This window comes from Janthinobacterium sp. LPB2021202312-11-4, assembly GCF_037049705.1.
Taxonomy (GTDB): domain Bacteria; phylum Pseudomonadota; class Gammaproteobacteria; order Pseudomonadales; family Pseudomonadaceae; genus Aquipseudomonas.
Genome location: NZ_JBAGKV010000032.1, coordinates 1 through 57,671, shown reverse-complemented (window position 1 = coordinate 57,671; position 57,671 = coordinate 1). Strand labels below are relative to the sequence as shown.

The 57,671-nt window shown below is 61.9% G+C and carries 27 protein-coding genes and 1 pseudogene (1 of these 28 running past the window's edge); 17 read left to right on the top strand and 11 right to left on the bottom strand.

The genetic code is table 11. The features are described 5' to 3' along the window. From V5E99_RS26025 to qhpG, 6 genes are all read left to right on the top strand, one after another. A protein-coding gene (locus V5E99_RS26025; protein ID WP_499805138.1) for a Zn-dependent hydrolase crosses the window boundary here: on the top strand, nucleotides 1–901 show its 3' portion. It extends 329 nt beyond the left edge of the window; 901 of the gene's 1,230 nt are visible here — the last part of the coding sequence; the start codon falls outside the window, past its left edge; the stop codon is at nucleotides 899–901. A 153-nt stretch (nucleotides 902–1,054) separates the two neighbouring features. Continuing rightward, complete coding sequence (locus V5E99_RS26020) at nucleotides 1,055–2,080, top strand: histone deacetylase family protein (protein ID WP_499805136.1); 1,026 nt, start codon at nucleotides 1,055–1,057, stop codon at nucleotides 2,078–2,080. A 242-nt stretch (nucleotides 2,081–2,322) separates the two neighbouring features. After that, nucleotides 2,323–4,227 carry a sigma-54-dependent Fis family transcriptional regulator gene (locus V5E99_RS26015; protein WP_499805134.1) on the top strand — a complete coding sequence of 635 codons (1,905 nt, stop codon included), beginning with the start codon at nucleotides 2,323–2,325 and terminating at the stop codon, nucleotides 4,225–4,227. After that, entirely contained in the window at nucleotides 4,227–5,945 is a 1,719-nt protein-coding gene (locus tag V5E99_RS26010; RefSeq protein WP_499805132.1) for an ABC transporter ATP-binding protein, read from the top strand. Before V5E99_RS26015 ends, V5E99_RS26010 begins: the two co-directional genes overlap by 1 nt. After that, nucleotides 5,935–6,612: a subtilisin-like serine protease QhpE gene (gene qhpE, locus V5E99_RS26005; RefSeq protein ID WP_499805130.1), complete on the top strand. Its 678-nt coding sequence runs from the start codon at nucleotides 5,935–5,937 to the stop codon at nucleotides 6,610–6,612. Before V5E99_RS26010 ends, qhpE begins: the two co-directional genes overlap by 11 nt. After that, on the top strand, nucleotides 6,609–7,898 hold the full coding sequence (gene qhpG / locus V5E99_RS26000; protein WP_499805129.1) for a flavin-dependent monooxygenase QhpG: 1,290 nt from the start codon (nucleotides 6,609–6,611) through the stop codon (nucleotides 7,896–7,898). The genes qhpE and qhpG overlap by 4 nt, the downstream gene beginning before the upstream one ends. A 95-nt stretch (nucleotides 7,899–7,993) precedes the next feature. Here the strand turns inward: qhpG and V5E99_RS25995 are convergent, their stop codons facing one another. Continuing rightward, complete coding sequence (locus tag V5E99_RS25995; protein ID WP_499805128.1) at nucleotides 7,994–9,484, bottom strand: aldehyde dehydrogenase family protein; 1,491 nt, start codon at nucleotides 9,482–9,484, stop codon at nucleotides 7,994–7,996. A gap of 499 nt (nucleotides 9,485–9,983) precedes the next feature. Here V5E99_RS25995 and peaA point away from each other — a divergent pair, with 499 nt between their 5' ends. The 4 genes from peaA to peaD all read left to right on the top strand — a co-directional run bounded on the left by peaA (nucleotide 9,984) and on the right by peaD (nucleotide 14,543). Then, nucleotides 9,984–11,564, top strand: coding sequence for a quinohemoprotein amine dehydrogenase subunit alpha (gene peaA / locus V5E99_RS25990; RefSeq protein ID WP_499805126.1), 1,581 nt, complete (start codon nucleotides 9,984–9,986; stop codon nucleotides 11,562–11,564). Nucleotides 11,565–11,644: 80 nt separating this feature from the next. Further along, nucleotides 11,645–13,075: a quinohemoprotein amine dehydrogenase maturation protein gene (peaB, locus tag V5E99_RS25985; protein ID WP_054053441.1), complete on the top strand. Its 1,431-nt coding sequence runs from the start codon at nucleotides 11,645–11,647 to the stop codon at nucleotides 13,073–13,075. Between the two features lies 1 nt (nucleotide 13,076). After that, complete coding sequence (gene qhpC, locus V5E99_RS25980; protein WP_499805124.1) at nucleotides 13,077–13,400, top strand: quinohemoprotein amine dehydrogenase subunit gamma; 324 nt, start codon at nucleotides 13,077–13,079, stop codon at nucleotides 13,398–13,400. A gap of 24 nt (nucleotides 13,401–13,424) precedes the next feature. Further along, the gene (gene peaD / locus V5E99_RS25975; protein WP_499805123.1) at nucleotides 13,425–14,543 is read left to right on the top strand and encodes a quinohemoprotein amine dehydrogenase subunit beta; all 1,119 of its coding nucleotides are present in this window, start codon (nucleotides 13,425–13,427) and stop codon (nucleotides 14,541–14,543) included. Nucleotides 14,544–14,665: 122 nt separating this feature from the next. Here peaD and V5E99_RS25970 read toward each other — a convergent pair whose 3' ends face one another. Both V5E99_RS25970 and V5E99_RS25965 read right to left on the bottom strand, forming a co-directional pair. Next, nucleotides 14,666–15,067, bottom strand: a complete 402-nt coding sequence (locus V5E99_RS25970; protein ID WP_499805121.1) for a lysozyme inhibitor LprI family protein — start codon at nucleotides 15,065–15,067, stop codon at nucleotides 14,666–14,668. A gap of 175 nt (nucleotides 15,068–15,242) precedes the next feature. Beyond that, nucleotides 15,243–15,647, bottom strand: a complete 405-nt coding sequence (locus V5E99_RS25965) for a GFA family protein (protein WP_499805119.1) — start codon at nucleotides 15,645–15,647, stop codon at nucleotides 15,243–15,245. Nucleotides 15,648–15,817: 170 nt separating this feature from the next. Between V5E99_RS25965 and V5E99_RS25960 the strand changes: the two genes are divergently transcribed. Further along, nucleotides 15,818–16,306: an SRPBCC family protein gene (locus tag V5E99_RS25960; protein ID WP_499805118.1), complete on the top strand. Its 489-nt coding sequence runs from the start codon at nucleotides 15,818–15,820 to the stop codon at nucleotides 16,304–16,306. Nucleotides 16,307–16,969: 663 nt separating this feature from the next. Here V5E99_RS25960 and inhA read toward each other — a convergent pair. Next, complete coding sequence (gene inhA / locus V5E99_RS25955; RefSeq protein ID WP_499805155.1) at nucleotides 16,970–17,650, bottom strand: isonitrile hydratase; 681 nt, start codon at nucleotides 17,648–17,650, stop codon at nucleotides 16,970–16,972. A gap of 91 nt (nucleotides 17,651–17,741) precedes the next feature. Here inhA and V5E99_RS25950 point away from each other — a divergent pair, with 91 nt between their 5' ends. Continuing rightward, entirely contained in the window at nucleotides 17,742–18,725 is a 984-nt protein-coding gene (locus V5E99_RS25950; protein WP_499805116.1) for a GlxA family transcriptional regulator, read from the top strand. Here the strand turns inward: V5E99_RS25950 and V5E99_RS25945 are convergent. From V5E99_RS25945 to V5E99_RS25925, 5 genes and pseudogenes are all read right to left on the bottom strand, one after another. Then, nucleotides 18,688–19,584 (bottom strand): alpha/beta fold hydrolase, encoded by an 897-nt coding sequence (locus V5E99_RS25945; protein WP_499805115.1) that lies wholly within the window; start codon nucleotides 19,582–19,584, stop codon nucleotides 18,688–18,690. The genes V5E99_RS25950 and V5E99_RS25945 overlap by 38 nt on opposite strands. A 98-nt stretch (nucleotides 19,585–19,682) precedes the next feature. Then, nucleotides 19,683–20,945, bottom strand: coding sequence for a hypothetical protein (locus V5E99_RS25940; protein ID WP_499805114.1), 1,263 nt, complete (start codon nucleotides 20,943–20,945; stop codon nucleotides 19,683–19,685). Nucleotides 20,946–21,025: 80 nt separating this feature from the next. Then, entirely contained in the window at nucleotides 21,026–21,415 is a 390-nt protein-coding gene (locus tag V5E99_RS25935; protein ID WP_499805113.1) for a hypothetical protein, read from the bottom strand. Nucleotides 21,416–21,829: 414 nt separating this feature from the next. Beyond that, nucleotides 21,830–23,656: a glycoside hydrolase family 15 protein gene (locus tag V5E99_RS25930; protein WP_499805112.1), complete on the bottom strand. Its 1,827-nt coding sequence runs from the start codon at nucleotides 23,654–23,656 to the stop codon at nucleotides 21,830–21,832. Next, a pseudogene (locus V5E99_RS25925) lies at nucleotides 23,649–24,448 on the bottom strand (SDR family oxidoreductase). Before V5E99_RS25925 ends, V5E99_RS25930 begins: the two are co-directional and overlap by 8 nt. Nucleotides 24,449–24,700: 252 nt before the next feature. Here V5E99_RS25925 and V5E99_RS25920 point away from each other — a divergent pair. From V5E99_RS25920 to V5E99_RS25900, 5 genes are all read left to right on the top strand, one after another. Further along, nucleotides 24,701–25,873: an MFS transporter gene (locus V5E99_RS25920; RefSeq protein WP_499805110.1), complete on the top strand. Its 1,173-nt coding sequence runs from the start codon at nucleotides 24,701–24,703 to the stop codon at nucleotides 25,871–25,873. A gap of 76 nt (nucleotides 25,874–25,949) precedes the next feature. After that, nucleotides 25,950–26,681, top strand: a complete 732-nt coding sequence (locus tag V5E99_RS25915; RefSeq protein ID WP_499805108.1) for a thioesterase II family protein — start codon at nucleotides 25,950–25,952, stop codon at nucleotides 26,679–26,681. A gap of 210 nt (nucleotides 26,682–26,891) precedes the next feature. Beyond that, a complete protein-coding gene (locus V5E99_RS25910) occupies nucleotides 26,892–42,419 on the top strand; it encodes a non-ribosomal peptide synthetase (RefSeq protein WP_499805106.1) in 15,528 nt (5,175 codons plus the stop codon). Nucleotides 42,420–42,432: 13 nt separating this feature from the next. Then, nucleotides 42,433–56,067, top strand: coding sequence for a non-ribosomal peptide synthase/polyketide synthase (locus V5E99_RS25905; RefSeq protein WP_499805104.1), 13,635 nt, complete (start codon nucleotides 42,433–42,435; stop codon nucleotides 56,065–56,067). 66 nt (nucleotides 56,068–56,133) lie between these two features. Next, nucleotides 56,134–57,087, top strand: coding sequence for an alpha/beta hydrolase (locus V5E99_RS25900; protein WP_499805102.1), 954 nt, complete (start codon nucleotides 56,134–56,136; stop codon nucleotides 57,085–57,087). 63 nt (nucleotides 57,088–57,150) lie between these two features. Here the strand turns inward: V5E99_RS25900 and V5E99_RS25895 are convergent, their stop codons facing one another. Beyond that, nucleotides 57,151–57,408: a hypothetical protein gene (locus V5E99_RS25895; protein WP_499805100.1), complete on the bottom strand. Its 258-nt coding sequence runs from the start codon at nucleotides 57,406–57,408 to the stop codon at nucleotides 57,151–57,153. Further along, the coding region (locus tag V5E99_RS25890; RefSeq protein WP_499805099.1) for a hypothetical protein at nucleotides 57,405–57,671 on the bottom strand (267 nt) is incomplete at its 5' end. The genes V5E99_RS25890 and V5E99_RS25895, both read right to left, overlap by 4 nt.

Sequence of the window (57,671 nt, the reverse complement as noted above, 5' to 3'; positions counted from 1 at the left end):
CGGCATCCAGACTCGTAAACCGCTGGAAGTCGCGGTGTGGACCAACGAAGAAGGCGCGCGCTTCACCCCGGCCATGTTCGGCTCGGCGGTGTTCACCGGGGTCATGCCGCTCGACGCGGCGCTGGCGGTGCGTGACATCGACGGCATCAGCGTCGCCGAGGCGTTGCAGCGCACCGGGTATGCCGGGCAGCGTCCGTTGGGCGGCGCGGTGGATGCTTATTTTGAGGCGCACATAGAGCAAGGGCCGATCCTTGAAGACAACGCCAAGAGCATCGGCGTGGTCACGGGCGGCCAGGCGATTCGCTGGCTCGACGTGCGGGTCGAAGGCATGGCCGCCCACGCCGGAACCACGCCGATGCCGCTGCGTAAAGATGCCCTCTACGGCGTGGCGCGGATGATCCAGGCCATCGAAGGGTTGGCCACGGATTTCGCCCCGCAAGGCCTGACCACCGTCGGCGAATTGAGCATCAACAAGTCGTCGCGCAATACCATTCCGGGCCTGGTCAATTTCACGGTCGACCTGCGTCACCATCGCGACGAAGCGATTGCGGCGATGGAGCTGCAAGTCCGCGCGCGACTTCAGGCGATTGCCGATGGCCGTGGCTTGAACCTGACCATCACCCCGCACTGGATCAGCCCGGCCACGCCGTTCGACGCCGAGTGCGTGGCGGCGGTGCAGCACGCGGTGGATGCCCTGGGCTACGCTCAGCAATCGATTGTCAGCGGCGCCGGGCATGACGCGATTCACCTGGCGCGGTACTGCCCGACAGCGATGGTGTTTATCCCGTGCGTGGGAGGCTTGAGCCATAACGAAGCCGAAGACGTGCTGCCGGAAGACGTGCGCCAGGGCACCGACGTGTTGCTCAACGCCGTGTTGGCCCGCGCCCAAAGAACTGAATAAACCTAATCCCTGTAGGAGCGAGGCTTGCCCGCGATGGCGGTGTGTCAGTCAACATCGATGTTGAATGTGCTGACGCCATCGCGGGCAAGCCTTGCTCCTACAGGGCGCGCGCTACGTTTTGAGATTTACGTTTAGCTGACAGGAATTGATCCCATGCGCAGTTTTTTCCACCCCGAACAATTGCTCCACCATCCACGCAGTTACTACTCTCGCGGGCAAATGCGTACGCCGCAGGAAGTGCCCGAACGCGCGCAGCGCCTGGTGCAGGCGTCGTATTCTTTGGGCTTCAACGTCGAGCAACCGACCGACGCAGGACTGGCGCCATTACTGGCCGTTCACGGCGCGCCCTACCTGACCTTCTTGCAAGAAGCCCATCAGCGCTGGAAGGACATCCCCGAGGACTGGGGCGATGAAGTCATGTCCAACATCTTCGTCCGCGAGCCCAACGCCTTGCGCGGGATTCTCGCCCAAGCTGCCCGATACCTGGCCGATGGCAGTTGCCCGGTGGGCGAGCAGACCTGGCGCTCGGCATATTGGTCGGCGCAAAGCGCGATTGCCGGTGCCCAGGCGTTGCTCGATGGCGAACCGGCGGCGTATGCCCTGTGCCGACCGCCAGGACACCACGCTCGGGCCGAAGCGGCCGGTGGTTTTTGTTATGTGAACAACTCGGCTGTCGCGGCTCAGGTCTTACGCGGCGGATTTGAGCGCGTCGCGGTGCTGGACACTGATATGCATCACGGCCAGGGGATTCAAGAGATTTTCTACGATCGCGACGACGTGCTGTACGTCTCGGTGCATGGTGATCCGACCAACTTCTATCCGGGGGTGGCCGGGTTTGCCGATGAGCGCGGTGTCGGCGCGGGCGAGGGCTTCAACCTGAATCTGCCGATGGCCCATGGCGCCAGCGAGGCGGATTTCCTCGGGCACCTGGAGGAGGCGCTGACGGCGGTGAAAGACTTCGGCGCCGAGGTGCTGGTGCTGTCCTTGGGCTTCGATATTTTCGAGCTGGACCCGCAGAGCAAAGTGGCAGTGACCCGGGATGGCTTTGCGCGGCTGGGCGAGCGGATTCGCAGCCTGGGATTGCCGTGCCTGATCGTGCAGGAGGGCGGGTATCACCTGGAAAGCCTTGAGGATAATGCCCGGGCGTTTTTTGTTGGGCCTGAGGTTTGGCAGCTCTGAGTTTTGGGGTGTCAGGCAGATCGCCTTCGCGGGCAAGCCTCGCCCCCACAGGTTGAGCGCATTCCCATGGGGGTACTCGGTCACCTGTGGGAGCGAGGCTTGCCCGCGAAGAACGATAACGCGGTCTAACAGATACAACACAAGCGCCCTACGGCTCTTGCCATCAGCCTGACGTTAACGTAAAGATTGACGCCACGGCGCTGATTTCATAAAGCGCAAAGCGGACCGCTGCGGAGCGCTTGATGACGTTAATAAAAACACCACATCCCAAACCGCATCAGGAAGCCCGGCTGGCCCGGGAAAAACTCCATCTGGAGGGCGAAGTCCCGGATGGCGTCTTGCGTGCGGAAATCGATGCGTCGTGGCGGCGCAGCCTCAGCCATGGCGTGCATTTCAACGGCAAGCACGAACTGGCGCTGGAATCGAGCGCCAGCCTTGATGTGCTGTTGGCAAGCAATCGCCTGCTGATCGACGCCGCGATGCCGGCCATCGATTACCTGGCCGAGCGCCAGGGCAAGGAAGGGTTGATCATTCTCGCCAACTCCGACGCGACCATCCTCGCCGTCGAGGGCCGCGCCGATCGCCTCAAGGGTTCCGGCCTGCAAGACATCACCCTCGGCGCCTGCTGGAGCGAAGCGGCGCGCGGCACCAACGCCCTCGGCACCGCACTGGTCGAAGCCCGGCCGACGCTGATCGATTGCGGCGAACATTACCTGGATCGCCTGAGCGATTTTTCCTGCACCTCGGTGCCGATCCATTGCCCGCAGGGCGACATCCTCGGCGTCCTCGACCTGACCCGCGAAGGCCCGCTCGGTCGGGTCCACGACAGCACCGCGTTGCTGGCCATGGCCGTCAGTCAGATCGAAAGCCGAGTGTTCAACGCCAGTTACCCGGACCAGATCGTCCTCGCCTTCCACAGCCGTCGACAGTACCTTGAATCGCCGTGGCAGGGCCTGCTGGCGGTCAGCCTTGGCGGGCAGATCCTCGCGGTCAGCGCCCAGGCCTGCCAGCTACTGCGCGCCGAACGTTCGGCATTGGTCGGGCATCGCTGCGAAGAGTTTCTTGGCGTCGATGGCCTGCAACTGTTGGCCCGTCTGCAACAGGGTGGCATCGGCAGTCTGCAAACCGCCAAGGGCGAATTTTTCTACAAAACCCTGCGCGCGCCCCAGCGTTCGATCAACGTCGGCACCACGCCACGCCCGACCGCCAGACCGGCCAAACCACAACCGGACCTCGAATCCCTGGCCGGCAGCAACGTCCGTTATGCCCGTGCCTTGCGCATGGCTCGCCAGGGTTTGGCCAACGAGTTGCCGGTGCTGCTGCTCGGCGAAACCGGCACCGGTAAAGAAGTCATCGCCCGAGCCCTGCACATGGCCGGCAGCCGTTGCGACAAACCCTTCGTCGCGGTCAACTGCGCGGCGATTCCCGAAGGCCTGATCGAGTCGGAACTGTTCGGTTACCGCGAAGGCGCGTTCACCGGCTCCCGGCGTGGCGGCATGGTTGGGCGTCTGCAACAGGCCCACGGCGGCACGTTGTTCCTCGATGAAATCGGCGACATGCCGCTGGCGTTGCAGGCCCGTTTGTTGCGGGTGTTGCAGGACCGCAAAGTCGCACCGCTGGGCGCCGGCGAAGAACAGGACATCGACGTCGCCCTGATCTGCGCCACCCACCGCGACCTCAAGCGCCTGGTGGAAGACAAACACTTTCGCGAAGACTTGTTCTACCGGGTCAACGGCATCAGCGTGATGCTCCCGGCCCTGCGTGAACGCGAAGATTTCAGCGCTCTGGTCGGGCGCCTACTGGCTAAACTCGATGCGCCGACGGTCACGTTGCACGACGACCTGAACAAATTGCTCGGCGGCTATCACTGGCCGGGCAACATCCGTCAGTTGGAAATGGTCTTGCGCACGGCGCTGGCGATGCGCGAGGCGGGGGACACCGTGCTGACCCTCGATCACTTGCCCGACAGCATGCTCGACGACCTGACCGCCACCGAGCGCCCCCAGGCCGGGAGCATTCGCGAAAACGAGCTGGAGCTGATTCGCCAATCCCTGGATGCGCATCAGGGCAACGTCTCCGCTGCCGCCGATGCGCTGGGCATCAGCCGCGCGACCCTGTACCGCAAACTCAAACAGTTGCGCCTGTGATGCAGCGCCTGATCGTGCGGCTGATCGACAGTCAGAATCCTGCTGCGCTGCAAGCATCGTTGCGCTGGCTCTACAGCTTCGTGCGCCCCCATCGACTGGCGATTGCCGGGTTGCTCGGGTTGTCGGTTTGCGCCTCGTTGCTGGTGCTGGTGCAGCCGTGGCTGACCAAATTGCTGATCGACGACGGCTTGCTGGGGCGCAATTTTCCGGTGCTGGTGCTGATTGCCGGGTTGATGATCGTCGCCGGTCTGCTCGGCACCGCGTTGTCGGGGGTCAACCGTTACCTGCACACGCGGTTGTCGGGGCGGATTCTGTTTGCCCTGCGCGATGACCTGTATCGGCATTTGCAAACCTTGTCGCCAAGCTTCTACGGCCAACGGCGCATCGGCGATTTGATGTCACGCCTGGATGGTGATGTCGCGGAGATCCAGCGCTTTGCCGTGGACTCGCTGTTCTCGGCAGTGTCGAGCGTGATCGGGCTGGTTTTCTCCATTGCGATGCTGCTGACCCTGTCCTGGAAACTCTCGCTGCTGGCGCTGGTGCTGATTCCCCTCGACGTACTGTGGCTGCGCTGGATGCGGCGCAAGGTCGAGCGCGATGTGCGCCAGTTGCGCGAGCGCTCGGCGGACATGTCGTCGTTTATGGTCGAGACGCTGCCGGTGATGAAATTCATCCAGTCCGCCGGCCAGCAACAGCGCGAAGCACGACGGTTGCAGAGCTTGGGCCAAGGCTACATGAGCCAGTTGCTGCGCCTGCAAGTCACCGAGTTTTTCACCCAGGCTGTGCCAGGGACGCTGACCTCGTTGTCCCGGGCCTGCGCGTTTTTGATCGGCGGCTATTGGGTGGTGCAAGGCACCTGGCAACTCGGTGCGTTGATCGCGTTTTCGACCTATCTGGGGATGGCGGTGGGGCCGGTGCAAAGTCTGCTCGGGCTCTACGTTGCGATCCAGCGCATGACCGTCAGCCTCGGGCGCGTCATGGAGTTACGCGGCGAGGAGCCGACCGTGCTCACCCCGAACGCGCCGCTGCCGATGCCGACCTCCGGCGAACTGCGTTTTGACGCTGTGCATTTCAGCCATCCGGGGCGCAGCAGCACCTTGCGCGGGATCGACGCGCGGATTCCCTACGGCTTGAAAGTCGCCCTGAGTGGCGGCTCCGGCGTCGGCAAATCAACCCTGATCGACTTGCTGCAACGCCACCACGACCCGCAGTCCGGCCGGGTATTGCTCGGCGAGGTGGATCTGCGGGAATTGGACCTGTTTGAGCTGCGGCGACGGATCGCGATTGTCAGTCAGGACATCGTGCTGTTTCGAGGCAGCCTCGCCGACAACCTGGCGTATGCGGTGCCGGACGCCAGTCGCGAGGCGATTGCCGAAGTGGCGCGGCTGGCGCAGCTCGACAGCCTGATCGCGTCCCTGCCCGAAGGCCTCGACAGCCCGTTGGGCGAACGCGGCCAGCAGCTCTCCGGCGGGCAGAAACAACGGATCGCCATTGCCCGCGCCTTGTTGCAAGACCCTTTGATTCTGGTGCTCGACGAAGCCACCTCGGCGGTGGACGAAGCCACCGAACGCGAAGTCATCGAAGCGATCGACCGCTTGTTTGCCGGACGCACACGCATCCTGATCAGCCATCGTCCTTCGACTCTGGCCGACGCCGATCTGCGTTTTGAATTGCTCGACGGCGTACTCATCTCGAAAACGGTGCTGCATGAAGCCTGAACTGCGAATTGGCGTGGTGGACAGCGGTCATTCGGCGGCGCAGCGGGTGCAGGTTGTAGCCGGACGGCGATTTTCGTTGTTGGAGGATGGGCTGGCGGAAAGTGATTTGCGCGACGATCCGCTGGGCCATGGCAGCGCGGTGATCGAGGCCATTGGCCGACGCGCACCAGCGGCGGTGTTTTGCGTGGCCCAGGTGTTTGATCAACGTGGCGTTACCAGCGCCTTGCAGATCGCCACGGCGATTGACTGGCTGGTGGCGCAGGACGTGCGCTTGATCAACCTGAGTCTGGGCTTGCGTCAGGATCGAAGTTTGTTACGCGAGGCCTGTGCGGCAGCGGTGGCGCGGGGCGTTTTGCTGTGTGCGTCGAGTCCGGCCCAGGGCGAGGGCGTGTTTCCGGCGAACTATCCACAGGTGCTGCGGGTGACGGGCGATGCCCGTTGTGCCGAGGATGAATGGTCCTGGCTCAACAGCGCCCAGGCGGATTTCGCCGCGTGTGTTCACGGCACCTATCCGGGACAGTCCGGCGCGAGTCTGGGGTGTGCGGCGTTGAGCGGGCACATTGCCGGTTTTCTCGTCGCGCATCCCGAGGCCAGCAATCAACAGGTCATCGAGTGGCTGCGGGAAAATGCCCGCTACCGTGGCCCTGAACGGCGCCTCGGGCCATGATTTTGATTCTTGGCGCAGGGCCTGCGGGCGCGGCGGTGGCCTTGGGTTTGCGCCGGCTCGGTTACCCGGTGACGCTGGTCAGCGAATGGCGCCGCTTTGCCGCCCTCGAAGGCGTATCGGTGCGGGTGCTGGAAGCGTTGCGCGGTGCGGGGCTGAACCAGGCGTTGGCGGACGCGGCATTGCCTTCACAGCGGCAGGTGTCGTGGAACGGCCAGCAGCATGCGCAGAACATTGAATATCTATTGGATCGCCCAAGTTTTGATCGCGGGTTGCGCGAGGATTTGCGCGAGGCCGGAGTCGAGTTGATCGAAGGACGAGTGCTGACGGTGCAGTCCACGCCTGCCGGGCATCGAATCGAGATTGAAGGGCACGAAACCGTGCTCGCGGATTTTCTGGTCGAGGCTCGCGGGCGTTCGGCGCCGGCGCTCGGCAAAGGCCTGCGCGGGCCGGAGACCGTCAGCTTGCTCAATCGCTGGCAAGGCACGCCGGGCGACACCGCCAGTGCTGTGGAAAGCCTTGAGGACGGCTGGGCGTGGATGGCGCGGCGGGCCGACGGTCAGTGTTACTGGCAATGGACGGTGGACGTGGCCAGCGCTGTGTTGCCGGGCAAAGCACAGTTGCTCGATTACTGCCGTCAGCGACGCCAGGCGTCGGCAGTGGCCCGGGCATTCTTCGGTGATGAACCGCAAACCGATCTTCATCTCCATGCCCGCAGCAGCACGGCGATTTTGTGCCCGCAGGTGTGTGGCGATAACTGGATTCGGGTGGGCGACGCGGCGATGGCGGTGGACCCGTTGTCGGGCAACGGGATTTTCCAGTCCCTGTCCTCGGCGTTGCAGGCGCCAGCGGTGATCAACACCTTGTTGCGCAAACCGGAGCGAGCGGCGTTGGCCCAGGGTTTTCATCAGCAACGGGTGGAGCAGTTGTTCTTGCGCTTTGCCCGGATTGGCCGGGATTTTTATGCCGATGAGCAGCGTTGGCAGGCGCAACCGTTCTGGCAGGCGCGACGGCAATGGCCGGATGCCGAAGTGGCCCATGCCGAGGCGGATTTTTCGGCGCTGCGAATTGAACGGGCGCCGGTGTTGCGGGATGGGTTTGTGGATGAGGCCGAGGTGGTGATCACGGTGGATCAGCCATTGGGGATCTGGCACGTGCAGGGGGTTGAGCTGGCGCCGTTGCTGCGGCGGTTGCGGATTGAACCGGCGGAGCAGGCGTTGGCGGGGTTGACGGTGGAGCAGGGGCGGGTGGTGCGCGGTTGGTTGTTGGCTCAGGGATTCAAGCCGTGACCAGGCGGGCCTCATCGCGAGCAGGCTCGCTCCCACAGGAGAACACATTCCATTGTGCGAGCTTGCTCGCGATGGCGCCCTCGAGGGCACCTACTTCAGAGCTTGATCAACACCGACTTCAACTCGGTGTAATGCTCAATCGCCGCATACCCCATTTCGCGCCCGACGCCCGACATCTTGTACCCGCCAAACGGTAGCGCCGGATCGAGTGCGCTGTGGCAATTGACCCACACCGAGCCCGACTTGATTCGCGGAATCATCCGGTGCACCGCCGCCAGATCATTGGACCAAATGCTCGCGCCAAGCCCGTAGGGGCTGTCATTGGCCATGCGCAAGGCATCGGCCTCGTCATCGAACGGGATCGCCACCAACACCGGGCCAAAGATCTCTTCCTGCACCAATGAGTGCTTCTGATCGACATCGACAATCACCGTCGGTTTGACGAAAAACCCCGGCCCGAACTGCTCGCCGCCGCAGGCAATCGTCGCGCCGCTTTCCCGGCCCTGTTCGATGTAGCCGTAAACCCGCTCTTGCTGACGCTTGGAGATCAACGGCCCCATGTCGACGCTTGGGTCCATGCCGTTGCCGAGCTTCATCGCATTGGCGATATCGGCGATGTCCGCCACCACATTGTCGAAATGCTTGCGCTGCACATACAGTCGCGAACCGGCACAGCAGACCTGGCCCTGGTTGAAGAAAATCGCGCTGGCGGCACCCGCTGCGGCGGACTTGAGGTCAGCGTCGCCCATGACGATGGTCGGCGATTTGCCCCCCAGTTCCAGGGTCACGCGGGTCATGGATTCCATGGCGATCTTGCCGATTTGCTTGCCCACGGCGGTGGAGCCGGTGAAGGTCAGTTTGTCCACCAACGGGTTGTGCGTTAGCGCCGAACCAGCAGTGATGCCGGTGCCGGTGACCACGTTGAACACGCCTTCGGGGTAGCCGGCTTCCAGCACCAGTTCGGCGAGTTTGAGCGCACTCAGCGGGGTTTCATCGGCGGGTTTGAGCACCACGGTGCAACCCGTGGCCAGGGCCGGGCCGAGTTTCCAGCAGGCCAGCAGCAGCGGGAAATTCCAGGCGACGATGGCACCGACCACCCCCACGGCTTCGCGACGGATGAAACTGTGGAATTGATCGTTGGGCATCAGCGGCAGCGACACCTCGACGCTGGAACCTTCGATCTTGGTCGCCCAACCCGCCATATAGCGCAGGAAGTCGATGGACAGTTGCACGTCCATCACCTGGGCCACCGCCGCGCTTTTACCGTTGTTCAGGTATTCCAGTTGCGCCAGCAGCTCGGCGTCGCGCTCCATCAGGTCGGCGAGTTTCCACAGCATATTTTGCCGTTCGCGGGGGCGGGTGCGGGTCCAGGCGGAATCATCGAAGGCCTGGCGCGCGGCGAGTACCGCGCGGTCGACATCCTCCGGCGTGGCCCGGGGCACCACGCACAGCACTTCGCCGGTGGCCGGGTTGTGCAGGGGCATGGTCTGGCCGTCGGCGGCCTCGACCCAGTCACCGCCGATCAGCATGCGCGGGGCGCGCTGGATGAATGCCGATGTGGCGGGAAGCAAGTAAGGGAGGGACATGTGCAAACCTCTTGTTGTTCGTGTGAAGAGGTCTTTGGCAATGGTTGTGCCAGTTGTGTTGTTTGGGGTGAAACGTCGATGCGTCGGGGTTTTCGGGCGTTTTTCGAGTGTTGTTGTGTAGGGTGAACGTCGCAATTTGCGACGTAGTGAGACGGTGGTGATGCAGGGGGAAATCAAAAGATCGCAGCCTTCGGCAGCTCCTACTCACCTGTGGGCGCCGCCGAAGGCTGCGATCTTTTGATCCTGGTTGCCTATGCTTGTCTCAGAGTGAAACAACTGTCGCGATTTTGGACGTCAGGTTCGACGCAAGATTTTCTTTAAATGCTGTTTTGTTCAATCAAGTCATTGATCTATATGGATATTAATAATCTGGCACGCTCCGTGTATTGCTCATCTCAGACGTTTCTCTTGCCTCCGTCAGCGGTGCGCCGCTGGCGGCAGAAACCATAAAAACGATAAGCCACAACAATAAGAAAGCACCGTGCGAGGTTCGACGTTGATGAAGAGAAAACTCCGATCAGGCATGAGCGCCGGCCTGCTGGCCGTGGCCGCTTGTGTGGCGCTGCATTCGCCTTACAGCCTGGCAGCCCGCGACGCCCAGACTATCCTCAAGGAAACCTGTCAGGGCTGTCACACCCCCGAAGCCGATAATGCCCTGAGCCGCATCAGCCACCAGCGCAAGACCCCGGAAGGCTGGCTGATGAGCATCGCCCGGATGCAGACCATGCACGGTTTGCAGATCAGCGATGACGACCGCCGTACCCTGGTCAAATACCTGGCCGACACCCAGGGCCTGGCGCCGAGCGAAACCGACGGCGTGCGTTATGCGCTGGAACGCCGGCTCAATACCGTCGAGCATTTCGACGACCAGACCAGCCAGATGTGCGGCCGCTGCCACTCCGGTGCGCGGGTCGCGTTGCAACGGCGTCCGGCCCAGGAATGGGAACGCCTGGTGAACTTCCACCTCGGCCAATGGCCGTCGCTGGAATACCAGGCCCTGGCCCGGGACCGTGACTGGTTCGATATCGCTCGCAAAGACATGGTGCCGCTGCTGGCCAAGCGTTATCCGCTGGACAATCCGGCCTGGAAAGCCTGGCTGAAAGTCGCGCCGAAAGCCGATGCATTGGTCGGTGACTGGAGCTTCAGCGGCCACTTGCCGGGCAAAGGCGAACTGGCCGGGGTGATGAGCGTCACCGCCGACGGCAGCGACACCTTCAAGGTCAGCGTCAAAGGTCAGTACGCTGATGGCAGTCCGTTCAACGGCGACGGCAGTGCGATTCTCTACAGCGGCTACGAATGGCGCGGCAACGTGACCATCGATGGCGTGACCATGCGCCAGGTATTCGCCGCTCAAGGCACGGCGATGCAGGGCCGGATGTTCGAGGCCGAGCACGATGAGCGCGGTCTGGACTTCGTCGCCGCCAAGCAGGGCAGCAGCCGTTTGCTGGCGGTTCAACCGGGTTACCTGAAGGCGGGTACTGAAACGGAAGTGACGTTGGTCGGCAGCGGTCTCACCGGTAAACCGAACTTCGGCAAAGGCGTGGAAGTGGTTGCCGTCGTCGAGCAAAGCCCTGAGCGTATGCGGGTCAAGCTCAAGGCTGCGGCCAATGCCCAACCGGGTTTGCGCAACGTCACCGTCGGCACGCTGAAAGGCCCGACTCTGTCGGTCTACAGCGCAATCGCCCAAGTCAAAGTCGTGCCGGAATTCTCCGTGGCACGGATCGGCGAGGGCGGTGGTTCGACGCCGAAAGTCCAGGGCCGCTTCGATGCCGAAGCCTGGGGCAAGGGCGCCGATGGCAAGCCGTATCGCATCGGCGTGTTCCCGGCGCAGTGGAAGGTCGAGGCCTTCGATGACCGCGCCAAGGAAGACGAAGATGTCAAGTTCGCCGGGACCATGCAGGCTGACAGCGGCGTGTTCACGCCGGGCGATGCCGGGCCGAATCCGCAGCGCAAAATGTCCACCAACAATGCCGGCAACCTCAAGGTGATCGCCGCCGTCGACGACGCAGGGAAATCCCTGACCGGCGAAGGCCACATGATCGTCACCGTGCAACGCTGGAACAATCCACCCATTCCATGAGTTGGCTGAACACCGACGTTTCAGACACTTTTCGGAATGACCGCAGGCCCCGCCAAGCGGGGTTTGCACAGGAGGTTGCAATGGGCGCTATTTTGAATCTGGTCGAACGGAACCTGCACGAAGTGCACGTCGATGCCGACCGCATGCTGTTTCACATCCCCAGCAGTTCGCTGTTCGCCAGCGATGAGCTGACCGGCACCATCATCGACACCTTGCGCGGTCCCGGTTGTTCCTCGGACGACCTGATCCAGCGCCTGGCCGCTCGCTTCAACGGTGAAGAAATCACCGAGACCCTGCGCGAGCTGATGGCCCTGGAACTGGTCAGCGACGGTTCGCCCCTGACCCCGGACATCGGCACCAAGCGGGTCGAGCGCACCGCGATTAATACCGTGGTGCTCAACGTCAACACCGGCTGCAATTTGAGTTGCACCTACTGCTACAAGGAAGACCTCGACAAGCCATCGGCGGGCAAGAAAATGGACGTCGAAACCGCCGTGGCGTCGGTGGAAATGCTGCTGCGCGAATCCCCGGATGAAGAGCGTTTTACCGTGGTGTTTTTCGGTGGCGAACCGCTGAGCAACCGCAAGTTGATCGAGTACATGGTCGACTACTGCGAAAAGCGCTTTGCCGAGGCGGGCAAGTTCGTCGAGTTTGTCATGACCACCAACGCCACGCTGCTCACCGAAGACACCGTGGACTACCTCAATGCCCACCGTTTCGGGCTGTCGGTGAGTATCGACGGGCCGAAAACCGTGCACGACCGCAACCGCATCACCGTGGGCGGGCAGGGCACGTATGACGTGGTGCGGCGCAAGGCCGAGATGCTGCTGTCGCGCTACAACAGCCGACCGGTGGGCGCGCGGGTGACCCTGACCACCGGCGTCACCGACGTCGAAACCATCTGGGACCACCTGTTCAACGAACTGGGGTTTGCCGAAGTCGGCTTCGCTCCGGTGACCTCGGGTGATATCAGCACCTTCAACCTGTCCAGCGACGAACTGATCGAAGTCTTCGCCAACATGAAGAAGCTCGGCCGGCGTTATCTGGAAGCCGCGTTGGAGCACCGCAATATCGGTTTCTCCAACCTGCACCAGTTGATCACCGACATCCACGAAGGCCACAAAAAAGCCCTGCCGTGCGGCGCCGGTTTGAAGATGCTGGCGGTGGATCACAAGGGCGAGCTGAACCTGTGTCACCGCTTCACCGGCTCAAGCCTGCCGACGTTTGGCAACGTCCACAGCGGCGTGAAACAGGTCGAGTTGAACGACTTCCTGTCCCAACGCCTGGACCGCACCAACACCGGGTGCGAGGACTGTCAGATCCGCAACCTGTGTTCCGGCGGCTGCTACCACGAAAGCTATGCCCGTTACGGCGACCCGACTCACCCGACCTATCACTACTGCGAACTGATGCGTGACTGGGTCGACTTCGGCATCGAGGTCTACACCCGGATCATGGCCCACAACCCTGCGTTTATCAGCAGCTACATCACTCCGCGCAAGGCTCACTGATATGAAACATCTCAAGGCAATCAATAACAAAGCGCTGAAAATGGACAAGGCCGCGGAAGAAAACCGCATCGAAGAAGTGGTGGCGATGAGCTCCGTCGCCGGCTGCGCCTCGACCACCGACCCGGGTTGGGAAATCGATGCGTTTGGCGGTGTGTCGTCGCTGTGCCAGCCGATGGAAGCGGATCTTTATGGCTGTTCCGACCCGTGCTGGTGGCCGGCCCAGGTGCCCGACATGATGAGCACCTACCCGGACTGGAACAAGGACGCGCAGGCCTCGAACGAGAGCTGGCGCAACCTGGGCACGGTCTTTCCAAAAGACAAATAATCGGACAGAGAGAAGGATTCCAGCATGCTTCGTATCAAAGCCTGCGGCCTGGCCGCACTCGCCGTCCTGAGCGTCTGTTCGCTTAACGTTCTGGCCGATGAAAACACTGCGTTGCAAGACGGTCACGAGTACATGTTGACCACCAATTACCCGAACAACCTGCATGTGATCGACCTGGCCACGGACACCTTGTTCAAGACCTGCAAGATGCCGGATGCCTTCGGTCCGGGCACCGTGCAACTGTCGCCGGATCGCAAGACCGCTTATGTGCTGAACAATCACTACGCGGACATTTACGGCGTCGAAATCGACAGTTGCAAACAGGTATTCCACGCCAGCATCACCCAGAAACCGGGGGAGAAAGCGCGCTCGATGTTCGCCTTCACCCTCAGCCATGACGGCAAGGAACTGTTTGCCGTCGCCAACCCGACGCTGATGCTCAACGACCGTTATGAAGTGCAACAGCCACGGCTCGATGTCTACGCCACCGACGCCGGCATGGACGCCAGACCGGTGCGCAGTTTCCCGGCGCCACGGCAACTGACCATCATGCAAAGTGGCGACGACGGCACGCTGTATGTGGCGGGGGCGGATGTCTACAAGGTGGATGTGAAAACCGGCAAGTTCGACGTGCTGATCCCCAGTCGCCACTGGAAACGCGAGAACTACAGCGCCCCGGACGTGCTCTACGTGTGGAACCAGCAGACCTACCGCCATGACTTTTCGCTGCTCTACACCACCGCGAAATTCAAGGACAAGAAGCAGGACCCGTTGACCGCCGACTACCTCTACGGGCTGTTCAGCATCGACCTGAAGACCGGCAAGACCGAAACCACCGACTTCGGCCCTTTGACGGAAATCTACTTCAGCGGCATGCGCTCGCCCAAGGACCCGAACCTGATGTTCGGCGTGCTCAACCGCTTGGCCAAGTACGACATCAAGCAGAAGAAAATGCTCCAGGCGGCGACGCTGGATCACTCCTACTACTGCATTTCCTTCAACAAGGACGGCAGCAAGATCTACCTGGCCGGGACCTTCAATGATGTGGCGATCTTTGATGCCGAGAGCCTGAAACAGATCGGCAGCATCAAAATGCCGGGTGGGGATATGGCGATTACCACGGCGCAGGTGTTTGTTCGGTAATTGCGGCGTCTGAGCGGGCGCCTTCGCGGGCAAGCCTCGCTCCTACAGGGGATTTGTGATCGACACAAAACCCCGTAGGAGCGAGGCTTGCCCGCGAAGAGGCCCTCACTGACACCGCAGCATCAAGCTCCAGGTACCGGGCAACCCAAATCCCCTTCCTCACACTTCAAATACGTCTTGAACGCCTCGACCCGCGCCTTGGTCAGGCCGGTCATGCAGTTGCTGTAAATCAGCGGGTACACACTGCCACCCGCCACCCCGGACGTCGAAAATGCGCACTCGGCATCCCGAAAGGCCACCCAACTGCGTTGGGCGCTGACCAGTAACTTCTTTGCGTCGGGCTCATCTTTCAAACGTTGGGTGATCTGCTGATAAAGGGCATTCAGCTCTTTATCCGCCGCTTTGTACTGCTGGCCTGCGCACTGATTCATATCACCCTGGGTATTGGCATTGTCACAGTCCACGGCGTGTGCCGCAGTGACGAACAGCAATGGCGTCAAGGCCAGGAGAAAGCGTGGGAGCATGGGGGACTCTCGTGGTGAGATGGATAGTGGGGGCAGTGTAGCGAATCTACGATTCACCACTCACCCTGTGGGAGCGGGCTTACTCGCGAAAGCGGTGTGTCCGGCAAATTAATGTCGACTGACACGCCCTCTTCGCGAGCAAGCCCGCTCCCACAACGGATTGTGTAAAGACAGGCTATGTCTGCCATTCCGGGCATTGTTCAATCCCTTCATGTTCAAGCCATGGCACGTCATGAGACGTCCAGATATGCCCTTGGGGCGTTAGCCCCGGATCATCATCGAGTGTCGCCACCCGCACGATCACATGCGGTTGCGTCAACCGCTCCGCCATCAAGTGCGAGCCGCAGGCCGAACAGAAATGCCGAAATTTCCCCGGTGAAGATTCATGGCTGCTCAGGCGATCCTGACCCTTGGTCCAGCGAAAATGCTCGCGCATGACCCCGGCCGTTGAAGAAAACGCCGCAGCGTGGGCTTTGCGACACGTCTGGCAATGACAGTGAATGATGGGCATGTCGAGGCCATCGAGTTGATATTCGATGGCTTTGCACAGACAGCTGCCACGGAGGGAGAGAGGTTGCATGGGTCGTCCTTGGCCGAAATTTCTGACGTTGCGGACTCTAACATGCCGGCGCCACGCGCCTTTTGCAGGCGCGACCAAGATCCCGAAAACGACGGCAGCACCCGCTTGATACAACTTTAGGGTTGGTCTTGTGGTCTTACAGGCCTACTGTTCAATACAGGAGGTGACTTATGAACCCAGCATCAGATCGCATCGAAAGAAAGATTTTGCTCAAGGCGCCGCGTTCGCAAGTCTGGCGCGTGTTGGCCAATGCCGAAGCGTTCGGCCAGTGGTTTGGCGTCTCGCTCGAGGGCAAGCGCTTTGTCGCCGGTGACTGGACCCAGGGGCAGATCACCTATCCCGGTTATGAGCACTTGCTGTGGAATGTCCTGGTGGAGCGGGTCGAGCCGGAGCGGGTGTTTTCGTTTCGCTGGCACCCGTATGCGGTAGAGCCTCACATCGACTACTCCCAGGAGCCGACCACCCTGGTGCTGTTCGAACTCGAAGACATGGATAACGGCACCTTGCTCAAGGTCACCGAGTCCGGTTTCGATCACATTCCCCAAGAGCGCCGGCTCAAGGCCTTCCGTATGGACAGCCGGGGTTGGGACGAGCAGATGAGCAATATCGAAGAGTTTTTAAAAATCAGCGCCAAGGCCCGAGAGCATCAGGGGCAGTGATTGACCCCGGTTGAAACGCCAGGCCGGGTGCCGGACGGCCAAAGGTCAGCTGCAGGCCGCTAAACTCGCGGCCTCCATGTCTGATACCTGAGACGTCTAAGGGTTTTCGGAAGGGCGGCTATAGCGAATGTCTTACACGCGATGGTAGCTATGTCGTCTATTGCACATTGGATCCGAAGCGTAATCTAGCCTCATCAACTGAAGCACAGGGAGTGCTCAGGATCATGGATGATCGACCATAAGCAAGGACACGCTGCCGACAGGGAGTCGTAATGGTCTTGGGAAAAACCCGCCTCGGCGGGTTTTTTTTGGTCTGTTGCAAAGTCGAAGGGACATTTCGTACGGGTTTCGGCCGCCAATGGTCAAACGCTTACACGCACTCGCGGGTATGTCGTCTGTTTAAGTCTCATCGCTCACGTTAATCTGGCTCCATCAACTGAAGCACAGGAAGTGCTCAGGATCACGGATGATCGACCATTAGCCAGGACGGCTGCCGACAGGATGTCGCGATGGTCTTGAGAAACCCGCTTAGGCGGGTTTTTTTTCGTCTGTCGAAAAGCACCTGCCTTTCCGTAGGAACGAGGCTTGCCCGCGAAGAAGCCAACGCGGTGCCTCAGACAAACCGCGTCATCGTTCTTCGCGGGCAAGCCTCGCTCCTACCATTCATTGAAGCCTGGCCGCTGCCCGCTCGGTGATCAGTTTGCGTTGCACGAACGAAGGCGCAGCCCGCCGTTGAGCCTCTTCCAAAATACTGCGTGGCGCCGTTTCCGGGCTGCCGGACTGGAACGGTGGCGCCGGGGCATATTCAAGTTGCAGTTGGATCACCTGTGCGGTCTCTTCATCGAACAACTCGGCGGCCAGGGTCAAGGCAAAGTCGATGCCCGCCGTGATCCCGCCACCGGTCAGCAGATTGCCGTCGCGCACCACCCGCTCCTTGACTGGAATCGCCCCTAAAATGCCGAGCAAGTCGTGATACGCCCAATGCGTGGTGGCGCGTTTGCCTTGCAACAGGCCTGCCGCGCCGAGCACCAGCGAGCCGGTGCACACCGAGGTGACGTAACGGGCATTGGCCGCCTGAGCCTTGATGAACGCCAGGGTTTGTTCATCTTCCATCAACGGCCCGACACCGCTGCCGCCGGGGATGCAAATCACGTCCAGTGCCGGGCAGTCGTCGAAGGTGGTGGTCGGTTTCAGTACCAGGCCAGTGCTGGCGGTGACGGGCACCAGGTCTTTCCAGATCAAATGCACCTTCACGTCCGGCAACGAGGCGAGCACGTCATAAGGGCCGGTCAGGTCCAGTTGTTGAACCTGTGGAAACAACAGAAAGCCGATCTGCAACGTCATGGTGTTTTTCTCCGGGGTGGGGGTGGACGGCTTCATCCTAGGCTCGTAGGATCTGGCGTATCCGCCAATCACCCCACGAATTGCGCCAATCATGCCGAAAATCATTCATGTGCTCGCGTTTGCCAATGTGCAACTGCTTGACGTCACCGGGCCGTTGCAAGTATTTGCCTCGGCCAACGACATCGCCCGTCAACAGGGTTTGCCCGCGCCCTATGCGCCGTCGGTGATTGCCAGCGGTGGCGGGGCGGTGATGTCATCGGCGGGCCTGGCCATGTTGGCCGAACCATTGCCGGCGGGTGGCAGCGATACCTTGATCATTTCCGGTGGCTGGGGCGTGTATGCAGCGGCGCAAGACCCGGCGCTGGTGGCGTGGGTGCGTGACTACGCGAACGGCTGCCGCCGCGTGTCGTCGGTGTGTACCGGGGCGTTTTTGCTGGCGGCCAGTGGCTGGCTCGATGGTCGGCGGGTGGTGACCCACTGGACCCGCTGCGAAGAATTGGCGCAAAAGCATCCACGGCTGCACGTCGAGCCCAACCCGATTTTTATCAACGACGGCCCGGTCTGGACCTCGGCGGGGGTGACGGCCGGCATCGACCTGGCGCTGGCCATGGTCGAAGAAGACCTCGGCCGCGCCATGGCCCTGGACGTCGCGCGGCAACTGGTGGTGTTTCTCAAGCGCCCTGGCGGGCAGTCGCAGTTCAGCGTCACCTTGTCGCTGCAACAGGAAGGCAACCGCTTCGACGAACTTCATGCCTGGATCAGCGAAAATCTCACCAAAGACCTCGGTGTCCCGACCCTGGCTTTGCAGGCCGGCATGAGTGAACGCAGCTTTATTCGTCACTACCGCGCCGACACCGGCCAGACCCCGGCACGGGCCATCGAACAGATTCGGGTTGAAACCGCTCGGCGGCTGCTCAGCGACACCGGCGTGCCGATCAAACGGGTCGCGGTGCAATGCGGGTTCGGCAGCGAAGAAACCCTGCGCCGCAGTTTCCTGCGGGCCATGGGGGTGACGCCTCAGGCTTATCGTGAGCGCTTCAGTGTGAGCCTTGCAGCAGATCCAGTAGCGCCTTGAGCGTCGCTTCGGACGCTTCCTCGGGAATGTTATGCCCGACGCCAGCCAGCACGCGACGTTCGTAATGGCCGGTGAAATGTTCGAGGTCTTCGTCGGCCTCGGATGCCGGCCCGACGCCATCGTCAGCGCCGCACAGGGAAATCGTCGGCACGCTGATCGCCGGTTGTTTGGCCAACACTTCTTCCATCCACTCCAGCGCCGGATCACCGGAGGCATACATAAAACGATGCCGATACGAGTGAATTACCACCTCGACGAAATCCGGATTATCAAAGGCCGGCGCACTCAAGGCGTAACGCTCGGCGTTGTGGGCCCAGGTCGGCGACCACAAACGCCAAAGCCATTCGCAAAAGGCTCGACGATTCTCGGTCAAACCTTCAACGCCGCGCGGGGTGTGGAAGTAATACTGATACCAGAGCCGATGCTCGGTCTCGGGTGGCAGTGGCTGAATTGAGCCGGGAATATCTTGCAAGTTGTAGCCATCGCCGGTGACCAGGCAGCGAACCCGCTCCGGCCATAACGCCGCGACAATGCACGCTGCCCGGCCACCCCAGTCGTAACCGCAGAGCGCGGCTTGCGGGATGGCCAACGCATCCATCAGCTCCAGCAGGTCCTGAGCCAGAGCGGCTTGCTGGCCTGAGCGCAAGGTGTCGGGGCTGTTGAAACGAGTCGGGCCATAACCGCGCAGGTATGGGACGATGACGCGGTAGCCTTGAGCAGCGAGGGCCGGGGCGATGGCGTCGTAGGCGCGGGGGGAATAGGGGAAACCGTGGAGCAGGATGGTCGGTTCGCCGGTAGGGGGACCATAGTGTTCATAGGCGATGGTAAGATTTGGAGTTTTTACAAGTGGCGTATTCATATATGTTATTACGAAGGCAAATGTTGGCTTTTACTTTAGTAGTTTTTTTGAGTTTTTTGTCGAATTTGTAATATGTGTTTTGAATGCTCTGAAAGGTGTCACGTTTTTAAGGGTGCCCGTTTTGCGACCCTCCATGCATAATTAATTATATGGTTGCTCACGCTGAATGTTAGTTTGTCTTCTACTAGTTTTATTTTGGCGGGGTATTCTCCCGTTTCGTTATGGTGCCATCCGGTCGCGGTGCTCGAATCCCCATTGTTGCCGATGATCACTCTGGCGCGTTTTACCTCAAGTGGGTTGGGGAAAATATGTCGAAGTGAATCTTTGTCTGCGCGCCCAGATATACGATTTGGCGTATTCTTTTGTGGGTCGGTCTCATAAGAGGCAAATGTGGATTGTATAAGTAATCCCATTGTCTCTTTGCATTTAAATGTGGTGTATTGATTGTCTTGGTCTTGGTCTTGGTCTTGTTTTGGCACATCTAAGAAATTGCATTCTAATGTGATTATGCTAGTTGCATTTTGTTTGAGAGTCGTTTCTTTAGGTGATATGACTTGCTCTATTAAGTAGGCCCTCGAGAGAATAAGGCGGTCGTCCTTCACCAAGAAGTGCAAATCAATCCGCTGAGGCATTTCGCCTACTCCGGTAGCTTTTATCTTCTGCCACTCATATAAGCCTCCACAAAATAAAGCGAGGGGCGAGTTTTCAGTATGACCATTAGAGACGTCGCTTTCTCTATAAAGCATTTCGGCGGATAGGTGCTCAGCTAGATCTTCTGTTGCTGAAATACTTGTTTTTGACTCGGTTTTTGCAGCCCATTGATCTCTCTTTTCAATCAACTCCATTATCTGTTTTGCACCGCTCCCACTTGCGTAGCAATATCCAAATTTTTTGGTGGTTAATTGTTTTGCTGCATTGTGGATGAACGGTGTTTTTGTTGCGTTTTTATCTATAAGTACGCCTAAAAGTGAAAACTTATTTTGTTCTAATCCCATTTCTGAGAGTGTGTCATATAATATGTCGCATGTTGTCCTGTAGTTGGTGTCGTAGAGTTGTTTTTCCTTGAGTTTATTTTGGTATTTTTTCCAAAAAATATACGCGGTAGGGCACGATCCTGAGAAAGCAAGTATTCCGGCGTTGTCATCTAGCGTGAAGAATTTTCTTCCCATTCGAGTGATGTGCCATGGCCTTTCGTCTTCCAAGGTTGCAGGATTTTTTTCTGTCCATTCCGACGAAATTAATCCAAGTGCCGGAAGCCAGATTTTTTTATATTCTGCTGGGTCTGCTCCTTCTGCGGTTATTAAACTGTCTGATAAGAGATAGGGGTCAGTAGCAGCGTTTAGTAAAGCTATAGCAGTCATACTTTTTTGAACTCGAATTTTAAATTATTTCATGTAATATTTTTTGTAATATTTTGATATTGCATCATAAGGATGAGCCACTAAGTTTCTGTTTCCGCCACCTGATTAAAGTACTTCGACCGATCCGGCGTAAACGTCACCACCATCCTCGTCCGCGAGCAGGTCAACGCGCGTTCCGCCGCCAGATCAATATCCAGATCTTCCCCACGCAAGCCCTGCCATTGCGCCAGGTATTTGAGCGATCCGTATTTTTCGAGTTTTTTCAGGCTGCGGCTCACGCCACCTTTCCAGCCCAGCACGGGCAGTTCGCCGGCGAGGCACTGTTGGGCCATGTCGGGGAATCGGGCGGCGCGTTGGCGGCCGATTTCCCAGCATTTGATCAGGCCCTTGTCGTGGGCTTCCCAGAGTTCGTCCCGGTTCAGGCCGGAGCGCAATGGGGCGGTGATGGGGCGGTGGATGCGCTGGATCATTCTGGTTCCTTGAATTCGGGTTTTATTGGACAGCTCCGCTGTACCCGTTGACGGTGGATGGTAGGGGGGGATGTAACAGCTGGCAACAAGGTATTTGGCGGAGTAGGAAAGGTTTGCAGGAAGGTAACAGGTTGGGGCTGTTTGGCTGTTGTAGGTGCATGACCTACACGATCTTGTGGCGAGGGGGCTTGCCCCCGTTCGGCTGCGCAGCAGGCGAAGAGCCAGTAAAATCTGGGCTTCTGGGGGATTTAAGGGGGCCGCTGGGCTACCCGACGGGGGCAAGCCCCCTCGCCACAGGTGATCTTCGGAGCCAGATAGACCGCGTTTTTTGTTTATCGCGGATCAGCCTTAAGCCTACGAATCTTCATCGTAAAGAGGACATTTCCGACAAGCGCCAATGGCGTTGGATGACGTTCAAGGCTGCCAATAGTTTTTCTCCCCGCTCAATTTGCGATCCAGAAAACTCGCTGCACTGATCAGCGCCAGGTGCGTCAAGGCTTGTGGTGTGTTCCCCAGATGCCGCGCGTGGCTGTCGAACTCTTCGGCGTATAACCCCAGCGGGTTGGCGTAGCGCAGCAATTGTTCAAATTCCAGATGAGCCTTTTCCACCTGGCCGGCCCGGGCCAGGCATTCGACGTACCAGAACGAGCACGCGGCAAAAGCGCCTTCGGTGCCGGCCAAACCGTCGATCTGGCTGTCGTCGTTGCGGTAGCGATAAACCATGCCGTCGCGCACCAGAGTCTTTTCGATAGCTTCGAGGGTCGCCAGCCAGCGTGGGTCCTTGGCGCTGACGAAGCGCACCAGCGGCATCAGCAGCATCGAGCCATCGAGGGCGGTGCCGCCGATGTGTTGCACGAAATGCCCGCGTTCTTCATTCCAGAATTTGTCCCAGATATCGGCGTAGATCGCCTGACGGGTCTGGTCCCAGCGGGCGAACGGGGCGGGCAGGGAACGTTTGGAGGCCAGGCGAATGGCCCGGTCCACAGCCACCCAGCACATCAGTCGCGAGTGCAGGAAGTGGTGCTGCTCGCCGCACATTTCCCAGATGCCGACGTCTTCGCTCTGCCAGGTTTCGCAGACTTGATCGACCACCTCCACGGTGTGCTTCCAGCCTTCATGGGAAATCGCTTCGCCGTATTTGTTGACAAGGTACACCGCGTCCATCAGCTCGCCGAAGATGTCGAGCTGGACTTGATCGTAGGCACCATTGCCGATGCGCACCGGTTGGGCGCCACCGTGGCCAGCCAAGTGGGTGAGTTCGGTTTCCGGCAGTTCCTGGCGGCCGTCGATCGCGTAGAGGATGTTGATTTTCATCGACTGGCCATGGCAATCGCTGACTCGCCCGCGCATCCACTTCATGTAGGCGTTGGCCTCGTCGACGAAGCCCAGGCGCATAAAGGCATAAACGGTGAACGAGGCATCGCGGACCCAGGTGTAGCGGTAGTCCCAGTTACGCTCGCCGCCCGGGGTTTCCGGCAGGCCGAAGGTCGCGGCGGCGAGGATTGCCCCGTGTTTGCGCGAGGTCAGCAGCTTCAGCGCCAGGGCCGAGCGATTGACCATTTCCCGCCAGCGCCCACGGTAATTGGACTGGCCGATCCAGTCGCGCCAGAACTTCAAAGTACGTTCGACGCACAGGGCGGCGGCGCCTTCCTTGAAACGCGGGTCGTCGATGGCGCCCAACAGAAACTCCGCGCCTTGCCCCTGTTCAAGGGTGAATTCGGCAACTGCTACGTTGCCATCAACCCGCAACACCTGATCCGAAGACAGGCGCAGGGACGGTTGATCATCCGCCTCGAAGGCGACGTCTTTTTCGTCCATCCGCGCACGGCTGTTGGCGCGGGCGTAGTCATGCCGCACCGCGCAACGCATGCGCAGCGTGGCGGTGCCGCTGACCACCCGCACCCGGCGCATCAGCATCGGCAGGTCATCTTCGCTGTCGCCGATGGGCAGCAGATCGGTGACTTCGACCACTGCGCGGTCGCTCAGCCAGCGGGTTTGCAGCACGTTGGTGTCCGGCAGGTAGATTTGCTCGCGGCGGGCGTCGGGCAGGTCCGGGGATAACTGGAAAATCCCGGCCTCGGGAGTGTCCAGCAGCGAACAGAAAATCGATGGGCTGTCGAATTCCGGCCAGCAGAAGAAATCCACGCTGCCCTTGTCGTTGACCAGCGCCGCGCTGCGCATATCGCCAATGATGCCGTGGGCGTCGATGGCGCTTTGTCGTTCGGGATGATGATCAGCCATTGCCACGGAACTCCGGATAGAGGCTCATGCCGCCGTCGATAAACAGGGTGGTGCCGACAATGTAGTCGGAGGCGTCGGAGGCGAGAAACACCACGGCGCTGGCGATGTCCTCGACGTCACCGATGCGGCCGTAAGGGATGAGTTTGAGCAGCTCCTGCGCCGCATCGCCCTCGGTGGCGGCGCGGTTGATCGGCGTGCGAATCGCCCCCGGTGCGATGCCGTTGATGCGGATTTTTTGCTGGCTGACTTCCTGGGCCAGGGTCTGCATCAGCATGTCGACGCCACCCTTGGACGCCGCGTAATTGACGTGTCCGGCCCAGGGAATGCGCTGGTGCACCGAGCTCATATGAATGATTTTGCCGGCGGCCCGGGACACGCCCTGGCGAATCCCCTGCTGGTTGAAAATCCGCAGGGCGGCGCGGGCGCAGAGGAATTGGCCGGTGAGGTTGACGCCGATCACCTGGTTCCAGTCGGCCAGGCTCATGTCCACGGCGTTGGCGTCTTTCTGCATCCCGGAATTGGCCACCAGGATGTCGAGGAAACCGAAGGCGTCGAGGGTCTGGGCGAACAGGCGTTCGACGTCTTCTTCTTTGGAGACGTCGGCGCCGATGGCGAGGGCGCGACCGCCACTGGCGTTGATCTGCCGGGCCAGTGCTTCGGCGGGCTGGGCCTGGGCGTTGTAGTTGATGACGACGGCAGCACCGGCGGCGGCCAGGCTTTGGCGGCACCGGCGCCGATGCCGGAACTGGCACCGGTGACCAGCGCCACTTGTTGATCGAGGGAAATCTGCATGAGCGTTAGCGCCTTGAAGTGAGGGCCTAACTAGCTGACTGGCGGGATGCTTTGAGAGTTCAGCATCAAGAGTAAAAGATCGCAGCCTTCGGCAGCTCCTACATGAAATGCGGTCTCCTGTAGGAGCTGCCGAAGGCTGCGATCTTTTGCTCTTAAGGTCTGCAAGCCCTTCACAGACCACCAACAATTCCCCGCTTTCACCACAACCGACGTTTGTGGCAACGTGCATGCCCTAATCGAGGCCTGCACCCCATGGCAAACCCCTACCGCGAACTGTTCAACGCCCCCGGCAGCCGGGCCTTCGTGCTGGCGGGGATGATCGCGCGGATGCCGATTTCCATGACCGGCATCGGGCTGATCACCATGCTCTCGCAGTTGCAGGGCGGTTATGGCTTGGCCGGCGCCGTCGCAGCGACCTTCGCGTTGGCCACGGCGTTTTGCGCGCCGCAGGTTTCACGGCTGGTGGACCGTTACGGCCAGGGGCGGATCTTGCCGGTGTCGGCACTGCTGGGCGGTGGCGCGCTGTTGATGTTGTTGCTCTGCACCCGCTTGCAGGCGCCGCACTGGACGCTGTTCTTCTTCGCCGCTCTGGCCGGGTGCATGCCGAGCATGTCGGCGATGGTCCGGGCACGCTGGACCGAGGTCTATCGCGGCCAGCCACAATTGCAAACCGCTTACGCCCTGGAATCGGTGCTGGACGAGGTCTGCTTCATCGTCGGGCCGCCGCTGTCGGTGGGGTTGTGCGTGGTGGCGTTCCCTGAGGCCGGGCCCTTGGCGGCGTTGCTGATGCTGGCCATCGGGGTCACGGCGTTTGTGTGGCAGCGCGGCACCGAACCGGCGGTGCATCCGCACGAAATTCACCATCAGGGCTCGATCATCCGTTCCGGTGAAATCCGCCTGCTGATGCTGTTGATGACCGCCATGGGCATCATCGTCGGCGTGGTGGATGTGGTCAGCGTCGCCTTCGCCCAACAGCAAGGCCAACCGGCGGCGGCGAGTATCGTGCTGTCGGTGTACGCCATCGGTTCGTGCCTGGCCGGGCTGGCGTTCGGCGCGTTGCGTTCGAAAGTGCCGCTGCCGCGCCTGTTTCTGTATGGCGGTGTGGCGACGGCGGTGACCACGTTGCCGTTGCTGTTGGCGACGAACATTTTCGGCCTGGCGCTGGCGGTGTTCGTCGCCGGGTTGTTTTTCGCGCCGACCCTGATTGTGGCGATGGCGCTGGTGGAGCGCATCGTGCCGCCGGCCAAACTGACCGAAGGCCTGACCTGGCTGGTCACCGGGTTGAGCATCGGCGTGGCCATCGGCGCGGCGAGCTCCGGGTGGCTGGTGGATGCGTTTGGCGCGCGCAGTGGATTCTGGGTCGCCATCGCTGCCGGTGCGGTGGTGCTGGGGTCTGCCATCCAGAGCTATCGCCACCTCAAATGAGCGGCGCAGGCGGGCGCACTAATTAGCGGGCACCTTCATTCGTTCTCTTGGTAGACAACTTTTTGAGGTACACCCGGTGACCCAGCTGACATTGCTGTGCCTGCCCTATTCGGGGGCGAGCGCCATGGTTTATAGCCGCTGGCGGCGCAAACTGCCGGAGTGGCTGAAGCTGCAACCGGTTGAACTGCCGGGGCGGGGCGCGCGTTTTGGCGAGCCGCTGCAAACCGACATGCGCGCCTTGGCCCGTCAATTGGCGGCCGAACTGCAAACGTCCTTGCGTGCGCCTTATGCGGTGTTCGGCCACAGTTTGGGGGCGTTGCTGGCCTGTGAACTGGCCCATGCCTTGCGCGCATTGGGCTGCCCGGAGCCGGTGGCGCTGTTCGCTTCGGGCACGGCCGCACCGACCCTGCGCAGCGATTACGATCGCGGATTTTGCGAACCCAAGAGCGACGCCGAGCTGATCGAGCAGTTGCGCACGCTCAACGGCACCAGCGAAGAAATTCTGGCCAACGAAGAGCTGATGAGCCTGACGTTGCCGGTGCTGCGTGCCGACTTTCTGTTGTGCGGGCGTTTCGAGCCGATTGCGCGGCCATTGCTCAAGTGCCCGGTACACGTGCTCGGCGGCACTACCGACCGGGCTACTACCGAACAGTTGATCGGCTGGAGCAAGGAAACCCAGGGCAGTTTCTCCGTGGACATGCTCGCGGGCGGGCATTTCTTTATCCATGAGCACGAAGCCAAGGTGTTGCGGGTGATCAAGGATCAACTCGATGTACACCACCGACGCCACCCCATGGCCACCGCCTGACCCCGATCCCGTAGGAGCTGCCGAAGGCTGCGATCTTTTGATCTTGTCTTTTAAAAGCAAAATCAAAAGATCGCAGCCTTCGGCAGCTCCTACCTGCTAGTCAATCTCCTTTCTGATACTTGTTCTCAATCGCTAATTTTTCCGGTCTGCATTCGTTTTATAGGGACGACGTGCCTTTGTGCTTCCCGCCAACGATCCGGATGCTTAGAAATGAATGCTGAAGACTCCTTGAAACTTGCTCGCCGGTTTATCGGGCTGCCCCTTGAAAAGCGCCAGATGTTCCTTGCAGCCTTGCAAAAGGAGGGCGTGGATTTCGCCCGCTTCCCGATTCCGGCGGGCATCGAGGCGGAGGATCGCCAGGCGTTGTCTTACGCCCAGCAGCGCATGTGGTTTCTGTGGCAACTGGACCCGCACAGCGGCGCCTATAACCTGCCGGGCGCGGTGCGCCTGACCGGACGTTTGAACCTGCCGGCCCTGGAGCAAGCCTTCGCGGCGCTGGTCGCCCGTCACGAGACCCTGCGCACGGTGTTCCAGCGTCAGAGCGACGACAGCTTGCAGCAAGTACCCGCCAGCACGGCCCTGATGATTGATCAGGTGGATTTCAGCAGCCTGTCGGCCGATGAGCGCGAACGCGCCGTGGCCCGGGCCGCCGAGCAACAATCGGTGCTGCCGTTCGACTTGGCGAATGGCCCGTTGCTGCGCGTGACGCTGCTCAAACTGGCCGAGCAGGAACATGTCCTGCTGCTGACCCTGCACCACATCGTGTCCGATGGCTGGTCGATGAATGTGCTGATCGACGAGTTCATCCGCTGCTACGACGCCTTTGAAGCAGGCTCTGCACCACCACTCGCGCCGCTGCCGATCCAGTACAGCGACTACGCCTTGTGGCAACGCCGCTGGCTGGAGGCCGGCGAGCAGGCGCGGCAACTCGAATACTGGCAGGCCCAATTGGGTGACGAACACCCGGTGCTGGAACTGCCACTGGACCATTCGCGCCCGGCCATGCCGAGCTATCGCGGCACCCGTTATGAATTCGCGGTCGACAGCCAGTTGGCCGAGCAACTGCGCGGCACCGCACAGAAAAACAACGTCACGCTGTTCATGTTGCTGCTCGGCGCGTTCAACGCGCTGCTGCATCGCTACACCGGGCAGACCGATATTCGCGTCGGCGTGCCGATTGCCAACCGCAACCGTGCCGAAATCGAAGGGCTGATCGGCTTCTTCGTCAACACCCAGGTGCTGCGGACCCGGCTCGACGGCCAGACCCGGGTCGACGACTTGCTGCAAGCGATCAAGGAAACCGCCCTCGGTGCCCAGGCCCACCAGGACTTGCCGTTTGAGCGTCTGGTCGAGGCGCTGAAACTGGAACGCAGCCTCAGCCACACGCCGCTGTTCCAGGTGATGTACAACCACCAGCCCCACGTGGCAGACATGGCGTCGGTCAGCACTGCATCGGGCCTGGAGCTGGGCAGCATTGACTGGCAAAGCCGCACCACCCAGTTCGACCTGACCCTGGACACCTGGGAGAAGGGCGGCAAGCTGCACGCGGCGCTGACCTATGCGAACGACCTGTTCGACGCCGCCACCATCGAGCGCATGGCGCGCCACTTTAATAACCTGCTGACGGCACTGGTGGCTGATCCACATCAGCGCATCGGCGAACTGCCGTTGCTGGATGACAGTGAACAGCACGTGCTGGTGCACGACTGGAACCGCACCCGGGCGGATTACCCGACCGATGTCTGCCTGCACACCTTGATCGAAGCGCAGGTTCAACGCACCCCGGATGCGCCGGCCCTGCTGTTCGGCGACCACACCTTGACCTACCGCCAACTCGACGCCCGCGCCAATCAACTGGCCCATCGACTGCGCGAACAAGGGGTTGGCCCGGATGTGCTGGTGGGGATTTGCGTCGAGCGTTCGCTGGAGATGGTGATTGGATTGCTGGCGATTCTGAAGGCTGGCGGCGCCTACGTCCCGCTGGACCCGGAATACCCGCAGGAACGCCTGGCCTACATGATCGAAGACAGCGGCATCGCCCTGTTGCTCACGCAAACATCGCTGTTGCCAGGTTTGCCGACGACGGCAATCGAGGCGCTGATCCTCGATCAAAGCGCCCATTGGCTGGAGGCCTACAGCGAGCAGCGCCTCGAGGTGGCGGTAAGTCCGTTGAACCTCGCGTATGTGATTTACACCTCCGGCTCCACCGGTAAACCCAAGGGCGCCGGCAACAGCCACGCGGCGCTGGTCAACCGCTTGTGCTGGATGCAGGAAGCCTACGGGCTGGACGCCAGCGACGCGGTGCTGCAAAAAACCCCGTTCAGCTTCGACGTATCGGTGTGGGAATTTTTCTGGCCGCTGCTGACCGGTTCCCGCCTGGTGGTGGCTGCGCCTGGCGCACACCGCGAACCGGCGCGGCTGATCGAAATCATCGGCGAGTACGGCATCAGCACCTTGCACTTTGTGCCGTCGATGTTGCAGGCGTTTATCCATGAGCCGGGTGTCGAGGCCTGTGTCGGCCTCAAGCGCATCGTGTGCAGCGGCGAAGCCTTGCCGCTCGACGCCCAGCAACAAGTCTTCGGCAAACTGCCGCAGGCCGGGTTGTTCAACCTCTATGGTCCGACCGAAGCGGCCATCGACGTCACCCACTGGACCTGTGTCGATGAAGGCGCCGACAGCGTGCCGATCGGTCGGCCGATTGCGAATCTGCGCACCCACGTGCTCGACGCCGAACTGTTGCCGGTTCCGAGCGGTGTGGCGGGTGAGTTGTACCTCGGCGGTGCCGGGCTGGCGCGCAGTTATCATCGGCGTCCGGGCCTGACTGCCGAGCGCTTTGTGCCTTGCCCGTTCCATGACGGCGCGCGGTTGTATCGCACCGGTGACCGGGTGCGCCAACGCGCCGACGGCGTGATCGAATACCTCGGGCGCCTCGACCATCAGGTCAAGTTGCGCGGCCTGCGCATCGAGCTCGGCGAAATCGAAACCCGACTGATGCAACACCCGCTGGTGCGCGAGGCGGTGGTGCTGGTGCAGGGCGGCAAGCATTTGGTGGCGTATCTGGTGCTCGACAGCGCCGAGCCTGGCGAGCAATGGCAGCAAGACGTCAAGGCCTGGCTGCTCGGCAGCCTGCCGGAATACATGGTGCCGACCTACCTGATGACCCTGGCTAAACTGCCGGTCACCGCCAACGGCAAACTTGACCGCAAAGCTTTGCCGCAGCCGGATGCGGCGCCGCAACAAGCCTTTGTCGAACCCCAAGACGCGATGCAGAAGGCCCTCGCGGCCATTTGGCAGGATGTGTTGGGGCTGGAACGAGTCGGCCTCGAAGACAACTTCTTCGAGCTGGGCGGCGATTCGATCATTTCCATTCAAGTGGTCAGCCGTGCGCGGCAGGCCGGCATCCGCCTCAGCCCACGGGACTTGTTCCAATACCAGAGCGTGCGCAGTCTCGCGCTGGTCGCAACGCTCGACACTCACAGCGCGGTCGATCAGGGGCCGGTCAGTGGCGAAGTCCGCCTGTTGCCGGTGCAGGCGCTGTTCTTCGAACAACCGATGGCCGTGCGTGAGCACTGGAACCAATCGCTGCTGCTGACGCCCCGTGAGCCGTTGAATGCGCCGTGGCTTGAGGCAGCGTTGACCCACGTGCTCAATCACCATGACGCCTTGCGCCTGCGGTTCAGCCACGGCGCCGAAGGCTGGCAGCAAGTGCACGGGCCGTTGGTCGAATCCGCCGATCTTTGGCAACGCACCGTCACCTCCGACGAACAGTTGACCGCCGCGTGCGACGAAGCCCAGCGCAGCCTCGACCTGGAAACCGGCCCGCTGCTGCGGGCGCTGTTGGTGAACATGGCCGATGGCAGCCAGCGCTTGTCGCTGATCATCCATCACTTGGTGGTGGACGGTGTGTCCTGGCGCGTGCTGCTGGAAGATGTGCAGCACGCCTACGAACAACTGGCCAGCGCCAGTCGTGTAGCGCTGCCGGCGAAAACCAGTGCCTATCAAACCTGGGCCGAACGCCTGGCCGGGCAAGCGCCGCGTTTCGACGCACAACGGGCGTACTGGAAAGACCAGCAAAGCCACGCCGTGGAACTGCCATGTGATCGCCCCGACGGCGGTTTGCAAAACGTACATGGCCAGAAAATCGAATGGCGCCTCGGTGCCGACCTGACCCGGCAACTGCTGCAACAGGCGCCGACGGCCTATCGAACCCAGGTCAACGACCTGTTGCTGACCGCGCTGGCGCGCACCATCAGCCGCTGGACCGGCCAGCCGGACACCCTGATACAGCTCGAAGGCCATGGCCGCGAAGACCTGTTCGACGACGTCGACCTGACCCGCACGGTGGGCTGGTTCACCAGCCTGTTCCCGGTCAACCTGACCAGCGCCGACGACCTCGACGGCTCGATCAAAACCATCAAGGAGCAACTGCGCGCCGTCCCGGACAAAGGCCTGGGTTATGGCGTGCTGCGTTACCTGGCTGAGCCCTCGGTTGGTGCCGAACTGGCGGCCCTGGTGCAACCGCGCATCACCTTCAACTACCTGGGGCAGTTCGACCGGCAGTTCGACGACAACGCCTTGCTGGTGCCCGCGACCGAATCGGGCGGCACCGCGCAAGATCAGCAAGCGCCACTGGCCAACTGGCTGACCGTCGAAGGTCAGGTCTATGGCGGTGAACTGGCCCTGAGCTGGGGCTTCAGCCGCGAGATGTTCGATGCCGCGACGATCCAGCGCTTGGCGGACGATTACGCCATTGAGTTGCAAGCGCTGATTGAGCACTGCTGCGCCCTGGAACACCCCATCGCGACGCCATCGGACTTCCCGCTGGCACGGATCACCCAGGCGCAACTGGACGCTTTGCCGGTCCCGGCGGCGCAGATCGAGGACTTGTATCCGCTGTCGCCGATGCAGCAGGGCATGTTGTTCCACACCTTGTACGAACAGGAGGCCGGCAACTACATCAACCAGATCCGGGTCGATGTGCAAGGGCTTGATCCCGAGCGTTTCCATGCCGCGTGGCTGGCCACGGTGCAATCCCAGGAAGTGCTGCGCACCGGTTTCGTCTGGCTGGGGGATTTGACCCATCCGCTGCAAATTGTCCGCCGCCAGGTCGAGCTGCCGTTCAGCGTGCTCGACTGGCGCGAACGGGCTGACCAGGCCGACGCTCTGACGCAAGTGGCCGATGCCGAGTCCCGTCAGCCATTCGACCTGGCCCAGGCGCCGTTGCTGCGACTGGTGCTGGTGCGCACGGGCGACGCCGCATGGCACCTGATTTACACCCATCACCACATCCTGATGGACGGCTGGAGTAACTCGCAGTTGCTGGGCGAGGTGCTGCAACGCTACAGCGCCGGCGAGCAGGTGCCGAACGCCGGTCGCTACCGCGATTACATCCAATGGCTGCAAGCCCGGGACGGCGAAGCCAGTGAACGCTTCTGGAAGGAACGACTGGCCGATTTGAACGAGCCGACACGCCTGGCTCAAGGGGAAATCCAGGCCACGGACGGCGCCGCTTATGGCGAGCATTCGCTGGTCATCGACGCCGCGCAAACCCGGCGTCTGCATGCGTTCGCCCGCCAGCAGAAAGTCACGGCCAACACCGTGCTGCAAGCAGCGTGGCTGTTGCTGCTGCAACGCTACACCGGCCAGGCCAGCGTCGCGTTCGGCGCCACGGTTGCCGGTCGCCCGGCGGACCTGCCGGGTGTCGAGCAACAGATCGGCCTGTTCATCAATACCTTGCCGGTCATCGCCAGCCCCCGCCCCGAACAATCGGCCGCGAGCTGGTTGCACGTGGTGCAGGAGCTGAACCTGAGCCTGCGTGAGCACGAACACACGCCGCTGTTCGAGATCCAGCGCTGGGCCGGCCGGGGTGGCGAGGCCCTGTTCGATAACATCCTGGTGTTCGAAAACTATCCGGTGTCCGAAGTCCTCAAGCGCGGCGCCCCGGACGGCTTGCAGTTCGGCGCCTTGCACAGCCACGAACAAACCAGCTACCCGCTGACCCTGACCATCAATCTGGGCGATACCCTGACCCTGGAGTACAGCTACGCCACGGCGAATTTCGCCGAATCGACGATTCAGCGACTCAGTGCCCACCTGAACAACTTGCTGCTTCAGTTGATGGACGGCGCCGAGTTGCCGCTGGGTGAACTGAGCCTGCTGGGGCACACCGAACGCCAGGCCCTGGTGGAAGACTGGAGCACCGCACGGATCGATTACCCGAGCGAGCAACGGGTGCATCAGTTGTTCGAAATTCAGGCTGCGCGGCAACCCGATGCGCCGGCGCTGCTGTTTGCCGACACGCAACTGAGCTACCGCCAGCTCAATGCCCGGGCCAACCGTCTCGCCCGGCATCTGGCGGCGCTGGGCGTGGGGCCCGACGTGCTGGTGGGGATTGCCGTCGAGCGCGGGCTCGACATGATCATCGGCCTGCTGGCCGTGTTGAAGGCCGGCGGCGGCTACGTGCCGCTGGACCCGGAATACCCGCAGGATCGTTTGCAATGCATGATCGAGGACAGCGGCACGCGCCTGCTGCTGACCCAAAGCCATCTGCTGAATCGTCTGGCCCATGCCGACTCGGTCCGCACCCTGTGCCTGGACAACGACGCGGCCTGGAGCGATCTGGACGACAGCAATCTGGTGAACCGTGCGCAGGGCGAAAACCTCGCCTATGTGATGTTTACCTCGGGTTCTACCGGCCGGCCAAAAGGCGTCGGTATCAGCCAATTGGCCCTGACCCGACATGCTTACGTGTCGCTGCAATTTTTCAACCTCGAAGCCAGCGACCGCATCCTTCAATTCTCCACGTTCAACTTTGACGGCTTCGTGGAGCAGCTCTACCCGGCGCTGATCTGCGGTGCCTCGGTGGTGCTGCGCGGTGTCGATATCTGGGACACCGACACGTTCTACCGTGAACTGATTGCCCGCCAGATCAGCGTCGTCGACTTGACCACCGCTTACTGGAACCTGCTGGCCAAGGATTTCGCCGCCATCGGTGCCCGTGATTACGGCCGGCTCAAGCAAGTCCATGCCGGTGGTGAAGCGATGCCGCCCGAAGGTCTGGCGGCGTGGGGGCAAGCGGGGCTTGGGCATGTGCGCCTGCTCAACACCTATGGCCCGACCGAAGCCACGGTCACGGTGACCTCCCTCGACTGCACCGACTACGTGACCGGCGCCCGCGCCACGCCACCGACCATGCCGATTGGCAATGTCTTGCCGGGGCGCAGCATTTACCTGCTGGACGACAGCGGTGCACCGGCACCGGTCGGGGTGGTCGGGGAGTTGGTCATCGGCGGTGAATTGCTTGCACGGGGTTACTTCAACCGTCCTGATCTGACGGCCGAACGCTTCATGCCTGACCCGTTCAGCCGGAGCGGCGGTCGGTTGTATCGTACCGGCGATCTGGCGCGCTACAACGCCCAGGGTGTGATCGAGTACGTGGGCCGCATCGACCATCAGGTGAAAATTCGCGGGTTCCGTATCGAGTTGGGTGAAATCGAAGCGCGGTTGCTGGAACAGGACGCCGTGCGCGATGCCATCGTGCTGGCGCTGCCGGCGGCCGGTGGTTTGCAACTGGTGGGTTATGTGTTGCCGACGGACCTTTCGCTGGCGCAAGCCGCAGGGCCGGCCCAAGTGGCGTTGCGCGACAGCCTCAAGGCTGCGCTGGCCGAGCGACTGCCGGATTACATGATCCCGGCCTATCTGGTGTTCATCGACAAGCTGCCCCTGAGCCCGAACGGCAAACTGGATCGCAAGGCGCTGCCCGCGCCGGATGTGGCCATGCAACACGTCTATGTGGCGCCGCTGGAACCATTGCAAGTGCAGTTGGCGGCGATTTGGGAAGCGGTGCTGCACGTGGCGCCGATTGGCCTGACCGATCACTTTTTCGAGCGGGGCGGTCACTCGTTGCTCGCCACCCAGGTGATCTCCCGGGTGCGGCACGCCCTGAAGCTGGATGTGCCGATGCGTGCGCTGTTCGAACAGCCGACGCTGGCGGCATTCGCCACGGCGTGTGCGGCGTTGCAACAGAGCGAAACATTGCCGATGGTCGCCGTGGAAAGGGATCAGGCCCTGGCGCTGTCCTTCGCCCAGGAACGCCAGTGGTTCCTCTGGCAACTGGAGCCGGACAGCGCGGCCTATCACGTGCCGAGCGCCTTGCGCCTGCACGGTCCGCTGGACGTCAAGGCGCTGCAACGCAGCGTTGATCGACTGGTGGCGCGTCACGAACCGCTGCGCACCACATTCCGTCAGGATGACGAGCGCACGGTTCAGATCATACATGCCCAAGGCGCGGTGCAGATCCACCAGCAAACCCTTGAAGGCAACGAAGCGTCGATTCCAGGCTGGGTTCAGGCGCAGATCCGTCAGCCGTTCGACCTGTTGAACGGGCCGTTGCTGCGGATCAATCTGCTGCGGGTGGCGGCGGACGACCATGTGCTGGTGATCACCCAGCACCACATCGTGTCCGATGGCTGGTCGATGCAGATCATGGTGGAAGAATTGGTCGCGCTGTATGCCGGCGAGTGCGCGGGTCAGCCGCAAACGCTTAAGCCATTGCCCCTGCAATACGCCGATTTTGCCCAGTGGCAACGGCAGTGGATGGCGGCCGGCGAGCGCGAGCGTCAATTGGCGTATTGGGTCGCGCAGTTGGGCGGCGAGCAACCGGTGCTGGAGTTGCCGCTGGATCACGCCCGCCCGGCGGTGCAAAGCTATCGCGGGGCGCGGCTGGACCTGGCCCTGACCCCCGCGCTAAGTGCGCAATTGCACGACGTGGCGCGGGCCGAAGGCGTGACGCTGTTCATGTTGTTGCTGGCGTCGTTCCAGACGCTGTTGCACCGTTACAGCGGTCAGAACGACGTGCGTGTCGGCGTGCCGATTGCCAACCGCAACCGCGCTGAAACCGAAGGCTTGATCGGCTTCTTCGTCAACACCCAGGTGATGCGTGCGCAGATCGACGGCGAACAGGCGTTCCGTGAGGTGTTGGCGCAAACCCGCCAAGCGGCGTTGGGGGCTCAGTCCCATCAAGACTTGCCGTTCGAACAATTGGTCGAAGCCTTGGCCCCGGAGCGCAGCCTGAGCCGCAGCCCGTTGTTCCAGGTGTTGTTCAACCACCAGAGCGCCGAGGCGCCGCGAGCCGGTTTGACCGATCTGCGCATCGAAAGCCTGGCCTGGGACAGCGCCACGGCGCAGTTCGACCTGACCCTGGATTCCACCGAAACCGAGGCCGGCTTACAGGTCTCGCTGACCTATGCCACTGACTTGTTCGACGCTGCCACCATTGTGCGCATGGCCGGACATTGGCAGGCCTTGCTGGCCGGGATCGTGGCCGAGCCGGGCCAGCGGATCAGTGATTTGTCGATGCTGGCGCAGACCGAGCGGCAGGTCATCCTCCACGACTGGAACGCCACGGCCGCCGATTACCCGCTGAGCACCAGCGTGCAGCAGTTGATTGAAGCCCAGGTTGTGAAAACGCCTGACGCCCCGGCGCTGGTGTTCGGCAATCAGACCTTGAGCTACGCGCAACTCAATGCCCGCGCCAACCAGTTGGCCCATAAGCTGATCGGCTTGGGCGTCGGCCCTGAAAGCCTCGTCGGTATTGCCGCCGAGCGTTCGCTGGAAATGGTCATCGGCCTGCTGGCGGTGCTCAAGGCTGGCGGTGCTTACGTGCCGCTGGACCCGGAATACCCGCAGGACCGTTTGCGCTACATGATCGAGGACAGCGGCGTGCAACTGCTGCTGACCCAGACGCATCTGCGTGATGGGCTGCCACTCTCCGCCAGCGTGCAAACCCTGTTGCTGGATGAGTCGCTTCATGGTTTTGCCGAGAGCAACCCGAATATCGCAGTCGATGGCGAAAACCTCGCCTACGTGATCTACACCTCGGGCTCCACCGGCCAGCCAAAAGGCGCGGGCAACCGTCATTCGGCGCTGACCAACCGTTTGTGCTGGATGCAAGAGGCTTACGGCTTGGGCGCTGGCGACAGCGTGCTACAGAAAACCCCGTTCAGCTTCGACGTGTCGGTGTGGGAATTCTTCTGGCCATTGATGACCGGCGCACGTCTGGTGGTCGCCGCGCCGGGGGATCACCGTGACCCGGCCACCCTGGTGGCGCTGATCAACCGCGAACAGATCAGCACGTTGCACTTTGTGCCATCGATGTTGCAGGCGTTCTTGCAGGACATCGACGTCGCCAGTTGCACCAGCCTCAAACGCATCGTGTGCAGCGGCGAAGCCCTGCCAGCGGATGCGCAGCAACAAGTCTTCGCCAAGTTACCGAACGCCGGTTTGTACAACCTGTACGGCCCGACCGAAGCGGCGATCGACGTTACCCACTGGACCTGCGTGGAGGAGGGCCGCGACAGCGTGCCGATTGGGCAACCCATCGCCAACCTCGGCTGCTACATCCTCGATGACAACCTGGAACCGGTGCCGAGCGGCGTGTTGGGCGAGTTGTACCTCGCAGGCGTTGGGCTGGCGCGGGGTTATCACCAGCGTCCGGCACTGACCGCCGAGCGGTTCTCGGTCAGCCCGTTTGGCGATGGCCAGCGGATCTACCGCACCGGCGACCTCGCTCGTTACCGCGCCGATGGCGTGATCGAATACGCCGGGCGGATCGACCATCAGGTCAAGCTGCGCGGTTTGCGCATCGAGCTGGGTGAAATCGAAGCGCGGTTGCTGGAGCACGACAACGTGCGCGAAGCGGTGGTGCTGGTGGTCGATGGCAAGCAACTGGTGGGCTACGTGGTGCTGGCCGATGCCAGCGTCGAATGGCGCCCGGAACTGGTCGCTCATTTGCAACGTGGCCTGCCGGATTACATGGTGCCGAACCAGTGGCTGAACCTCGAGCAGATGCCGCTCAGCCCCAACGGCAAACTCGATCGCAAGGCCTTGCCCAAACCTGACCTGAGCGTGAGTCAGGCCGGCTATGTCGCGCCGCGCAGCGAATTGGAACAGCGCATCGCCGCCGTCTGGGCCGATGTATTGAAACTTGAGCGGGTCGGGCTCACGGATAACTTCTTCGAACTGGGCGGCGACTCGATTATCTCGATTCAAGTGGTGGGTCGGGCGCGTCAGGCCGGCATTCAGTTCAGTCCCAAAGACTTGTTCCAGCACCAGAACGTCCAGGCGTTGGCGACCGTGGCTCGCCTCGGTGTCAGCGGTCCGACCGTTGCGCAAGGACCGGTCAGCGGCAGTACGCCGTTGCTGCCATTCCAGCACCTGTTCTTCGATACCGAGATCGCCGAACGTCATCACTGGAACCAGTCGGTGCTGCTCAAACCGGCCGACGCCCTGGACCCGCAACGTCTGGAGCAGGCCTTGCAACGCCTGGTCGCGCATCACGATGCGTTGCGCCTGTCGTTCACCGCAACGGCCGACGGCTGGACCGCCAGCCATGGCTCGCTCGACACTGCGCACACGCTGTTGTGGCAGCGCGCCGTGACCGATGACGCGCAACTGCTCGAGGCCTGCCAGCAAGCCCAGCGCAGTTTCGATTTGGCCGACGGCCCGCTGGTGCGCGGTTTGCTGCTGGACCTGGACGATGGTTCGCAACGCTTGCTGCTGGCGATCCATCACCTGGTAGTCGATGGCGTGTCGTGGCGCATTTTGCTGGAAGACCTGCAAAGTGCTTATCAACAGGCGACGAAATTGCCGGCGAAAACCAGCGCATTCAAACACTGGGCCGAACGCTTGCAACAACAGGCGCCGCACTTCGCAGGCGAATTGAACCTGTGGCGCGAACAATTGCAGGACGCCTCGGCCGACCTGCCGTGCGACCACCCGCAAGGTAGCTTGCAGAACCGCCATGCCCTGACCGTGCAGACGCGCCTTGATCAGGACCTGACCCGGCAACTGCTGCAACAGGCCCCGGCGGCCTATCGCACGCAGGTCAATGACCTGTTGATGACCGCCCTGGCGCGGGTGATCTGCCGCTGGACCGGCCACGCCTCGACGCTGATTCAGCTAGAAGGTCACGGTCGCGAAGCGCTGTTCGACGATATCGACCTGAGCCGCACGGTCGGTTGGTTCACCAGCGTGTTCCCGGTGCGTCTCACGCCGGCCGCGAACCTCGACGCCTCGATCAAACAGATCAAGGAACAGCTGCGGGCGATCCCCAACAAAGGCCTCGGTTTCGGCGTGCTGCGTTACTTGGGCGACGAGGCGACACGTCGGTTGCTCGGCGAACTGCCGACGCCGCGCATCACCTTCAATTACCTGGGGCAGTTCGACAGTCAGTTCGATGACGCCGCGCTGTTCGTTCCGGCCAGCGAAAGTGCTGGCGACGAGCAGAGCCCGTTGGCGCCGCTGGGCAACTGGCTGGAACTCAATGGCCGGGTCTATGGCGGCGAACTGAGCCTGGGCTGGACCTTCAGCCGCGAGATGTTCGACGAAGCCACCATCCAGCGCCTGGCGGATGAATACGCCGTGGAGCTGAAGGCGCTGATCGAGCATTGCAGCCAGGGTGGTCATGCCGGCATCACGCCGTCCGATGTGCCGTTGGCCGCGCTGACTCAGGCGCAACTCGATGCCTTGCCCAATGCCGGCGCGGACGTCGAAGACATCTACCCACTGTCGCCGATGCAACAGGGCATGTTGTTCCACAGCCTGTACGAACAAGGCTCGGGGGATTACATCAACCAGATGCGGGTCAGCGTCCAGGGCCTGGACGCCGAGCGGCTGCGTCAGGCCTGGCAGGCGGCGCTGGATAATCATTCGATCCTGCGCACCCGGTTTGTCTGGACCACCGAGCAAGAGCAGCCGTTGCAGATCGTGCAGCGTCGGGCTGTGCTGCCATTCGCGCTGCATGATTGGCGTGAACGCGCCGATCTGGTGCCGGCGTTGAACGCTCTGGCAGAAGAGCAACTGCGCGAAGGCTTTGATCTGCTCCAGGCGCCGTTGTTGCGTCTGGTGCTGGTGCGTACCGGCGCCGACAGCCACGAGATGATCTACACCAGCCACCATATTTTGATGGACGGCTGGAGCAACTCGCAGTTGCTCGGCGAGGTGTTGCAGCGCTACGCCGGACAAACCCCGGCGCCGACGCTGGGGCGCTACGGCGATTACATCGGCTGGTTGCAGCGTCAGGATGCCCAGGCCAGCGAACAATTCTGGAAAGCTCAGTTGGCCACGCTGGATGAGCCGACCCGGCTGGCCCAAGGCCGGATCGACAGCGCCCAGGCGCAGCAGGCCAGCGGTCATGACCAGCTCACGCGCCTGATGGATCGTGAGCAGACGCAACGTCTGAGCGAGTTTGCCCGTCAGCAGAAAGTCACCCTCAACACCCTGGTGCAAGCGGCGTGGCTGCTGTTGCTGCAACGCTATACCGGGCAGGCCACGGTCGCGTTCGGCGCCACGGTCGCCGGGCGTCCGGCGGACTTGCCGGGCGTCGAGCATCAAGTCGGGTTGTTCATCAACACCTTGCCGGTAATCGCCAGCCCGAGCGCCGAGCAGACCATCGGTGCCTGGTTGCAGCAGGTGCAGGCGCAAAACCTGGCCTTGCGCGAGTTTGAATACACACCGCTGGCGGATATTCAGCGCTGGTCAGGCCAGCGTGGCGATGGCTTGTTCGACAGCCTGTTGGTGTTCGAGAACTACCCGGTGGCCGAAGCCCTGGCGCAAGGTGCGCCGCAAGGGTTGACGTTCGGTCCGGTCATCAGCCAGGAGCAAACCAACTTCCCGCTGACGGTGTTGGTGGACCTGGGCGAAACCCTGTCGGTGCAGTACGCCTATGGCCTCAAACACTTCAGCCGCGATGTCATCGAAGACCTGGCCGCGCATCTTCAGCAGTTGCTGGAACAAATGGCCGAACTTGGCAGCCAGCGCTTGCTCGGTGACGTGCGTTTGCTCGACGAGCCAACGCGCCACGTCATCCTGCACGACTGGAACGCCACGGCCGCCGATTACCCGCTGAGCACCAGTGTGCAGCAGTTGATCGAAGCCCAGGTTGTGAAAACGCCTGACGCTCCGGCGTTGGTGTTCGGCAATCAAACCTTGAGCTACGCACAACTCAATGCCCGCGCCAACCAATTGGCCCACAAGCTGATCGGCTTGGGCGTCGGCCCTGAAAGCCTCGTCGGTATTGCCGCCGAGCGTTCGCTGGAAATGGTCATCGGCCTGCTGGCGGTGCTCAAGGCTGGCGGTGCCTACGTGCCGCTGGACCCGGAATACCCGCAGGATCGCTTGCGCTACATGATCGAGGACAGCGGCGTGCAATTGCTGCTGACCCAGACGCATCTGCGTGATGGGCTGCCACTGTCCGCCAGCGTGCAAACCCTGTTGCTGGATGAGTCGCTTCATGGTTTTGCCGAGAGCAACCCGAATATCGCAGTCGATGGCGAAAACCTCGCCTACGTGATCTACACCTCGGGCTCCACCGGCCAGCCAAAAGGCGCGGGCAACCGTCATTCGGCGCTGACCAACCGCTTGTGCTGGATGCAGGAGGCTTACGGCTTGGGCGCTGGTGACAGCGTGCTACAGAAAACCCCGTTCAGCTTCGACGTGTCGGTGTGGGAATTCTTCTGGCCATTGATGACCGGTGCCCGACTGGTGGTCGCCGCGCCGGGGGATCACCGCGATCCGGCTACCCTGGTGGCGCTGATCAATCGCGAACAGATCAGCACGTTGCACTTTGTGCCATCGATGTTGCAGGCGTTCTTGCAGGACATCGACGTCGCCAGTTGCACCAGCCTCAAACGCATCGTGTGCAGCGGCGAAGCCCTGCCTGCGGATGCGCAGCAGCAAGTCTTCGCCAAGTTGCCGAATGCCGGTTTGTACAACCTGTACGGCCCGACCGAAGCGGCCATCGACGTCACCCACTGGACCTGCGTGGAGGAGGGCCGCGACAGCGTGCCGATTGGGCAACCCATCGCCAACCTCGGCTGCTACATCCTTGACGACAACCTGGAACCGGTGCCGAGTGGTGTGTTGGGCGAGTTGTACTTGGCCGGCGAAGGCCTGGCCCGGGGTTATCACCAGCGTCCGGCACTGACCGCCGAGCGGTTCGCGGTCAGCCCGTTTGGCGATGGCCAGCGGATCTACCGCACCGGCGACCTCGCTCGTTACCGCGCCGATGGCGTGATCGAATACGCCGGGCGGATCGACCATCAGGTCAAGCTGCGCGGCTTGCGCATCGAGCTGGGTGAAATCGAAGCGCGGTTGCTGGAACACGACAATGTGCGTGAAGCGGTAGTCGTTGCCGTGGACAACACCGTGCTGGTCGCCTACGTGGTGCCGGTGGAAGAAGCCGCGCAACCGCAACAGTTCATGACCGAACTCAAAGCCCACATCGGCCAGAGCCTGCCGGACTACATGGTGCCGACCCATCTGCTGCTGTTGCCGCAGATGCCGCTCAGCCCCAACGGCAAACTCGACCGCAAAGCCTTGCCCAAACCCGATGCCAGCCTGTTGCAACAGGCCTATGTGGCACCGGTCTCGGACTTTGAAGTGCAAGTCGCCGGTATCTGGGCCGAGGTGCTGAAACTGGAGCGCGTGGGCCTGCGGGATAACTTCTTCGAACTGGGCGGGCATTCGTTGCTGGCCACCCAGGTTGTGCTGCGTGTGCGGGAGCAGGCCGGGTTCGATATTCCGGTCCGCGAGCTGTTCACCAGTGCCGATCTGGGCGATTTCTGCGTGGCCGTTCAAGCCCTGCAACCCGATTTGCAGCCCGTTCATGATGTTTTGGCTAAATCCTTGGAGGCCCTCAATCGTTTATCAGCAGATGAACTTGAAAAACTGATTTCCTAACGAGGACCACGGCATGCAGCAGTTGATTGAATCGGTAGGCGCACTCTCTCCCGAGAAACGCAAGGCGCTGGCGATTCTACTGGGCAAACAGGGCATCAACCTCTATGGCATCGCTCCGATTTTTCGGCGCACCGCCGGTGAGCCCCTGTTGCTTTCCTATGCTCAGGAGCGGCAGTGGTTTCTCTGGCAAATGGAGCCGGACAGCGCGGCGTACCACATTCCCACGGCCCTGCGCTTGCGCGGTGCCCTGGACGTGGCGGTGTTGCAGCGCAGCTTCGATACGCTGATCGAGCGTCACGAAAGCCTGCGCACCGGGTTTGCCCGTGGGGATCAGGACCGGGCCATTCAACTGATCAACGCACCCTTTGCGCTGAAACTTGAAGTGCATTCCGTGGATTCGGCCATCGATGAGGCCGCGTTGCGTGGCCTCATTGAGGCGGAAATCGCCCGGCCGTTCGATCTGGAACAGGACGCGTTGTTGCGGGTCCGGTTGCTGCGTCTGGCCGAGGACGATCACGTACTGGTCATGGTCCAGCACCACATCGTTTCCGATGGCTGGTCGATGCAGGTCATGGTCGGCGAGCTGATCGAACTGTATGCCGGTTTCGCCCGGGGTACGCCGGCGGTGCTGGCGCCGTTGCCGATCCAGTACGCCGACTTCGCCCAGTGGCAGCGTAGCTGGATGGACGCGGGGGAGCGCGAGCGGCAATTGGCCTATTGGGTCGAGCACCTGGGCAGCGATCCGGGTGTGCTGGAATTGCCCACCGATCATCCGCGTCCGCTGGTGCAAAGTTACCGTGGCGCGCGGCTCGACTTGCCGCTTGACGCTGCATTAGGCAAAGGCTTGCAGGACGTGGCCCGCCGCGAAGGCGTGACGCTGTTCATGCTGTTGCTCGCATCGTTCCAGACCTTGTTGCACCGCTACAGCGGCCAGGACGATATCCGCATTGGCGTGCCGATTGCCAACCGCAACCGCGCCGAAACCGAAGGGCTGATCGGCTTCTTCGTCAACACCCAGGTATTGCGTGCAAGCATCGACAGCAGCATGACCTTCAGCGCCTTGCTGGCCCAGGCCAAGCAATCGGCGCTGGGTGCGCAGGCCCATCAGGATTTGCCGTTCGAACAACTGGTCGAAGCCTTGGCTCCGGAACGCAGCCTGAGCCGCAGCCCGTTGTTCCAGGTGATGTTCAACCATCAGAGCGGCACCCGTCAGAACGGCCAGGCCATGCAGTTGCCAGGGCTGGCGGTGGAGAGCGTGAACTGGGACAGCCTCACGGCGCAGTTTGACCTGACCCTGGAAACCCACGAATCCCCTGACGGTGTCTGGGCGTCGCTGATCTACGCCACGGACCTGTTTGACGCCACGACCATCGAGCGCATGGGTCGACACTGGCAGTCGTTGCTCAAGGGCATCGTCGCCGGTTCGCAGCAACGGGTCGGCGAATTGCCGATGCTGGACGGCGCCGAACAACAGTTGATGTTGCGCGACTGGAACGTCGTCGATGCAGCGTTCGCCAGCGACCTGTGCATCCACCAACTGATTGCCCGGCAAGCGGCAGAAACGCCCAGCGCCCGGGCGGTGACGTTCGCCGAGCGCCACCTGACCTACGCCGAACTCGAAGCCCGGGCCAACCAATTGGCCCATGGGCTGATCGAGCGCGGGGTCGGCCCGGAAGTGCGGGTCGGCGTCGCCATGCAGCGTTCGGAACAGTTGCTGATCGCATTGCTCGCGGTGCTCAAGGCTGGCGGTGTGTATGTGCCGCTGGACCCGGATTATCCGGGTGAACGCGTGGCCTACATGCTCGAAGACAGCCGTGCGTTGTGCCTGCTGACCGAGCGCGAAGTGGCGGCGAGCCTGTCGGTCGCCGCTGGCACCGATGTGTTGCTGATGGACAACGCCGAAGCTGACTTTGCCGGTTATCCACAAACCGCGCCGGTCACTCGGGTGTCGGCGGACAACCTCGCTTATGTGATTTACACCTCCGGTTCCACCGGCAAACCCAAAGGCGTGGCGATTGCCCATCGCAACGTCCTGGCGCTGATTGACTGGTCGAAATCGGTCTACAGCCGCGACGACATCCAGGGTGTGCTGGCCTCCACCTCGGTGTGTTTCGACTTGTCCGTGTGGGAACTGTTTGTGACCCTGGCCAACGGCGGGTCGCTGATCATCGCCCGCAATGCCCTGGAGCTGGCGCAGTTGCCGGCGCGGGATCAGGTGCGCCTGATCAACACCGTGCCGTCGGCGATTGCCGCGTTGCAGCGCAACGGCGACATCCCGCCGAGCGTGCGCATCATCAACCTGGCCGGTGAGCCACTCAAGCAAAGCCTGGTCGACACCTTGTATGGCCAAGCGACGGTCGAGCACGTCTACGACCTGTACGGCCCGTCGGAAGACACCACGTATTCGACCTGGACCCGCCGCACGGCCGGTGGTCAGCCGAGCATTGGCCGGCCACTCAAACACACCGCCAGTTACGTCCTCGACGGCGAACTGCAAGCCGTGCCGCTGGGCGTTGCGGCGGAGCTGTACCTGGCCGGCGCCGGGATCACCCGGGGTTACCTGGCGCGTCCCGGCCTGACCGCAGAAAAATACCTGCCCAACCCGTTTGGCGCACCGGGCGAACGCTTCTATCGCACTGGCGACCTGACCCGTTATCAAGCCGACGGCAGCCTGCAGTACGTCGGGCGGATCGACCATCAGGTCAAGGTTCGCGGTTTCCGCATCGAGTTGGGCGAAATCGAAGCGCGGCTGTTGCAGCAAGATGCGGTGCGTGAATTGGCGGTGCTGGCGCAGGAAGGCGCGAGCGGGCAGCAATTGGTCGCGTACATCGTGCCGAGCGTCATCACCCATGATGCCGAGGCCCAGGCGCGCTTGAGTGAAGTGCTCAAAGCGGCGCTGCGCGAACACCTGCCGGAATACATGGTGCCGGCGCATTTGCTGTTCCTCGACGCCTTGCCGCTGACCCCCAACGGCAAGCTGGATCGCAAGGCCTTGCCGAAACCGGATGCGGCGCTGGTGCAGCAAACCTATCTGGCTCCCGTCAACGAGATCGAGCAGCAGTTGTGCGAGATCTGGCAAGGCGTGCTGGGCCTGGAGCGGGTCGGTGTGACCGACAACTTCTTTGCGCTGGGCGGCGATTCGATCATTTCCATTCAGGTGGTCAGTCGCGCCCGTCAGGCCGGTTTGCGCCTGACGCCCAAAGACCTGTTCCAGTTCCAGACCATTCAAGGGCTGGCCCGTGTGGTGCAGGTCGGCGATTCGACCCTGAGCATCGAGCAGGGCCCGATCACCGGGACCACGCCGTTGCTGCCGTTCCAGCAACGTTTTTTTGAAACCGAGGTGGCCGAGCGTCAGCGCTGGAACCAGTCGCTGCTGCTCAAACCGGCCGGCACGGTGGACGCGAAAATCCTTGAGCGAGCCTTGCAAGCGCTGGTGCTGCACCACGACGCCTTGCGCCTGAGCTTCACGCAAACCGCCGACGGCTGGACCGCGACTCACCGTGCAGTCGATGCCCAGGCACTGTTGCACTGCGTGGCGTTGCAGGACGCCAGCGAAGTCGAAGCGGTGTGCGATGGGGCCCAGGGCAGCCTCAATCTTGAGACCGGGCCGCTGCTGCGCGCGGTGTTGATGGACCTGGCCGATGGCAGTCAACGCCTGTTCCTGGCGATCCATCACTTGGTGGTCGATGGCGTGTCTTGGCGGGTGCTGCTGGAAGACTTGCAGCGCGCCTGCGAGCAATTGCAAAGCGCTCAACCGGTCAAACTCGCGGCCAAGACCAGTCCGTTCAAGGCCTGGGCCGAACACCTGCAAACCTACGCCAGCGAAGCCCTGCAACCGGAGCTGCACTGGTGGACCGAGCAACTGGCGGACGTCAACGCCGATCTGCCGTGCGATTACCCCGACGGCGGTTTGCAAAACGCCCAGGCCCTGAGTGTCGAAACCCGCCTGGATGCGGACCTGACGCGGCAACTGTTGCAACAGGCCCCGGCGGCGTATCGCACGCAAATCAACGACCTGTTGCTGACGGCGCTGGCGCGGGTTATCTGCCGCTGGACCGGTCAGGCCTCGACCCTGATTCAACTCGAAGGCCATGGTCGCGAAGAGCTGTTTGATGACATCGACCTGAGCCGCACCGTGGGTTGGTTCACCAGCCTGTTCCCGGTCAAATTGACCCCGGCCAGCGCGTTGGCCGACTCGCTCAAAGCGGTCAAGGAACAACTGCGTGCGGTGCCGAACAAAGGCATCGGTTTCGGCGCCTTGCGGTATCTGGGGGATGCCCAGGCCCGTGCGACCCTGGCGGCGCAACCGTTGCCGCGCATCACCTTCAACTACCTGGGGCAGTTCGACAGCCAGTTCGATGACGCGGCGCTGTTCGTTCCGGCCAGTGAAAGCACCGGTCGCGAGCAGAGCCCATTGGCACCCCTGGCCAACTGGCTGGACGTCAACGGCAAGGTGTATGGCGGCGAACTGAACCTGAGCTGGACCTTCAGCCGTGAAATGTTCGATCAAGCCACGGTCCAGCATCTGGCCGACGACTATGCCCATGAGTTGAGCGCATTGATCGCCCACTGCTGCGACGCCAGCCATCGCGGCGTCACGCCTTCGGACTTCCCGCTGGCGGGGCTGAACCAGCAGCAACTGGACGCGCTGGTCGGCGATCCGGAGCGGATCGACAACATTTATCCGCTGTCACCGATGCAGCAGGGCATGTTGTTCCACAGTTTGTACGAACAGGATTCGGGCGAGTACATCAACCAGATGCGCGTGGCGGTGCAGGGGCTGGATGTCGAGCGGTTCCGCCAGGCCTGGCAAGCGGCGCTGGACGCCCACGATATCCTGCGCACGCGGTTTGTCTGGGGCGGCGATCAGGATCGGCCGTTGCAAATCGTCGAGCGTCATGCCGAGCTGCCGTTCACCGTTCACGACTGGCGCGGGCAATCGTCCGAGGCTTTGGATGCGCTGGCTGAAGCCGAACGCAACAGCCCCTTCGACCTGACCCGGGTGCCGCTGTTGCGCCTGGTGGTGGTCCGCACCGCTGACGACCAGCATGAATTGCTCTACACCAGCCATCACATCCTGATGGACGGCTGGAGTAATTCGCAGCTATTGGGCGAAGTGCTGCAACGCTATGCCGGCCAGACGCCGACCGCGAGCGTCGGGCGCTACAGCGATTACATCGCCTGGCTGCAACGCCAGGACAGCCAGGCCAGCGAGCAATTCTGGATGGCCCAACTGGCCCAACTCGATGAGCCCACCCGTTTGGCCCAAGGCCTGGCAGACCGCTCGGCGCCGGGTGTTGGTGCGGGTCACGACCAGCATCAGCACTTGATCGATGCGACGGTCACGCTGCGCCTGGGCGAGTTTGCCCGGGAGCAGAAAGTCACCCTCAACACCCTAGTGCAAGCCGCGTGGCTGCTGCTGTTGAAGCGCTACACCGGCCAATCGACCGTGGCGTTCGGCGCCACGGTGTCCGGGCGTCCGGCGGACTTGCCGGGGGTCGAACAACAGGTCGGTCTATTCATCAACACCTTGCCGGTGATCGCCCGTCCCGAGCCGCAACTGACCGTCAGCGCATGGCTGCAAACGGTGCAGGCGTTGAACCTGTCGTTGCGCGACTTTGAACACACGCCGCTGGCGGATATTCAGCGCTGGTCGGGGCAGGGCAGCGATGGCCTGTTCGACAACCTGCTGGTGTTCGAGAACTACCCGATCTCCGAAGCACTGGAGCAGGGGGCGCCGCTGGGCTTGAGTTTCGGCCCGGTGGATACGTCGGAGCAGACCAACTATCCGCTGACCGTCGGGGTCAACCTGGGCCAGACGCTGTCGCTGCATTACAGCTTCACCCGTGAGCATTACAGCCTGGACGCGATTGTCCGGTTGAACGCGCAACTGGCCTCGTTGCTTGAACAATTCTGCCAATCCGCCAGCGCCCGGCTCGGGGCCTTGACGCTGCTCAGCGCCGCCGAACAGACGCGGTTGCAAGCAAGCAATGTCCCGCAACCGTGCACCGATCCGTTGCCGGTGCATCAGCGCATTGGCGTGATCGCCGCGCAACAGCCTGAGCGTGAGGCGGTTCGCTGTGGCGATCAGGCGTTGAGCTTTGGCGAACTGGATGCCCAGGCCAACCAACTGGCGCACCTGTTGATCGCCGAAGGCGTGGGCCCGGAAGTTCGTGTCGGGGTGGCGTTGCCGCGCAGCCCTTCGATGCTGGTGGCGTTGCTCGCCGTGTTGAAGGCTGGCGGCGCGTATGTGCCGCTGGACGCCAGTTATCCCCGGGAACGCTTGGCCTACCTGATCGAAGACTCCGGCATTGCTTTGTTGCTGACGGACTCGGTCCTGAGCCAGCAATTGCCCCTGAGCACGGGGTTGCGCGCACTGGAACTGGATCGGCTGTCGACCGAAGATTTCCCGTCCACCGCCACCCACGTCAGCGTTGACGACGAAAACCTCGCGTACGTGATTTACACCTCAGGCTCCACCGGTCAGCCCAAAGGCGTGTGTGTTGCCCATGGCCCGTTGGCGATGCATTGCCAGGCCATCGGCCAGCGCTATGAAATGACCCCGGACGATTGTGAATTGCACTTTATGTCGTTCGCCTTCGACGGGGCCCACGAACGTTGGTTGACGCCGTTGACCCACGGTTCGCGCCTGTTGATGCGCGACGACAGCCTCTGGAGCCCGGAACAGACTTACAACGCCATGCAGCAGCACGGCGTGACCGTGGCGGCATTCCCACCGGTGTATTTGCAGCAATTGGCCGAGCACGCCGAACACGTCGGCAACCCGCCGCCGGTGCGGATCTACTGCTTTGGCGGCGACGCGGTGCCCAACGACAGTTTCGAGCGGGCCCGGGCTGCGCTGGCGCCGCACTACATCATCAACGGTTACGGGCCGACCGAAACCGTGGTCACCCCGCTGATCTGGAAGGCCGGGCGCAATGACGTGTGCGGCGCGGCGTATGCGCCGATCGGCACCCGCATCGGCGACCGCAGCACCTGCGTGCTCAGCGACGATTTGAACGCATTGCCCCAAGGCGTCATGGGCGAGTTGTACCTGGGCGGCACGGGCCTGGCCCGGGGTTACCTGGACCGCCCGGCGATGACCGCCGAACGTTTTGTCCCGGACCCGTTTGGTGCACCGGGGGCGCGGTTGTACCGCAGCGGCGACCTGGTGCGTGAGCGCGAGGACGGCGTGTTCGACTATCAGGGCCGTGTGGATAACCAGGTGAAAATCCGTGGTTTCCGTATCGAACTGGGCGAGATCGAAGCGCGTCTGCTGGAGCTGGCCGCCGTGCGCGAAGCGGTGGTGCTGGCCCATGCCGGGCCGAGTGGCAAACAATTGGCCGCCTACCTGGTGCCGACGCAACCCCTCGAAGAACACTTGCAAGGCGCGTGGCGTGACGACATCCGTAACCGGTTGAAGGACAGCCTGCCGGCGCACATGGTGCCGGCGCACTTGATCGTGCTGACGCAGTTGCCGTTGACCCCCAATGGCAAGCTCGATCGCAAGGCGTTGCCAAAACCTGACGCCAGCCTGACGCAGCACAGCTATGTGGCGCCGCGCACCGAGATGGAACAGCGCATCGCCGCGATCTGGTCCGATGTGCTGCGCCTGGAGCGCGTCAGTTCGACGGACAACTTCTTTGAGTTGGGCGGTGATTCGATCATCTCGATTCAAGTGGTCGGCCGCGCCCGTCAGGCCGGTATCCAGTTCACGCCCAAGGACCTTTTCCAGCACCAGACCGTGCAAGCCCTGGCCGCCGTGGCGCAACTGGGGGGCGCTGCGCTGACGATTGATCAAGGTCCGGTCAGTGGCGAAACGCCGTTGTTGCCACTGCAACAGCTGTTCTTTGCCGGCGACATTCCCGAGCGTCATCACTGGAACCAGTCGCTGCTGCTCAAGCCTTCCATCCCGTTGCATGCCGACTCCGTTGAGCAGGTGCTTAAGGCGTTGGTGCAACATCACGATGCATTGCGCCTGAGCTTCAGCGAATCGGCCTCGGGCTGGACCGCCCAACACCGTCCACTGAACGCCAGCCAAGCATTGTTGTGGCACACGGTGCTGACCGATGCCGATGACTTCGACGCCCACTGCCAAAAAGCCCAACGCAGCCTGAACCTGCAAGATGGCCCGCTGCTGCGCGGGGTGTTGCTCGATTTGCCGGACAACAGCCAGCGCTTCTTGCTGGTGGTGCATCACTTGGTGGTCGATGGCGTGTCGTGGCGCGTGTTGCTCGAAGACCTGCAAACCGCGTTCAGCCAAGTCCAGGCTGGCCGGCCGATTGCCTTGCCCGCCAAGACCAGCGCGTTCAAAACCTGGGGCGAGCACTTGCAGCTGTACGCCGGCACCCTGGACGCTGAATTGGCGCTGTGGCGTGAGCAGTTGCAAGGTGCCGCCCCGGCGTTGCCGTGCGAACACCCCGACGCCAGTCTGCAAAACCGCTACGCGCAGAGTGTGCAGACCCGACTCGACAAAGCCCTGACCGGTCAATTGCTGCAACAGGCCCCGGCGGCTTACCGCACCCAGGTCAACGACCTGTTGTTGACCGCGTTGGCGCGGGTGATCTGTCGCTGGACCGGTGAGGCTTCCACGCTGATTCAACTTGAAGGCCACGGTCGTGAAGACCTGTTCGACGCGGTGGATTTGAGCCGCACCCTGGGCTGGTTCACCAGCCTGTTTCCGGTGCGCCTGACGCCGTCTGCGGCGGTCGATGACTCGATCAAGCAGATCAAGGAACAACTGCGGGCCATCCCGAACAAAGGCATCGGTTTCGGCGCCTTGCGCTATCTGGGCAATGAGACGGCGCGCGAGCAACTGGCCGCGCTGCCGATGCCGCGCATCACCTTCAACTACCTGGGTCAGTTCGACAGCCAGTTCGACGAGGCCGCGTTGTTTGTGCCGGCCAGCGAAAGTGCCGGCGACGAACTCAGCGAACTCGCCCCGCTGGGCAACTGGTTGACCCTCAACGGTCAGGTGTATGGCGGCGAATTGAGCCTGTCCTGGACGTTCAGCGAACAGATGTTCGACACCGCCACTGTGCAGGCACTGGCCGACGACTACGCCCGGGAACTGGCGCTGCTGATCGAGCATTGCCTGGCGCCGGACAGCCATGGCCTGACCCCGTCGGACTTCCCGTTGGCGGCGTTGAGCCAAGCGCGTCTGGACGGTTTGCCGGTGGCGGTGCGGGAGATCGAAGACGTTTACCCGCTGTCGCCGATGCAACAGGGCATGTTGTTCCACACCCTGTCCGACGATGGCAACGACTTGTACGTCAACCAGTTGAACCTGTCGGTCGAAGGCCTCGACATCGAGCGCTTCCGCGCGGCTTGGGAATGCGTGGTGCAGCGTCACGAAATCCTCCGTACCTCGTTCCATTGGCAGGATGGCCAGGCGTCGCCGGTGCAGGTGGTGCATCGTCACGGCGTGGTGGATTTGCACGCGGTCGATGGGCCGATGGATGACGCGCAACTGGCCGAGTTTGCGCGGCTGGAGCGGGTCAAGGGTTTCGAACTGAACCGCATGCCGCTGCAACGCACGCGGCTGGTTCGCACCGGGGCCGATCAGTATCAGTTGATCTGGACCAGCCACCACATCCTCATGGACGGCTGGAGCAGTTCGCAGTTATTCGGCGAAGTGCTGCAGCATTACGCCACCGGGCAGGTTGAAGGCGAGAGCGGGCGCTACCGTGATTTCATCGCCTGGTTGCAGGCTCAGGATCAGGGACGTCTGGAGCAGTTCTGGAAAGGTCACCTCAAGACCCTGGCCGAACCGACCGCACTCAGTCAGGCCATGCACCCGCGTCACGATTCCACGGAAAACGGCCACCAGGCTTTGTACACCCAATGGAATGCGCAACAGACCGCGACGTTGCAACAGCATTGCCGCGCCCAGGGCATCACCGCCAACACCTTGATTCAAGGCGCGTGGCTGCTGGTGTTGCAGCGTTATACCGGTCAGCACAGTGTGGCGTTCGGCGCCACGGTCGCCGGGCGGCCGGAAGGTTTGCCGAATGCCGGCAACATGCTCGGGCTGTTTATCAACACCTTGCCGGTGATCCAGACCCTGGAACCGGCCCAACGCCTGAATGACTGGCTGAGCGGGCTGCAAGCCTACAACCTCGACCTGCGCGAACACGCACACGCCCCGTTGGCGGATATCCAGCGCTGGTCGGGGCAGGGCGGTCAGCCGCTGTTCGACAGCATCATCGTGTTCGAAAACTACCCGATCGACCAACGTCTGGAACAGGCGCAGGGTGGGCTGCGTTTCGGCGCTTCGGCGAGCCACGACGTGACCAACTTCCCGATGGACCTCGCGGTGCACCTCGGTGAGGAGCTGTCGATCGAGTACCTGTTCCTGCGCGATCGCTTCAGTGTCGAAGCGGTCGAGCGGATTCGCCAGACCATGGAAATCACCCTGCAAGCGATGCTCGATGCGCCGCAGGAGCGATTGGGCAATTTGCAACGCCTGGCGCCGCAACAATGGCAAGCGCTGCAAGCCTGGGGTGGCGAGCCGCACGCGGTGCATCGTCGTGAATTGCTGCCGGCGTTGATCGCCGCGCATGTGGCCCAGCGTCCGCAAGCTGCGGCGGCCGAGTGTGCCGGGCAGGTCTTGAGCTACGCCGAACTGGAGCGTCGTTCCAATCAACTGGCCCATCACCTGATGGCCAGCGGTGCCGGTCCGGAAGTCGTCATTGGCGTGGCGCTGGAGCGTTCCCTCGACATGCTGGTGGCGTTGCTCGCGGTGCTGAAAAGCGGCGCTGCTTATGTGCCGCTGGACATCGATTACCCGAGCGAACGCCTGGCCTTCATGATCGAAGACTCGGGCATGACCCAGATGATCAGCCGTGGCGCGGCGGTGCAGCGTCTGCCATTGCCTGCCGGGTTGCCACTGCTGGATCTGGACCGTTTCGACGCGGATCGGTACCCCGACAGCACGCCGCTCGTGCAGGTTTCGGAACAGAGCCTGGCCTATCTGATTTACACCTCCGGTTCCACCGGCCTGCCCAAAGGCGTGGCCGTTACCCACGGCCCGCTGAGCATGCATTGCCAGGCAATTCGTGAGCTGTACGAGATGGACCACACCACCCGCGAATTGCACTTTATGTCGTTCGCTTTCGACGGGGCCCATGAACGTTGGCTCACCACGTTGGCGTTCGGTGGCACGCTGGTGCTACGCGACCATGAACTGTGGACGCCGGAGCAAACCAGCCACGCGTTGCAGAACCTGTCGATCGACATCGCCTGCTTCCCGCCGGCCTACCTCAAACAGGTGGCCGAATACGTGGAAGGCAGCGGCATGACTGCGCCGAAGGTGCGTATTTACTGCCTCGGCGGCGATGCCGTGCCGGAACAGACGCTGGCGCAAGTGCGCCGCATCCTGCGTCCGCAGTACATCACCAACGGCTACGGACCGACCGAAACCGTGGTCACGCCGATGCTCTGGAAAGCCGCCAACGATGAAGCCTGTGCGGCGGCGTATGCGCCCATCGGGCGGGTGGTCGGCCAGCGTTCGTTGTGGGTGCTGGACGATGATCTAAATCCTTTGCCGGAAGGCTTGTCCGGGCAATTGCACATTGGTGGTTACGGGGTTGCCCGGGGGTATCACGGTCGTCCGTCGATCACCGCCGAGCGCTTTGTACCGGACCCGTTCGGCGAGCCGGGCAGCCGCTTGTATCGCAGCGGCGACCTGGTGCGTTTGCGCACCGATGGCATCCTCGATTACGTCGGCCGGGTCGATCATCAGGTCAAGGTCCGTGGCTTCCGTATCGAACTGGGTGAAATCGAAGCCTGCCTGCGCGCCCAGGACGGCGTCAGCGATGCTGTGGTGATTGCCCGTGACGGTGTGTCCGGCAAGCAATTGATCGGTTACGTGGTCTGTGCGCAAGACGATGCCGGTGAGCGGCTCAAGTCCGCGTTGCGCGCGCAGTTGCCGGAGTACATGGTGCCGTTGCAGGTGATTTGCCTGGCGCGGCTGCCGATTTCGCCGAACGGCAAACTCGACCGCAAAGCCCTGCCGGAACCTGAATTCCAGGCTGAACACTACGTGGCGCCGCGCACGACTGAAGAGGCGTTGCTGGCGCAGATCTGGGCCGACGTCCTGCAAGTGGAACAAGTGGGGATCACCGATAACTTCTTCGAGTTGGGCGGTGATTCGATTCTCAGCCTGCAAGTGATCTCCAAGGCGCGTAACCACCCTGAGCTGAAACTCGACATCAAGCTGCGGGACCTGATGCGCTTCCAGACCATCGGCAACCTGTTCGATCAGCAGGTGGTCGCCCAAGCCGCCTCGGTGCCGGACACCACCCATGTGGCCCAGGCCGGTGCGTTTGGTTTGATCCCGATTCAGGCGTGGTTCTTCGACGAGAAGATGAGCGAACCGCACCACTTCAACCAGGCGATGATGTTGCGCGCCCGCCAAGGGCTCGACGCCCGGGCGCTGGAGCGCACGTTGCAGTTGATGCTGGAACAGCATGACTCGTTGCGGCTGCGTTTCTTCCAGGATGGCGGGCGTTGGTTCCAGCACTATCAATCGGTGCAGGACAGCCTGCGACTGGCCGAGCAAAACCCGTTGTTGTGGCTGCGCGAAGTCAGCGACGTCACGCAACTGGAGGCGCTGACCAATGAAGCGCAACGCAGCCTGAACCTTGAGGAAGGTCCGTTGCTGCGCGGGATGCTGGTGAGCCTGCCGGAGGGCGAAGTGCGTTTGCTGCTGGTGGTTCATCACCTGGTCATCGATGCGGTGTCCTGGCGGGTGCTGTTGCAAGACTTGCAAGTGAGCTACGAAGCCTTCAGCCAGGACCGCGAACCGGTGCTGGATGCGCGCACCAGCAGTTATCGCGCCTGGGCCGATGGCCTGGCGGCGCAAGTGCTGACCCTGGTCGACAACGAGCTGGCTTATTGGCTGGAACAGCTCGACCAACCGGGTCAGGACCTGCCGTGTGACAACCCTCGCGGCAAAAACCAGGTGCGTTTCCGTGAAGAGACGTTCATGGGCCTGGACGCCACTCGCACCGGGCAACTGCTTAAGCAGGCGCCAGCGGTGTACGGCACGCAGATTAACGACTTGTTACTGACGGCCCTGAGCCGCGTGCTGTGCCGCTGGAGCGAAGCCTCGTCGGTGCTGGTGCAACTCGAAGGGCACGGCCGCGAGGACCTGGTCGAAGGCCTGGACCTGAGTCGCACCCTGGGCTGGTTCACTAGCATGTTCCCGGTGCGGCTGGCGCCGGTGGCAGAACAGGATTTCGGTGCCTCCATCGTCGCTGTGCGCGATCAACTGGCGGGTGTGCCGCAGAAGGGTGTCGGTTACGGCGCGTTGCGCTACATGGCCGACAACGCCGTGCAGGCGCAACTGGCGGCGTTGCCTCAGGCGCGACTGACCTTCAACTACCTGGGGCAGTTCGACCAGACCTTCGATGAGCAGGCGATGCTGATGCCGGCCGAAGAGGGCATTGGCGACACCTACAGCCTCGACGCCGGGCTGGGCAACTGGCTGGAAGTGGTCGGCCAGGTGTTTGACGGCAAGTTGTCGATGCGCTGCATCTACAGCACTCGCCGCTATCGCCCGAGCACCATCGAAACCCTGATGCAGCAGTATCAGGCCGAGCTGGAAGCACTGGTCGAACATTGCCTGCAACACGCGACGGTGTAGTCGATTCCTCAACTTTTACTCAAAGGGTCGGTCGCTCGTGATGAGCGCCGGCCCGGGATGTTCTTCATGTCATTGAATTCTGAAGTGGCCGCGTTTCTTGATCTGATCGAAGACAATCAGGACGCCGCCATGGCGTTCCATCGCGTGACGCCGGACCAGGCGCGGCAAGCGTTTGAACAGTCCTCGCAACAAATGCGCTGGGCGGCGCCGGACGTCGACGTGAGCGAAGTGCAACACACCGCCCGCGACGGCAGTGTTTTGCAATTGCGCCTCTATCGTCCGTTGCAACGCAGCACTGAGTTACCGGTGTTGCTGTTCTTGCACGGTGGCGGTTTTGTGGTGGGCAGCCTCGACTCCCACGACGGCATCTGCCGGGAGTTTTGCGCACGCACCCCGTGCGCGGTGTTGGCGGTGGGCTACCGCTGCGCGCCGGAACATAAATTCCCCACGGCCCTGCACGATTGCGCCGATGCGCTGGACTGGCTGCGCAACCAGGCCGACGAATTTGGCCTCGACCTGTCGCGGCTGGTGTTTGGCGGCGACAGCGTTGGCGCGACCCTGGCGACGGTGTTGGCCCTGCAAGCACGCGAACCCGGCGGCCTCAAACCCTGCCTGCAACTGCTGTGCTACCCGGTGACCGATGCTTCCCAGCGCCGCGAATCCATGGACCTGCTGGGCGAAGGTTACCTGCTGGAAAGCGACACTCTGGAATGGTTCTACCAACACTACGCCCGCAGCGTTGAGGATCGCAGTGACTGGCGCTTTTCCCCGCTGTTGTGCCCCGATCTTCAAGGCGTGGCGCCGGCTTATGTGGCGCTGGCGGGGTTTGATCCGCTGGTGGACGAGGGCCGGGCTTATGCCGAGCGTTTGGCTGGGGTGAATGGGCTAGTGGAGTGCCGCGAATTTGGCGGCCATGTGCATGACTTTTTGCGCATGCGCATGGTGACGGAAGAGGTGGAGGAGATTTATCAGGTGTTGGTTGGGGTTTTGCGGGGGGGGATGTATTCGGCTTCGACTTGAGCTGACGGGACTGAGGCCCACCAAGCCGCTGCCGGGTAGCAGTGGCTTGGTGATACTTGACCGTCAGGTATACCTTTTTTCTGTTAGGAAATTGGGTTCTTTCCAGTTTGGACCTTTGATGGCAACGGGCCCTTCACCATTTGCCAGAACACCTTCTTTAAAAAGTCGTGCATAAGTGCTCAACAGTTCTCCATTCGCAATAACTTCAAACCGATAGCGACCAATCATTCTATCGAGCGAAGGGTAAGCAAGGCCGATGCCGAACGCTGTGACAATGTCTGCAATTGGCTCGTTTCTTACAATCTGTTCGATAGTGCTCATTGGGGCTCTCCTTTTAGAAGGTTTTTATATATCCGGTCGATCTGTTTGTTTGCGGCGTCCAGTGCCTCATCGGTATAAAGCAGCGCTTCACTGCTGCCAAGTTTGTAGTCTTCCAATGTTGCCGTATGGGCGTTGTTCCATTCGGGGGAGCCATTTTCTGGCTTGAAGTCGTCAGCCAGGCCCATTGCCCGGAATCTCTCCAATTCCCTGATTTCATGAGTGTAGTAACGCCGATCCGTATCGGTCATTTCCAACTCGCCTCT

Bases quoted from the DNA above. Each gene is read 5' to 3' on its own strand.
- V5E99_RS26020 (WP_499805136.1), top strand. From the start codon at position 1,055: ATGCGCAGTTTTTTCCACCCCGAACAATTGCTCCACCATCCACGCAGT.
- V5E99_RS26015 (WP_499805134.1), top strand. From the start codon at position 2,323: ATGACGTTAATAAAAACACCACATCCCAAACCGCATCAGGAAGCCCGG.
- V5E99_RS26010 (WP_499805132.1), top strand. From the start codon at position 4,227: ATGCAGCGCCTGATCGTGCGGCTGATCGACAGTCAGAATCCTGCTGCG.
- qhpE (WP_499805130.1), top strand. From the start codon at position 5,935: ATGAAGCCTGAACTGCGAATTGGCGTGGTGGACAGCGGTCATTCGGCG.
- qhpG (WP_499805129.1), top strand. From the start codon at position 6,609: ATGATTTTGATTCTTGGCGCAGGGCCTGCGGGCGCGGCGGTGGCCTTG.
- V5E99_RS25995 (WP_499805128.1), bottom strand. From the start codon at position 9,484: ATGTCCCTCCCTTACTTGCTTCCCGCCACATCGGCATTCATCCAGCGC.
- peaA (WP_499805126.1), top strand. From the start codon at position 9,984: ATGAAGAGAAAACTCCGATCAGGCATGAGCGCCGGCCTGCTGGCCGTG.
- peaB (WP_054053441.1), top strand. From the start codon at position 11,645: ATGGGCGCTATTTTGAATCTGGTCGAACGGAACCTGCACGAAGTGCAC.
- qhpC (WP_499805124.1), top strand. From the start codon at position 13,077: ATGAAACATCTCAAGGCAATCAATAACAAAGCGCTGAAAATGGACAAG.
- peaD (WP_499805123.1), top strand. From the start codon at position 13,425: ATGCTTCGTATCAAAGCCTGCGGCCTGGCCGCACTCGCCGTCCTGAGC.
- V5E99_RS25970 (WP_499805121.1), bottom strand. From the start codon at position 15,067: ATGCTCCCACGCTTTCTCCTGGCCTTGACGCCATTGCTGTTCGTCACT.
- V5E99_RS25965 (WP_499805119.1), bottom strand. From the start codon at position 15,647: ATGCAACCTCTCTCCCTCCGTGGCAGCTGTCTGTGCAAAGCCATCGAA.
- V5E99_RS25960 (WP_499805118.1), top strand. From the start codon at position 15,818: ATGAACCCAGCATCAGATCGCATCGAAAGAAAGATTTTGCTCAAGGCG.
- inhA (WP_499805155.1), bottom strand. From the start codon at position 17,650: ATGACGTTGCAGATCGGCTTTCTGTTGTTTCCACAGGTTCAACAACTG.
- V5E99_RS25950 (WP_499805116.1), top strand. From the start codon at position 17,742: ATGCCGAAAATCATTCATGTGCTCGCGTTTGCCAATGTGCAACTGCTT.
- V5E99_RS25945 (WP_499805115.1), bottom strand. From the start codon at position 19,584: ATGAATACGCCACTTGTAAAAACTCCAAATCTTACCATCGCCTATGAA.
- V5E99_RS25940 (WP_499805114.1), bottom strand. From the start codon at position 20,945: ATGACTGCTATAGCTTTACTAAACGCTGCTACTGACCCCTATCTCTTA.
- V5E99_RS25935 (WP_499805113.1), bottom strand. From the start codon at position 21,415: ATGATCCAGCGCATCCACCGCCCCATCACCGCCCCATTGCGCTCCGGC.
- V5E99_RS25930 (WP_499805112.1), bottom strand. From the start codon at position 23,656: ATGGCTGATCATCATCCCGAACGACAAAGCGCCATCGACGCCCACGGC.
- V5E99_RS25920 (WP_499805110.1), top strand. From the start codon at position 24,701: ATGGCAAACCCCTACCGCGAACTGTTCAACGCCCCCGGCAGCCGGGCC.
- V5E99_RS25910 (WP_499805106.1), top strand. From the start codon at position 26,892: ATGAATGCTGAAGACTCCTTGAAACTTGCTCGCCGGTTTATCGGGCTG.
- V5E99_RS25905 (WP_499805104.1), top strand. From the start codon at position 42,433: ATGCAGCAGTTGATTGAATCGGTAGGCGCACTCTCTCCCGAGAAACGC.
- V5E99_RS25900 (WP_499805102.1), top strand. From the start codon at position 56,134: ATGTCATTGAATTCTGAAGTGGCCGCGTTTCTTGATCTGATCGAAGAC.
- V5E99_RS25895 (WP_499805100.1), bottom strand. From the start codon at position 57,408: ATGAGCACTATCGAACAGATTGTAAGAAACGAGCCAATTGCAGACATT.